Here is a 57466-nt window from a genome sequence, read left to right on the forward strand (position 1 = left end):
CGTCGCCGCCGTGAGCGGCGCGGGCCACGTATTGAGCGTGCCGATATGCGAGAACAGCGTGTTGAACAACTGGAAGCTCATGCCGAGCATGATGCCGCCGAACACCTTCACGCCGACCACGCCGGCGCGCGTATGCAGATACGCGAACGGCAGCGACAGCACGAGCATCACGAACACCGCGAACGGGTACAGAATCTTGCGCCACAGCGCGATTTCATAACGTTGCGTGTCCTGATGATTCTCGGTCAGATGCTGGATATAACGGAACAGATTGAACATCGACATGCGGTCGGGCGACATCAGCAGCACCGACAGAATCTGCGGCGTCAGCTCCGAGCGCAGCGAGTACTCGGGCAGCGAGACCTGGTTCGCGCGATAGACCGGATTGAGCGCATCGGCCGGCGTGCCCGGCGCGGGCGGCACGTCGATCAACTGCGTGTCGGTCACGCCGGTCAGCAGCCAGTGGCCGGGCGGCTGATAGCGGCCGCTTTGCGCGATGCGCACGTTCGAGAGCCGGAACTTCGAATCGAACTCGTAGATGCGCACGTTGCTGATCGTCGCGTCGGGCATCAGCTCGCCGACGTTGACGAAGCGCGTGACCTGCTCGCCGTCGGCGCGCTCGGTGAGCGTGTCCTTGACCCACACGCCCGACTGGAAGTTGCTCGACACCGAGGAGCCGAGCGCTTCGAGCCGCACGCGCTCGGAGAGCTGATCCGTGTACGGGCCGACCACTTCGCCGATCAGATACGTGACGATCACGAGCGGAATGCCGATCTTCAGCAGCGAGCGCAGCGCCCGGTTGGTCGCGAGACCCGACACGCGGAAGATCGTGTATTCGGAATTCGCGGCCATCTGCGCGAACACGTAGATCGCGCTGATCAGCGCCGCGACCGGAATGATTTCGTAGAAGCGCGACGGCGTTTGCAGCGCGACGCGCAGCACCGCGTACTGGAATTTGTAGTTGCCGTGGCCGACCGAATTCAGTTCGTTGATCAGGTCGAAAAAGAAGAACAGACCCGAAAACGCAAACAGGATGAAGACGAACGTGAGATAGATCTGACGCGCGAAATACCGTTCATAGATGCGCATCGGTCAGGCTCCCTTCGAACGGCTGAACATCGCCCACGTGAAGAGCGGCCGGTTGCGCACGCGCAGCCAGAAGATGAACGCGACGATTGCCGCTACGATGACATGCAGGATCACGAGTCCCACGCCGAACGACATCTTGCCCTGCTCGATCCACGACTGCACCACGTTCAGCAGATTCGAGTACGTGAGATAGATCAGCACGGCCATCACGAGGTTGATCGTGCGGCTGCGCCGCGGGTTCTGGTGCGCGAGAGGGATCGCGAGCAGCATCAGGTTGATCGCGATCAGCGGCAGCCCCGCGCGCCATGCGAATTCGGCGAGGTTGTCGTTGCTCGGATTGCGCAGCAGCGTAAGCGTCGGCAAGCCGGTGGTGGTCGGCGTATTGACGACCGGCTGGCTCTGGATCTTCACGCCGTAGCGCTCGAACTCCATGATGCGGAAATCGGGGTGGCCCGGTTCGCCGTCGTAGCGGCGGCCGTTTTCGAGCACGACGAAGCGGTCGCCGTTCTTGTGCGTCTCGACGTGGCCGTTCTTCGACACCACCACGTTGACCTTGCCGCCTTCGGTGCTTGTCACGAACACGTTTTCGACATGACCCTGGTCGGGCGACATCTTCTCGATGAAGAACACGCGGTGCGTGGTCGGCGATTCGCGGAACTGGCCCGGCGCGAGCAGCGAGACTTCGTCGCGCTGCTGGAAGCGCGCGCGGATCAGCTTGCTCTGCTGGTTCGACCACGGCCAGCCGACGAACACGAAGAACATGATGAGAATGATGATCGGCGTGGCGAACAGGCCGATCGGCTTGATGAACTGCGTGAGGCTCACGCCCGAGGACAGCCACACGACCATCTCGGAGTCCTTGTACCAGCGCGTGAGCACGAACAGGATCGAGACGAACAGCGTGGCGACGAGCATGATGGCCAGATAGCCGATCACGGTGAGGCCGATCAGGACCAGCACGTCGCGCGGGTCGATCTCGCCCGACGCCGCGAAGCCGACGATGCGGATCATCATCGTCGTCAGCACGAGCGTGAGGAGAACCATGAACACGGCACCCGCCGTGTACGCGAGTTCGCGCTGAAGGGAGCGTTCGAAGATCATTAGTGATGACGAGAGGGGGCGCTCACGGCAACGCGCGGGTTCGTTCCGTCACGCCTCCGGTGCAGCCGCCGCGGGAAAAATAGCGGATAATTGCGGCTTTCATCCTAAGCCCAGATTTTATCCGAGGACAAGCGCGATGGACTTTAGCATAAAAGCCTGTGATTGGACCAAAGGCTCGTCAAACGGTTTCCTGACCGGGAAATCCGACTGCATCGTAATCGGCGTGTTCGAGTCGCAAACGCTCTCGGGCGCTGCGCTTGAGATCGATGAAGCCACGCGGGGCCTGCTGACGCGCATCATCAAGGCCGGCGACATGGACGGCAAGGCGGGCACGACGCTGTTTCTGCACGAAGTATCGGGCATCGGCGCCTCGCGTGTCCTGCTCGTCGGCCTCGGCAAGCAGGACGCTTTCGGCCAGAAGGCCTACGGCGAAGCCGTGCGCGCCGCGTGGCGCGCACTGCTCGGCACGAAGATCGTGCAGGTCACGTTCACGCTCGCACAACTGCCGGTGCTCGAACGCACGTCCGACTGGTGCGTGCGCGCCGCGATCCTCGCGCTGCGCGAGCTGACCTACCGCTTCACGCAGATGAAGAGCAAGCCGGACAACACGCCGCGCGCGCTGAAACGCATCGTCTTCAGCGTCGCTACCGGCGACGAGAAGGCCACCAAGCTTGCCGCGAAGCAGGGCGCCGCGCTCGCCAACGGCATGGACCTCACGCGCGACCTCGGCAATCTGCCGAGCAACGTCTGCACGCCGACCTATCTCGCCAACACCGCGAAGAAGCTCGCGAAAGACTGGAAGCTGAAGGTCGAAGTGCTCGGCGAGAAGCAGTGCGAGGCGCTCAAGATGGGCTCGTTCCTGTCGGTCACGGCGGGCGCGGTCGAACCGGCACAGTTCATCGTGCTGCAGTACCAGGGCGGCGGCGCCAAGGCCGCGCCGGTGGTGCTGGTCGGCAAGGGCGTCACGTTCGACACGGGCGGCATCTCGCTGAAGCCGGGCGAGGGCATGGACGAGATGAAGTACGACATGTGCGGCGCGGGCTCGGTATTGGGCACGCTGCGCGCGGTCGCCGAGATGGGCCTGAAGATCAACGTGGTCGGCATTATCCCGGCCGTCGAGAACATGCCGTCGGGCACGGCTACCAAGCCGGGCGACATCGTCACGAGCATGAAGGGCCTCACGATCGAGGTGCTCAACACCGACGCCGAGGGCCGCCTGATCCTGTGCGACGCGCTCACCTACGCCGAGCGCTTCAAGCCGGCCGCCGTGATCGACATCGCTACGCTGACGGGCGCCTGCATCATCGCGCTCGGCCATCACAACAGCGGCCTGTTCTCGAAGGACGACGCGCTCGCGGGTGAACTGCTCGACGCCTCGCGCGAAGCCTCCGACCCGGCATGGCGCCTGCCGCTCGACGACGAGTATCAGGACCAGCTGAAGTCGAATTTCGCCGACGTCGCGAACATCGGCGGACGTCCGGCCGGCAGCGTGACGGCCGCGTGCTTCCTGTCGCGCTTCACCGACGCCTATCCGTGGGCGCATCTCGACATCGCGGGCACTGCGTGGAAGAGCGGCGCGGCGAAGGGCGCAACGGGCCGTCCGGTGCCGCTGCTCGCGCAGTTCCTGATCGACCGCGCCGCGCAATGACGCATTGCGGCAAGCGCGCGGCGGCCGCGCCGCGAGCAGGGCGGAGCGGCCGATGACGAGAATCGACTTTCACTCGAACGTCGGCGATTCGCTGCTGTACGCATGCCGGCTCGTGCGCAAGGCGTATCTGGCCGGCCAGCCGCTCGTGGTGCTGGCCGAGCCCGCGCGCCTGCGGGCCTTCGACGAAAAGCTCTGGACGTTCTCGCCGCTCGACTTCGTGCCGCACTGCATGGCGGGCACGCCGCTTGCGGCCCAGACGCCTGTCGTGCTGGCCGCGAATCTCGACGACGCGCCGCATCACCAGGTGCTGCTCAATCTCGGCGCGACGGTGCCTGCCCAGTTCGCGCGCTTCGAAAGATTGCTCGAAGTGGTCGGTAACGCACACGACGAACTCGTTGCCGGCCGCGAACGCTATCGTTTCTATCGCGATCGCGGCTATGCTTTGAACAACTACAAGCAAGGCAGCTAGGTTTCATTCCGTCCGCTTCGCGCGCATGGCGCGCGTCGCTTCCCGGGCGTTCAACGCGGAGAGTGCACGTGTCCGATCCCAACGACAATTCGATTCCGGTCCTGCACGAAATACTGATGCCGGGCCGCGCGCCGCGGCCGCACGAGGCGCCGGCCGTCCAGCCGGCGTCTGAATCCGCGGCGCCGGGCGTGTTCGACCGCGTCGAGCCGTTGCCGCCTGCCGAGGCCGGCGCGACCGTGCCGCCGGATCTCGGGCACGAAGCCGCCGCACAGTCTTCGCAACCCGATGCCGATCTGATCGCCGAGCGTCTGCGCGGACGCTTCGCGGGCTTTCTGTCGGGAGAGGGGCGCAGCGTGATCGAGGCGCGTTGCCGCGATGCGTTGCAGCAGCACGCGAGTCTGCTCGTCACTCAGATCACGCGCGAAGTCGCGCGGACGCTCGAAGCCGAAATGACCGGCTGGGTACGCGAGGCGGTGCAAGAGGAGCTGGCGCGGCGCTCGGGCCGCGCGTGAGGCTACGGCGTCACGTCTATTGCGATGGCGTGAGGCGATAGTGCGCCGTATTCAGATCAGGCGCCACGCATAGCGGGCATGTTTCGTTCATGGCGTCGAATGAGGTGCCGGCTTGAGCGGCGGCTCATCTTTGAGCGTCAGCACCCAGGTCGCGAGCGCGGCGGCCTGATCGGGCGTGAGCTGGGTGTTCGCGGGCATCGGCACGGGTCCCCATATGCCGGTGCTGCCGTCGAGAATCTTGTGCTTCAGATAGGTCGCCGCGTCGGCGCGTTCCGCATACTTTGCCGCGACGTCGCGCAGCGCCGGGCCCATGAAGGTGCGCGTGACCGAGTGACAGCTCATGCAGTTCTGCTGTTGGGCCAGCGCGAGGCCCGTCGCAGCTTCGGCATGCGCGGCCGGACTGGCGCTGCTCAATGTGACGGCGAGCGCAACAGCGGCTGCTACGGCTGCATACGACATTGATTTCATGGTGGTCTCCGCCGGTTCGGATGCCCGGCTTGTGGTGCACGCATTATAAGAGCAAGGGGCGCACGATTTTCCGTGCGCCCCTTGGCATTTTTTGCGCCGTGCGGCGGCGGGCCGGGCCTGTCGTGTGCGGCATGGCGAAGCGGGCGGTAGCGCGTGGCTTGGGCGTCGAATTACGCCCTTCATACGCACTTATACGTGCTCACGCGCGCGGCCGCTCAGCAACGCGCGGCCATCGTTACTCCGTCACCCCGTCACCGCACCGCGATTCGCCGGCTGTGCCAGCGCGAAATACTTCGCCATCACGCCGCGTGTGTAGCGCGGCTTCGGCGCCTGCCATGCGGCGCGGCGGCGCGCCAGTTCGGCGTCGTCGATGTTCAGTTGCAGCAGCAGCTGGTGCGCGTCGATCGTGATCGAATCGCCTTCCCGCACGAGCGCGATCGTGCCGCCGACGAACGCTTCTGGCGCAACGTGCCCGACTACCATGCCCCACGTGCCGCCCGAGAAGCGGCCGTCGGTGATGAGCCCGACCGATTCGCCGAGCCCCTTGCCGATGATCGCCGAGGTCGGCGCGAGCATCTCCGGCATGCCGGGGCCGCCCTTCGGGCCGAGGTAGCGCAGCACCACGACGTCGCCGGCGACGATCCTGTCCGCGAGGATCGCTTCGAGCGCGCTTTGCTCGTCGTCGAACACGCGCGCCGGGCCCGTGATGACCGGATTCTTCAAGCCCGTGATCTTGGCGACTGCGCCGTCTTCGGCCAGATTGCCCTTGAGGATCGCGAGGTGGCCCTCGGCGTAGAGCGCCTGGTCGATCGGGAAGATCACCCGCTGATCGCCGCGCGGTTTGGCCGGCACGTCCTTCAGTTCCTCGGCGATCGTCCTGCCGGTGATCGTGATGCAGTCGCCGTGCAGCAGGCCCGCGTCGAGCAGGATCTTCAGCACCTGCGGGATGCCGCCGGCCTTGTGCAGGTCGGTCGCCACATACTGGCCCGACGGCTTCAGGTTGCAGATCACCGGCACTTTCTTGCGCATGCGCTCGAAGTCTTCGATCGTCCATTCGACCTCGGCTGCGTGCGCGATCGCGAGGTAGTGCAGCACCGCGTTGGTCGAGCCGCCGGTCGCCATGATGAGCGCGACCGCGTTTTCGATCGACTGTTTCGTGATGATGTCGCGCGGCTTCAGATCCCGCTTGACCGCTTCGACGAGCACGCGCGCCGACTCGGTGGCCGAGTCGACCTTTTCCTCGTCGGGGTTCGCCATCGTCGACGAATACATCAGCGACATGCCGAGCGCCTCGAACGACGAGCTCATCGTGTTGGCCGTGTACATGCCGCCGCACGAACCGGTCGACGGGCACGCGTTTTTCTCGATGCCGTCGAAGTCTTCCTGCGACATGCGGCCCGCCGTGAATTCGCCGACCGCCTCGAACGACGACACGATCGTCAGATCGGTGCCTTTCCAGTTGCCGGGGCGGATCGTGCCGCCGTACACGTAGATGCCCGGCACGTTCATGCGCGCGAGGCCGATCATGCCGCCCGGCATGTTCTTGTCGCAGCCGCCGATCACGACCACGCCGTCCATCCATTGCCCCTGCACGCAGGTCTCGATGCAATCGGCGATCACCTCGCGCGACACGAGCGAGTACTTCATGCCCTCGGTGCCCATCGACATGCCGTCCGAGATCGTCGGCGTGCCGAAAGTCTGCGGGTTCGCGTCGGCCAGTTTGATCGCGGCCACGGCCGCGTCGGCGAGACGCTGCAGGCCGGCGTTGCACGGCGTGATGGTCGAGTGGCCGTTGGCGACGCCGATCATCGGCTTGTCGAAGTCCTCTTTCTGGTAGCCGAGCGCGTAGTACATCGAGCGATTCGGCGAGCGCGCTACACCTTGCGTGATGTTTTTCGAACGACGGTTGTATGCCATGGGGACGCTCCAGTCTGTCTGTTCTGTTCGTGATCCGGGCCGCGAGGGCGGGGCGCCGGCGCGGCTCGCGCCCCGCCCGGGGGCAGCCGCCGGGGCATGCGCCAGCGGGCGCGCCGGCACATCCGTTCAGTGTAGTGCCGCCGCGCCGGGCAGACAGGCGGTTTTGCGTATCATGCGTCGCGTGTATTATTTGCGCGTGTTCAGGTCGTAAAACATATTAATCCGGGTCTTCATCATGCTGCCGACGATTCCCGATCTGCGCCAGTTGCGCTACTTCGTCGCCGTGGCCGAGGAAAAGCACTTCGGCCGCGCGGCCGCGCGTTTGTCGATGACGCAGCCGCCGCTCTCGCAGGCGATCCGTGCGCTCGAGGAGACGCTCGGCGTCGAGCTGTTCGCGCGCACCAAGCGCTCGGTCGAACTGACGGCGGTCGGCGCCGACCTCCTGCCCGAGGTGCAGCGCCTGCTTGCGGCGGCCGAGGGGCTGCGCCCGCTCGCGCAGAGCCTCGCGCGCGGCGAGGCGGGCGTGCTGTCGCTCGCGTTCGTTTCCACCGCCGATTACGGCTTGCTGCCGCTGCTCCTGCGCGATTTCGGCGCGCGCCATCCGCGCGTGCGGCTCGAACTGACCGAGGCCACCAGCGACGTGCAGGTCGAGGAACTGGCGGCGGGGCGCATCGACGCTGGGCTCGTGATCGCGCCGTTGCCGCCGCGCCATGCCGCGCAGCTGTCGTGGCTGCCGATCGCGCGCGAGCCGCTCGTGATCGCGATGTCGACGGAGATGGCGGCGCGTGTGCCGGGCGCGGGGGGCGTGAATGGCGGGGTGGAAGACGGTCTGAAGGACGGTGGGTGTGGCCGCGAGAAGGGCGAGGCTGGAGAGATAGGAAAGGCACGAGGCAAGCCCGGCGCCGACCCCGGCGCGGAATGGCTCGACACGCCGGTGAGCCTGCGCGATCTCGCCGACGCGCCGCTCGTGATCTTCCCAAGACGTCTGGCGCCAGGCTTTTATGACATCATTATGGATTGCTACGGCGTCGCGGGTCTCGCTCCCCGGATCGGCCAGGAGGCGATCCAGATGCAGACCATCGTCAGCCTCGTGTCGGCCGGCATGGGCGTCGCACTGGTGCCGCAATCGTTGCGTAACCTGCGGCGCACGGGCGTCGTGTACCGGCCGCTGTCCGAGTCGGTGCCCGCAATCGAAACGGGTCTCGTCTGGCGTACGGACGAGGTGAGTCCGGTGCTCGCGGGCTTCATCGAGATCGTGCGCGCGCATGCCGCGACGGTCGCGCCGCGCGCCGAGCGCGGCGACGCTGCTGTAAAACCTCTGCTGTAGAAGCATTCCTGAACCTGAACTGCCCATAACCACACGATGCTTATTCACCCCAATTTCGACCCCGTCGCCATTCATCTGGGGCCGCTCGCCGTGCGCTGGTATGGCCTGATGTACCTCGTCGCGTTCATCGCGGCGATCGTCGTCGGCCGGCTGCGACTGCGTTTGCCGTACGTCGCCGCGCAGGGCTGGAGCGCGAAGGATATCGACGACATGCTGTTCTACGGCGTGCTCGGTACGATCCTCGGCGGCCGGCTCGGCTACGTGCTGTTCTACAAGGCGAGCTTCTACTTCGCGCATCCGCTCGACATCTTCAAGGTGTGGGAAGGCGGCATGTCGTTTCACGGCGGCTTTCTCGGCGTCACGCTCGCGATGATCCTGTTCGCGTATCAGCGCAAGCGCTCGTGGCTGCAAGTCACCGACTTCGTCGCGCCGATGGTGCCCACGGGCCTCGCGGCGGGGCGCCTCGGCAACTTCATCAACGGCGAGCTGTGGGGCCGCGTGACCGATCCGGCTTCGCCGTGGGCAATGCTGTTTCCGGGCGCCGCGCCCGACGATGCCGCATGGCTCACCGCGCATCCGCAACTGGCCGCGCAATGGCATCTGAACGAAGTGTTCGCGCAATATCACATGCTGCCGCGGCATCCGTCGGAACTGTACGAGATCGCGCTCGAAGGCGTGGCGCTGTTCTTCGTGCTGATCTTCTTCTCGCGCAAGCCGAAGCCGCTCGGCGCGATTTCCGCGATGTTCCTGATCGGCTATGGCCTCGCACGCTTTACGGTCGAGTTCGCACGCGAGCCGGACGATTTCCTTGGCCTGCTCGCAATGGGTCTGTCGATGGGGCAATGGCTGTCGCTGCCGATGATTCTCGCGGGCATCGGCCTGATGGTGTGGGCCTATCGACGCGGGCGCCGCGAGTCGGCGCAGGCGGTGAGCGCGAGCTGAGCCTTGGGTCGATGCGGTTGATCCGTCGAGCCGCGCGCCACGGTTTGCCTTGTCTTGTCGGGCAGCGTGGCGGTTGGCGCGGTGGGTCTTTAGAACCTTTAGAGTTTTCAGGACCTGCAAATAGAAACGCCACGGCATGAAGACATGCCGTGGCGTTTTTCCTTGCAGGTATGTGTGTTTGCGCGTTTGCGTTCCCGCGCGCGCGTTACTTCATCTGCACCGATCCCGACACGTTGACCGTCACCGTCGACGTGCCGCCTTCGAGCGGCATCGGCGCCACGCTCTTCGCTTCGGCGCCCATGGCACGCGCGCTCATCATCATGACCGGGCGCGGCATGACGCCGCCGTGATTCACATTGACCTCGCGGATCGAATAGCCATTAAAGCCGAATGCCTGCGCCGACGAAGCGGCCTGTTCGCGGAACGATCGGATCGCCTCGCCGGTGAGCTTTTGCTCGGCGGCACGCTGCGCTTCCGGCGACAGCGAGAAACTCACGTTGCCGACCTGCATGATCGATGCCATCTGTCCCGCGAGCTTCGATGCCGAACCGAAGTCGCGGGATTCGAGCACGACTTCGGCGCGGCCGCGCCACGTCGAAATGTGGCCATCGCGATCGGTGGATGGGAAGATCGAGAATGCGCCCGTGCGCGCCGTTACGCCGCTGACGCCGCGCGCCTTCTGCAAGGCGGCGTCGGCGCGCTCGTTCAGCGTGGCCGTGAGCGAGGACGGATCGCTCGCTTCCTGCTCGTAAAACAATGTGATGTCGACGACGTCCTGCGGGACTTCCGCGCTCGCCTGCGCATTGAGCGACAGCACGCCCGCGGGCTGCGGCATGACGCTTTGCGCGCGCGCGAGGGTCGGGGTCAGCGCGAGCGCGACAGGCGCGGTGCAGGCGAGAGCGAGTGCGAGGGCCCGTGCGGCTTGTTTCGTCATTGTTGAACTCCTTGTATGAACAGGTTGTGCACGTGTGACACAAGTGACATGTGATGGCGTAGGGGTTGCGGGTTCGCTTTCGCGACGGGCTGGCTCGCCGGCCAGGCGAAGCCCTTCAATGAGCCCTGCAATACGCGATCCGATCATTAGGCGCGGCTCGCGTTGTCTTGGTTCCCTAATTCGGCGTTATCCGCCATGTGGAGAACAACACGGTGCGTTCACCCGTTCGTCATAAGTCACGAGCGAACGCCGGATATGCCCTCAAACAAGCTGTTTTGTGATGAAACGCCATTCGGCTTCGGTCACCGGCGTGATCGACAGACGGTTGCCTTTGGCGAGCACACGCATGTCCTGCAACTCGGCATGCTCGCGCAGCGCAGCAAGCGGAATCAGCGGAATCTTCTTTTTGAACACGACGTCGACGAGCATCCAGCGCGGCGTTTCCTGCGACGACTTCGCGTCGTAGTACGGACTCTTGTTATCGAACTGGGTCGGGTCAGGATACGCGGTGGACGACACTTCCGCGATGCCCGCGATGCCGGGCTCGGGGCAGCTCGAATGGTAGAAGAGCACGCCGTCGCCGATCTGCATGGTGTCGCGCATGAAATTGCGTGCCTGATAGTTGCGCACGCCGGTCCACGGCAACGTGCGATGCGGTGCGTTGGCGAGATCGTCGATGCTTGCTTCGTCCGGTTCGGACTTCATCAGCCAGTAGCGCATGAATCGAATTGAACGTGAGGGATTGAACGACGCGCGCGAACCGGCGCCTGCAAAAAGCACCTGAAAGCAGCACCGGAAAACGCAGCCCAAAGAAAAACGGCATCGAACCGAAGTACGATGCCGTTCCAGATAAGGTCCCCGCCTTAGCCGCTAGGCCGGCATCCTGAACCGGGGGTTCAGAATTGGTCGCAGTTAGCAACACTTCGGGTACATCAGACAGAGTGACGCGCACGCCCGTGCTACAAATTTCCGCAACCGTGCACATGGCATTGGTTCAAGGAATATATGACCTTGGCGAACCAGGCAGGGAAGCTAAACCGATGAAGCTACAGCAGTTCAAACTTTAACAGAAGAACTCAAACGCTTGCGAGAGGTGCTCATGTGCTTTACCAACACCGCACACCCGCTTTGCAAAAAAGTACTGCGTTTCAAGTTACTTCGTTGAATTCACGACCGGTTCGACATTGGGTTCGAAGCCGGCTGTGACCGCTTACTGCAAGCTGTACTGTTCAATCACAGTACCGAGCTGTTCGTTCATTTGCTGCATTGTACGCCGGATTTCTTCAGCGGGAAATGCTTCTCCGTGTCGCACGCTGTTTTGCAGCTTAAGCAGTTCCGATGCCAGCGACAGCGCGGCCATGACGGCAATGCGATCCGTGCCGCGCACGTTGCTGCCGTTGCGGATTTTCTTCATTTCCGCATCGACGCGTGCGACCGCTTCGAGCAGGGCGGCTTCGGTTTCCGGCGAGCAGGCGAGACGATACGGTACGTCGAGAATCGATACTTCGATCTGCTTGGTGGTCATGCGTTTTCTCCGTGGCGGCTCACGTCGCTTTCCGCTTCCTCGGGTTCGGGTTGAGCGGAGTCGAGCAGATCGAGCTGGTTATCCGGTTCGCTGCTCGCGCGGGCACGCGGCAATTTCTCGAGAATCGCATTCAGGCGCACCTGAGCGTCGTCGATCTTGGCGGAGAGCGCATCGCGTTCCGCCTGCAGGGCATCGCGCTCCCCGCGCAATTGCGCGAGTTCCGCATGCGTGGCTTCGACTTCGGCACGCGTGTGCGCGAGTTGTTCTTCGAGCGCGAGCCGCGCTTCATGGTGGCGCTGGCTGATCGCAATCAGCTTGCCGATGTTCTGGGAGAGTGATTCGAGTTCGGTGAGCATGTGCTGCGTCCTCTAAAGACCTCGCATTTTAGCGCGGAATGTTACAGGTTCCGACAATTGTCTCGTTTCGAGACGTAACAACTTGGCTTTATGCAAGCATTTTCCCGACCATAAGATGAAAAACCGCTCGTCGATCGGACAATAACCTGCACTCAACGGCACGGCTCGCGCAGGGATTGACCTTTCTTGACGCTCGCCGGGGTCGCTCCTAAACTGGCCGCACTCTGGTGCCCGCGCACGCTTTTCGGCGCGCGCAGTTAAACGGGAAGCAGGGCGCGCGCGGGGTTCGACACCGGCACGCGCGAACCTGCGCTGCCCCCGCAACGGTAAGCGACCGCATTTCGTCATGCAGGTCGGTCCTGATTGCAGGTCGAAGCTGAGCCTGCAAGTGTGCCACTGCGCGTTACGCGTGGGAAGGCGGGGCCGATGTGTCGCAGCCCGGATACCGGCCAGAGGGAGAGGACGTCCCCCGCGAAAACGTTAAACATCGGGGGCGCCTCGTTACGCGTCGGCCTGCGGGGAAGCGGGCTGCGCACGCTATCCACAGGACTCTCACCCATGCTGTCCCCCTTCGCCCGCGCGGCGCTGCTCGCGTTCGCGGGTCTGCCGCCCGTCGTGCATGCGCAGACTGCTGGGACCACGGCTGCCGCGTCGGCGGCGTCTTCCGTGCCGGCCGATGTTGCATCGCCCGTTGCTTCGCCGGCTGCTTCGTCGGCCGCATCATCGGCTTCAGCTTCGAGCGCGTCCGCCGATGCGAATGCCGATGCCGATGCGAACACCCGCGCGACCCCGCCGGCCACCGTACTCTCGCCAGTCGTCGTGACCGCCGAGCGCGGACCGCAGGCACTCACTGACACGATCCCGCCGACCACGCTGTTCGATCAGCAGGACATTGCCGACACGACCGCGACCGATCTGCCCGGCCTGCTGCAACTCGCGCCCGGCGCGCAAATCTCGCGTACAGGTGGCCCCGGTTCGACGACGAGCCTCTTTCTGCGCGGCGCGTCGTCGACGCAATCGCTGGTGCTGATCGACGGCGTGCGCGTCGATTCGGTGAGCCTCGGTTCCGCGCAACTCGCGCAGATTCCGCTCGACCAGGTCGATCACGTCGAGGTCGTGAACGGCAATGTCTCGGCGTTGTACGGCTCGGGTGCGATTGGCGGCGTCGTGCAGGTGTTCACGAAAGATGGCGGCGATCATCCGCCGCGCTTCAATTTTTCGCTGGGCTACGGCAGTTATCACACGCAGACGCAAACCGTCGGCGTCAATGGCGCGCTCGATCAGGACGGCCGCACGACCTTCAACATCTCGCTCGCGCGCACCAAAACCGATGGCTTTTCCTCGCTCGATCCGCTGCAAGCGCCCGGCGCGAATCCGAACGCGAACGGCAATCTGAACGAGAGCCTCTCGGCATCGCTGCGTCACAAGTTCAGCGACAGGTGGGACGCCGGCGTCACCTATTTCCAGTCGAACGGCAACAACAGCTACGACAACGCCTATGGCGAGCCGACCGATCTGAACAACCTCTATAGCAAGGTGCGCCAGCTCTCGGTGTTCGCGAACGGCAAGCTGACCGACTGGTGGACCACGCATTTCACGGTTGCCGAGGGCGACGACCGCAGCGTGTCGAATACCAACGGCATCGACAACGGCCGCTTCGATACCGACAATCGCCAGTACACCTGGCAGAACGATTTCGCGCTGGCCGCAAACCAGAAGCTGCAACTCGGCTACGAGCATCTCGATCAGAGCCTCGATTCCGATACGTTCGCGGCGCCCAACCGTCACGTCGATTCGGTATTCGCGGGCTATACCGCGCGCTTCGGCCGCAATCAGATTCAGGCTAACGTGCGGCGCGACCAGTACTCCGATTTCGGCGGGGCGAACAGTTACTATCTCGGCTATGGCTTCGACATCACCTCGCACTGGAAGGCAACCGCAAGCTATTCGGACGCGTTCCGCGCGCCGAGCTTCGACGATCTGTACTATCCGTTGAGCGGCAATCCGTCGATCCGGCACGAGCGCAGTCATTCGGTCGAAGCGGGTTTGCAGTACGCATCGAACCTGCTCGGCGTGGTGCGTGTCAGTGCCTTTCAGACGCGCTATACGAATCTGATCGATTACGTGCAGACGATCCCCGGCATCTATCTGGCCGAGAACGTTGGGCACGCGAAAGTGCAGGGGCTCGAAGGATCGTGGAGCGGGCATGTCGGCAAGACCGACGTGCGCGCCTCGCTGACGCTGCAGAATCCCGTCGATCTCGACAACGACGTCGACCTCGTGCGGCGTGCGCGACGCTTCGGCTCGCTCGCGATCAATCGCAGCATCGGCGGCTGGCGCGTGGGCGGCGAGTGGATCGTGAGCGGCCCGCGCGCGGATAGCACCGGCAATCTGGGCGGCTATGGCATCGTGAATCTGTCGGCGCGCTACAACATCACGAAAGCGTGGTACGTGAGCGCGCAAATCGAGAATCTGCTGAACAAGGACTATGAAACGGCCTACTCGTATAACTCGCCGCGACGCGGTGCCTACGTCACGCTTGGCTGGCAGCAGCAGTAACGCACGCACCGGCGTGAGCGCGCGCGCATGAATCGCGCGCCGGGCTCGCTGCCGGCTGCCGGCCACGTCACGCCTACCATGCGCACGATGAACGCAAGGCGCGCGGCCGCGATCTGGCTCGGGCTCGCGGTCATCGCCCTGGCCGTGCTGGTCGCGTCGCTCGCGCTCGGCAGCGTGCCGCTCGCGCCATCGCGCGTGCTGGCCGCGTTGATGCCGTGGCATGCCGGACCCGCGCGCGCCGACGACCTCGCCGGCGAGATCGTGCGCACGTTGCGCTTGCCGCGCGCGCTCGCGGGCTTCGCGTGCGGTGCGTTGCTCGCGCTCGCCGGCGCGCTGCTGCAGGTGCTGTTGCGCAATCCGCTGGCCGAGCCGTATGTGCTCGGCGTATCGGGCGGCGCGGCGACGTTCGCGCTCGTGGCGATGATCGCGGGCGGCGCATGGTGGATCGTCGATGCGAGTGCGTTCGCCGGTGCGTTGGTGTCGATCCTGCTCGTGCTTGGCCTCGCGCGGCGCGAGTTATGGCGCGGCGAACCGCAGGACACGTCGCCGCGGCTGCTCCTGACCGGTGCGGTGATCGCGGCGGGGTGGGGCGCGCTGATTACGCTGCTGCTCAATCTCGCGCCCGACAGCCGCTTGCGCGGCATGCTGTTCTGGCTGACCGGCGACCTCAACGGCGGCGCGCTGCCGTGGACCGCGCTCGTCGCGCTGCTGCTCGCGCTGCTTGTGATCGTGCCCGCCGCGCCGCGCCTGAACGTGCTGCTGCGCGGCGATGCGGCCGCGCAGGCGTTGGGCGTTGCGGTCATGCCGTTGCGTCTGCGCGTGTACCTGGTGGCCTCGCTTGCGGCTGCCGCTGCCGTGACGACGGCGGGCACGATCGGCTTCGTCGGCCTCGTGGTGCCGCACATGCTGCGGCTCGCGTTCGGCAACGATCAGCGCATGCTGTTGCCGGCGGCCGCGCTCGGCGGCGGCGTCGCGGTGATGGGCGCGGATCTCGTCGCGCGCACTGTGATTGCGCCCGCGCAGTTGCCGGTCGGCGTGATGACGTCGCTGGTCGGCGTGCCGGTGTTTCTCTGGATGCTGCTGAAGAGGCGTCCATGACACGCGCCCACGATACCGTCCCGGCTTCGGCGCTGAGCGCGCAACGCGTGACGTTGCGCGCCGGCGCGCGCACCTTGCTCGATGCGTTCACGCAGACCTTCCATGCCGGCGAAATCTGGTGCGTCGCCGGGCCGAACGGCGCGGGCAAGACAACGCTGCTGTCCACGCTCGCGGGGCTGCGGCCGGCGTCGGCGGGGCACGTCGAACTCGATGGCAGGCGTCTTGCCGACTGGCCGCCGTTGCCGCTCGCACGGCACCGCGCGTTGATGCCGCAAAGCGCGCACGATGCGTTCAGCGCCAGCGTGCTCGACATCGTGATGCTGAACCGCTTTCCGCATCTCGGCGGCTGGGGGTGGGAGCGCGACGCGGATCGCGCGGCCGCGCAGGCGGCGCTCGAACGGCTCGGCCTGGGCAGTTTCGCCGCGCGCGATGTGCTGTCGTTATCGGGCGGCGAGCGCCAACGTGTCGCGCTGGCGGCCGTGTTGTGCCAGGATGCGCCGCTTCTGCTGCTCGACGAACCGCTGTCGCATCTCGACCTGCATCATCAGATCGATTGCCTCGAAGCGCTCGTTGCATGGACGCAGGAACCGCGGCGCTGTGTGCTGTTTTCGTGTCACGATCTGAATCTCGCGCGCCGCTTCGCGACGCACGCATTGCTGCTCGATGGAGCAGGCGGCGCATGCGCCGGCCTGGTGCGCGACGTGTTGACGCCCGAATTGACGAGCCGCGCGTTCGGCTATCCGCTGATTCTGATTCGCGACGGCGAGCACGAGGCGCTGATTCCCGCGCCGCGTATGCGTCATGAATCGCATGCCGATCATGACATTGCATCAGGCTGACTTTTTTATTCCGACATTCTTTTGCGGCGATTTCCGCTTATACCTATGACTCGCTTTCCACGCCCGGCCGGTTTGCCCAACGTCGCTCCGCTCGATCAGACGCTGCGCGCCGAGCTGCAACACATCATCGATACGCGGACCAAGCCGCCCGGCAGCCTCGGCCGTCTGGAAACGCTCGCGCGGCAGATGGGGCTGATTCAACGCAGCACGCATCCGACGGTCGCGCGCCCGGCCATGATCGTCTTCGCCGGCGATCACGGCATTGCCGCCGAAGGCGTGAGCCCGTATCCGCAAGCGGTGACCGCGCAGATGGTCGCCAATTTTCTCGCGGGCGGCGCGGCGATCAATGCGCTGAGCCGCGTCGCGGGCATCGAGCTCGAAGTGGTCAATGCGGGCATCGCGACGCCGTTGCCGACGACGCAAGGGCTCGTCGACATTCCTGTCGCACCGGGCACGCGCAATTTCGCGCACGAACCGGCGATGACCCAGGCCGAGGCGCTGGCCGCCTTGCAGGCGGGCGCGGCGCGCGTGCGTCATCACGCGGCGCTCGGCACCAATGTGATCGGCTTCGGCGAGATGGGGATCGCGAACACCTCGTCGGCCGCGTGTCTGATGAGCCGCTTGTGCGACGTGCCGCTCGACGAATGCGTCGGGCGCGGCACCGGTCTCGACAACGCGGGGCTCGCGCGCAAGCGCAACGTGCTCGCGGCGGCGCTTGCGCATCACGCGCCAACGCCGGCGCCGCTCGACGTGCTCGCGACGTTCGGCGGCTTCGAGATCGCGATGATGGCGGGCGCGTATCTCGCGGCCGCCGAAGCACGCATGACGATTCTCGTCGACGGCTTCATCGCGACGTCGGCGCTACTCGTTGCCGATGCGTTCGCACCCGAGGTGCGCGAGTACTGCGTGTTCGCGCATGCGTCGAACGAGGCCGGGCATCGGCGCATGCTCGATCATTTCGGCGCGCAGCCGCTGCTGTCGCTCGACATGCGGCTCGGCGAGGGCACCGGCGCGGCACTCGCGGTGCCGCTGCTGCGCGCGGCGACGGCCTTCGTCAACGAGATGGCGAGTTTCGACTCGGCCGGCGTGGCCGATCGCGAGGGATGATGTGTGACCTAAGGTGTGACCCAAGGCGTGACGTGACGCGAACCTCGCCCCGCTCATGAACCCGCTCGCGGAATTGCGCTACTTCTTCACGGCGCTCGGTTATTTCACGCGCGTGCCCGTGCCGCGCTGGGTCGGCTACGAGCCGCATTATCTGAACGCGGCGGCGCGCTACTTTCCGCTCGTCGGCGTATTGATCGGCGGCTTGAGCGCGCTCGTCTATCTCGCCGCGTTGCGCGTATTTCCGGCGGGCGTCGCGGTGCTGCTGTCGATGGCCGCGTCGCTGCTCGTCACGGGCGCGTTTCACGAAGACGGTCTCGCCGATTGCGTCGATGCGTTCGGTGGCGCCTATTCGCGCGAGGACGTGTTGCGCATCATGCACGACTCGCGCGTCGGCGCATTCGGTGCGATCGCGCTCGTCGTCGCGCTCGCGTTGAAGTGGCAAACGCTCGCGGCCTTGCCGCCGTCACGCGCGGCCGGTCTGATGATCGCGGCGCACGGCGCGAGCCGCGCGATGGCGATCAGCTATCTGGCCACGCTCGACTACGTGCGCGCCGAGGGCAAGGCGAAGCCGGTCGCACAGCGCCTGAGCGGCCCCGCGCTGATGTGCGCGGCGCTGTTCGGTCTGCCGTGGCTGCTGTGGCCGAACGGACGCGGCGCGCCCGACTGGCGTTTCGCGCTTGCGACATGCTGTGTGCTGCTCGTGCTGCGCGTGGCGATCGGCCGTTATTTCGTGAGACGCATCGGCGGTTATACCGGCGATTGCCTCGGCTTCGCGCAGCAGGTTTTCGAATTGAGCATCTATCTGGTGGGGCTCGCATGGATATCGTCCTGATTCGTCATCCCGCCGTCGCGCTCGATGCGGGCATCTGTTACGGACACAGCGATGTCGCGTTGGCCGAAAGCGCCGAGGTCTCGGCGAGCGCGCTCGCGCTGCGGCTCGCGACCTTGCAGGTGCCGGCGCCGCGCGTGCTGATCTCGAGTCCGCTCACGCGCTGTGCGGCGCTCGCCACCGAGATCGCGAGCGACTTCGGCTGCGTGGTCAGCCATGACGAGCGTCTAAAGGAAATGAATTTCGGCGCCTGGGAAACGCAGCGCTGGGACGCGATCGATCGCGCGCAGCTCGACGACTGGGCCGCCGATTTCGAGCATGCATGCGCGCATGGCGGCGAGAGCGTCGCGCAGTTCGCGCAGCGCGTGCATGCGTGGTTCGATGCGTTCGCGCAGACGCGCGAGTTGTCGCCGGCCTATGTGGTCACGCACGCGGGCGTGATTCGCGCGATCGCCTCGCAGGTGCTCGACGTGCCGCTCGCGCGTTGTCTGCACTGGGCGCTCGATATGACCGGCATCGTCTGGCTGCGGCGCAACGAGGCCACGCAGCAGTGGGTGCTGGTGCGCTGGAATGCGTGAGGGGATTTACGGCGCGCGCGGTTTTCTGCGTGAGCGCGCGAGGTCGAGGTCCTCGCAGAGTTCTCGCGCGCCTTGCGCGATGCGCGGCGCCGGACGGTTGATGAGATCGCCGTCGATCGCGAAGAGGTTGTTGCTTGCGACCGCGGCAAGGCCCGGCCATGCGCGCCACGTGTCGAGCTGCGGCAGCGTCGTGTCGGGGCGCGTCGCGCCCGGCGCGGCGGTGACGATCGCCTCGGGATTCGCCGCGAGCACCGCTTCGGTCGACACGGTCGGCACGAGCGGCTGCAATTGCGCGAAGACATTGCGTCCGCCGCACAGCGCGATCACGTCGCTGATCATGTGCTCGCCGTTGAGCGTCATCAACGGTTTGTCCCAGACCTGGTAGAACACGCTGACGACCGGCCGGCTCGCGTACTGCACGCGCAGTCGCGCGATGTCGTCGCGATACGCGGCCGCCGCCGCATCGGCCGTCGCCGACGTGCCGAGCAATTGACCGAGCTTCGTCAGCGATACGGCGACGTCGTCGAGATGGCGCGGCTCGCTGAAAAAGAGCGGGATATGCAGTTCGCGCAGCCGGTCGAGCTGACGCTGCGCATTGCCGTGCCGCCACACGACGATCAGATCGGGTTTCAACGCGACGATGCGTTCGAGGTCGAGCGCTTTGTTGTCGCCGACGCGCGGCAGCTGTTTCGCTTCGGGCGGATAGTCGCTGTACGAAACCGCGCCGACCATTTTCGCGCCGCCGCCCGCCGCATACAGCAACTCGGTGACGTGCGGCGCGAGGCTGATGACGCGCTGCGCGGGCGCGGCGAGCGTGACGGTCGCGCCGCTATCGTCGGTGACGGTGATCGCCGCGTGCGCGGTCAGCGCGGCGAGGCCGAGCGATACGGCGCAGAGGAAACGGGCCACGTGGCGCGGGTGCGTAGAGCGGTGGAGCGGGCAAGCGAAGCGGATCATCGGGCGAGGACCTGGACGAGGCGTTGAGCGTGTGGCGCGTGTAGGGCGATAAGCGAGGCGCAGTGAGTGAAGGGCGGCATGAGGCTCGGTATGAAGCGCCGCATAAAGCTCGACATGAGGTACGACATGACGCTCGATTCAAAGCGCAGCACGCATAGCGCGATGCGCGAAGGACGGCGGCAGGTTCGCGCGGCATCACCGTCTCCCATTTCCGTACTAACCCGTTTGCGTCGCACCGATGGCGCGCATCGCTTCATGCAACTGCTGTTCGAAGCGAGCCCACTCGGCTTCCGTTCCCGGCAGTCCGAAACGCACGCTGCCCTTGGACGCAACGAGCGACGGCGCGAACCGCCGCGTCCACACACCGCGTTGCGCGAGCGCTTCATGCAACGCGGCGGCACGCGCATCGTCGGTCCATGCGAAGAGCGGCGTGCCGCGCGTGGCGAAACCGTGCGAATGTAATAGCGCGCCGAGCCGCGCGCTTTCGCCGGCGAGCCGCGCACGCATCTGCGCCTGCCATGCGGTATCGGCGAACGCGGCGCTCACCGCATGACGCGCCGGACCGCTGACCGTCCACGCGCCGAGCCTGTCGCGCAGCGTGGCGAGCCACGCGGGCGCGGCGAGCACGAAACCGGCGCGCACGCCCGCGAGACCGAAGAACTTGCCGGGCGAGCGCAGCACGATCAACCCGTCGAGCTGCGTGCGCGCCGCGAGCGACGCGGCAGGCACCGTATCGGCGAACGCCTCGTCGACGAGTAGCGTGCCGCCGCGCTCGCGCAGTTGCGCGTGCCAGTGCAGCAGCTTGTCGGCGCCGAGATGCGTGGCGGTCGGATTGTCGGGATTCACGATCGCGACGTGCGTGAGCGTGGCGGGCAGCGTGTCGCACTGCACGTCGAGCGCGGCGACGTCGTGCCCGGCGCGCGCGAACGCCGGCGCGTATTCGCCGTACGTGAGCGGCGCGATGCCGACCGTCGCGCGCGGCAGCAGCGCGGGCAGCGCGCGAATCGCGGCCTGGCTGCCGGCGACCGGCAGCACGTGCGCGGCATCGGGCGCACCGTAGTATTGCGCGGCGCGCGCGGCGAAGCCGTCGCCATCGTCGGGCAGGCGGCGCCATGCGTCGGCGGGAACCGGCGGCACCGGATAGCCGTGCGGATTGATCCCTGTCGACAGATCGAGCCATTGCGCGTACGGCAGGCCGTAGCGCGCGGCCGCTTCGTGCAGGTTGCCGCCGTGCGCGATCGGGCCGGCGTGCATCGGCTCGGCGCTGGGCCGATCCTCGCGCGGGTCGATGGCCTTAACCATGAAACGGCACGCTCAGCAAAGCCAGCACGATCAGCACGGCCAGCCACAGAATGATCGTGCGCTCGACCAGCATCAGCGCGGCGCTCACATGGCGCGCTTCGGCGGGATGCCCGAAGCCGAGCGTCGGGCGCTGTTCGAGCGCACCGTGATACACCGCCGCTCCGCCGATCAGCACGTTCAGGCTGCCCGCGCCGGACGCCATCACCGGGCCCGCGTTCGGGCTATCCCAGCGCGGCGCCTGCTCGCGCCAGCAGCGCCATGCGCTCAGCGTGTCGCCGAGCAGCGCGTAGCTCGTGGCCGTCAGGCGCGCGGGAATCCAGTTCAGCACGTCGTCGATGCGCGCCGCGGCCCAGCCGAAGCGCAGATAGCGCGGCGTGCGATAGCCCCACATCGCGTCGAGCGTATTGGCAAGGCGAAAGCCGAGCGCGCCCGGCCCGCCCGCGATCGCGAACCAGAACAGCGCGCCGAAGATCGCGTCGTTGCCGTTTTCGAGCGCCGACTCGACGGCGGCGCGCGCGAGCGCGGCTTCGTCGGATTGCGTGGTGTCGCGCGACACGATGCGCGCGGTCAGAAGGCGCGCGCTGGCGAGATCGCGGGCACCGAGCGCCCGCGCGATCGGCGCGATGTGGTCGCGCAGGCTGCGCGCGCCGAGTGCGAACCACAGCAGCGCGACGTGCAGCGCGCAGGCCGCGAAAAACGGCAGCACGGCGACGAGCCACCACGCGACCAGCACTGGCGGCAGCACCGCGAGCGCCCATGCGAGCAGCCCCTTCAGACGCAGACGCCGCCCGCGGTTGCAACGCGCTTCGAGGCGCGCGGCCCAGTGGCCGAAGCCGACCAGCGGATGCGCGCGGCGCGGCTCGCCGAACCAGCGGTCGACGGCCACGCCGGCGGTGGCGAGCGTCGCGATCAGCGGCAGAGTCAGCATCACGCGGGGCTCGCGGTTTTCAGGGCGAGCGGCAGGCCCGCGACCATCAGCGTGGCGGTGCGGCTTAGTGCCGCGATGCGTTGATTGAGCCGTCCGAGTTCGTCGACGTAAAGACGCGTGGCCGCGCCGAGCGGCACGACGCCGAGGCCGATTTCGTTGCTGACCACGATGATCTTGCCGCGCGCCGCGGCGAGCGCCGCTTCGAGCGCGGCGGCGCGCGCGTGGTAGGGCTCGATGGGCGGGGCGTTTTCGCGGGTATTGTCGGTGGCGTCGGCGGTGTCGGCAGGACAGAGCAGGTTCGCGAGCCACAGCGTCAGGCAGTCGATCAGCAGGCACTGACCCGGCGCGTCGTGTTGCGAGACGACGCCGGCGAGGTCCTGGTCCGCCTCGACGAGACCCCAGTGCGCGGGCCGCCGCGCGCGATGATGCGCGATGCGCGCGCCGAATTCGGCGTCGCCGCTGACGCGGGCGGTGGCGATGTAGGTGACGGGCAGGGCGCTGTCGCTCGCGAGCCGCTCGGCGTGCGCGCTTTTGCCCGAGCGGGCGCCGCCGAGGACGAAGGTGAGGTCGGGGGAAATCATCGCGTGATTGTACCGGCGTGCGCCTCTGGCCGGCGCGGTGGGATAATGCTGGTCTTGCCGCCGCGCGCCCTGTGCCGGGCATCGGGCACCGAGTGCAGCAGGCGCACGATGCGCGCAACGTGTACGACGTGCATGAAGCACGCGCGGCATCGCCCCGACCGCCCATTCCGATCCGACCGCCCTTGCCGTGACCCGAACCCCGCCGATTTCCACCAACGCCTTGCCCGTGCCGCGCGGCACGCTGATGATCCAGGGCACCACGTCCGATGCGGGCAAGAGCACGCTCGTGGCCGGCCTGTGCCGTCTCGCGCGCCGCGCGGGCGCGCGGGTCGCGCCGTTCAAGCCGCAGAACATGGCGCTGAACAGCGCGGTGACCGTCGACGGCGGCGAGATCGGCCGCGCCCAGGCGCTGCAGGCGGTCGCCGCCGGCATCGCCGCGCATACCGATCTGAACCCGGTGCTGCTCAAGCCGACCAGCGATCGCGGCGCGCAGGTCATCATCCACGGCAAGGCGCGCATGAATCTCGACGCGCGCGCGTATCACGAGTACAAGCCGGTCGCGTTCGAGGCCGTGCTGGCGTCGTATGCGCGGCTGCGCGCGGCGTACGACACGGTGTTCGTCGAGGGCGCGGGCAGCCCGGCCGAGATCAATCTGCGCGAGCGCGACATCGCCAACATGGGTTTCGCCGAAGCGGTCGATTGCCCGGTCGTGCTCGTCGCCGACATCGATCGCGGCGGCGTGTTCGCGCATCTGACCGGCACGCTCGCGTGCCTGTCGGCAAGCGAGCAGGCGCGCGTGCGCGGCTTCATCATCAACCGCTTTCGCGGCGACGTGAGCCTGCTCAAGCCCGGCCTCGACTGGCTCGAAGCGAAGACCGGCAAGCCGGTGCTCGGCGTCGTGCCGTATCTGCACGGCCTCACGCTCGACGCCGAGGACATGCTGCCGGCCGAGCTGCGCGCGGCCGGCAGCGGCGACGCGGCGCGCCTGCTGCGCGTGGTCGTGCCGGTGCTGCCGCACATCAGCAATCACACCGATTTCGACGCGCTGCGCGTGCACCGCCAGGTCGATTTCCAGTACGTGCGCGGCGGCACGCCGCTGCCGCCCGCCGATCTGATCATTCTGCCGGGCTCGAAGAACGTGCCGGGCGATCTCGCGTTTTTGCGCGCGCAGGGCTGGGACGCGGTGCTCGCGAAGCATCTGCGCTACGGCGGACGCGTGATCGGCATTTGCGGCGGCATGCAGATGCTCGGGCGCGAGATTGCCGATCCGCATGGCGTGGAGGGCGCGCCGGGCACGTTCGCAGGGCTCGGCTGGCTCGACTATGCGACGGTGCTCACGCGCGAGAAGACGCTGAAGAACGTGACCGGGCGGCTCGCGCTGCCCGGTGCGCCCGAGGTGGCGGGTTACGAGATTCATATGGGCGAGACGCGCGGGCCGGCGCTCGACGCGCCGGCGCTGCGGCTCGATGGCGCGCGGGAAAACGCCGGTGCGCAGGGCACGTGTCCCGACGGCGCGTTGTCCGTCGACGGACAGATTCTCGCGACCTACGTGCATGGCCTGTTCGACACGCCGGCCGCGTGCGCGGCGCTGCTCGCCTGGGCGGGCCTGAGCGACGCCGAGGAAGTCGATTACGCGGCGCTGCGCGAGGCGTCGCTGGAGCGACTCGCGGATACGCTCGCCACGCACGTCGATATGCGCAGGCTGTTCGCGGCGGTGGGGTGAAGGCTGGCACTGGCCCGAGCAGGTCGCAACGTGTGCTGCGATTGCACCGCGCCTACGGCCGGAGCGCCGAAACACGCCCGCAAGCTGCAAAAAGCGTGCGCCGTCCCGGCCGCGCGCCCGTTGCCTCGACGCGGGGCGAATCGGGCGCGCCCCGCGCCGCTTGCCGTATCGCTTACGGCATCGCTCAGTACAGCACCATCTGCGTGCAGCGGAACAGCGCGATCGTCTTGCCGTCCGGACCGGTGACGGTCGCGTCCCAGACCTGCGTGCTGCGCCCGAGGTGCACGCCCTTCGCGACCGCGCGGATCGTGCCCTGCGTCGCCGTGCCGAGGAAATTGCTTTTCAGCTCGATCGTCGTGAAATTGCGCGCGTTCTCCGGCAGGTGCGCGAGGCACGCGTAGCCGCAGGCGGTGTCGGCGAGGCCGATCACGCTGGCCGCGTGCAGGAAGCCGTTCGGCGCCAGCAGTTCCTCGCGCACGGTCAGCTCCGCGACCAGCATGCCCTGTTCGACGGACAGCGCGCGCAGGCCGAGCAGGTCCGGCAGCTTGCCTCGCTGGCGCTCGTGCAGGCGTTCGACGGTATATTCCGGGCGCAGTGTGCTCATGAGATTCGGGTCCTTATCGATAAAACGGCGGGTTCAGGCAGCCGATTCGCCGTTTTGGGGCTTCGGCCGCGCTGCATTTGTCGATATTATCAACGGCTGACGGGCGGGCGAACCTGAGAAACGACCGATCAGGCACGGATCGGAACCCGCGGGCGCTGGTCTGAACCGATCAGGCGCAATGGCGCGGCAAACCGGCTGGCGGAGTCCAGCCTTCTTTCCAGGAGAATTCATGTCGGTGATCGTGGTGGCGAATCCGAAGGGCGGCGTGGGCAAAAGCACGCTATCGACCAATCTGGCCGGCTATTTCGCCGCGCAGGGCGAATGGGTCGCACTGGCCGACCTCGACAAACAGCAGTCCGCGCATGCGTGGCTCGCGCTGCGGCCCGAGACGCTGCCGGCCATCGAGACGTGGGAAGTCAACACCGAGACGCCGGCTAGGCCGCCCAAGGGGCTCGATCACGCGGTCATCGACACGCCGGCCGGCCTGCACGGCAACCGCCTGAACATCGCGCTCGATCTGGCCGACAAGGTGATCGTGCCGCTGCAGCCGTCGATGTTCGACATTCTCGCGACCCAGGATTTTCTCGAACGTCTCGCGAAGGAAAAGGCGGTCAGGAAGGGCGCGATCGAGGTCGGCGTGGTCGGCATGCGCGTCGATTCGCGCACGCGCTCGGCCGAGCAACTGCATCGCTTCGTCGAAGGGCTCAAGCTGCCGGTGCTCGGCTTTCTGCGCGACACGCAGAACTACGTGCAACTCGCGGCACACGGCCTGACGCTGTGGGACGTCGCGAAAAGCCGCGTGGAGAAGGATCTGGAGCAGTGGCGGCCGATCGTCGAGTGGACGAACGGCACGGGGAAGAAGGACTGAAGCGAAGGACTGAAGCAGAGGACTGAAGCGAAGCACCGCGGCGGGGCGGCCCGCCGTCGGTCAGGCGGCAGGCCGGGCCGCGCTCAGGTCCAGTTCTGCGTCGGCACGTGATCGCGGCTGCCCTTGATCCGGTTGTTTTCGTCGACGAACACGAGGTCCGGCTTCCAGCCCGCTTTCAGCTCGGCTTCGTCGACCACCGCGAACGCCGCGATGATGACCAGATCGCCGAGCTGCGCGCGACGCGCGGCCGAACCGTTCAGCGAAATCATGCCGCTGCCGCGCTCGCCCTTGATCGCGTAGGTCGAGAAACGCTCGCCATTGTTGATGTTCCAGATGTCGATGCGCTCGTTTTCGACGATGTTCGCCGCTTCGAGCAGGTCTTCGTCGATCGCGCACGAGCCTTCGTAGTGCAACTCGCAGTGCGTGACCACGGCGCGGTGGATTTTCGACTTCAGCATGTTGCGTTGCATGACCAATCCTGTGTGACTGTGCTGGGTAGTTTCGATGAAACCCGGTGCCGTCGCGACCGGTTCGATCGTAGCGCCGGCGGCTGGCGGCGTCAGATTTCGAGGTTGTCGATGAGCCGGGTCGCGCCGAGCTTGGCGGCCGCCAGCACGACGAGCGGCGCGTTGGCGTCCTGCGTGCCGGGCGCGATCAGGTTCGAGCGCTTGCGGATCGCGATGTAGTCGGGCTTCCAGCCGCGCGCGGCGAGGGCTGCCGCCGCCGCCTGTTCGAGCTTCGCGAAGTCGCGCTCGCCCGCGAGCACCGCGTCGCGGATGCGATTCAGCTCGGCGGCCAGCACCGGCGCCTCGGCGCGCTCGGCGTCCGACAGATAGCGGTTGCGCGAGCTTAGCGCGAGGCCGTCGGTGTCGCGCACGGTTTCGGCGGCGACGATTTCGGTCGGCAGCGCGAACTGGTGGCACATCTGGCGCACGATCATCAGCTGCTGGTAATCCTTCTTGCCGAACACCGCGACGCGCGGCTGCACGCACGACATCAGCTTCATCACGACCGTGCATACGCCGTGGAAGAAGCCGGGGCGGAATTCGCCCTCGAGAATGTCGCCGAGATCGTGCGGCGGATGCACGCGATACTCTTGCGGCTCCGGATACAGGTCCTTTTCGGCCGGCGCGAACAGCACATAGACGCCTTCCTTCTGCAGCTTCTCGATGTCGGCTTCGAGCGTGCGCGGATATTTGTCGAAGTCCTCGTTCGGGCCGAACTGCAGCCGGTTGACGAAGATGCTCGCCACGACCGGGTCGCCGTGCTGGCGCGCGAGGCGCATCAGCGACAGATGGCCCTCGTGCAGATTGCCCATGGTCGGCACAAAGGCCGTGCGATTCTGGCCGCGCAACTGGTCGCGCAATTCATGGATCGAGCTGATGACTTTCATGATCGGACAGGAATGGGTTCGCGCGCCGCGCGCGCCCCGGTTGGCGCAAGACCTCGGGGAATCGCGCAGGCCGCCGCCTTACCGGCGATGACGGGTTCGGAGCGCGGATTGTAGTGGATTTGCGGGCCGGGCGCACCGAATGGCGGCGTGTGTCCGGCGCGGGGCGCGGTGGGTTCGCCCGTGGCGCCCGCCAGGCCTTGCGTTGGCGGGGTTCTAGCGGTTTTCCCGTGGGCCGGCGGCCCGGCGCGGTGCCGGTTCCGTCGCGCGGCCGGGGGAGCTAGGAGCAGCCGTTGCGCCGGCCCCACCGAAAAACAGCAGGACCGATCGGGCCGCCGCGATCGGCCGGTTCACAATCAGGCCGCTTGATCGGCCGCTCAATCAGGCCGGCAGATAAGCGAGCCGCACGTAAATCGGCGCGAACGGCTCCGCCTGCGTAATCTCGACGAGCGATTCGCGGCACAGTTCGAGCACGGCGATGAAGTTCACCACCACGACCGGCACACCCCGGCTCGTATCGAACAGGTCGGAGAACTCGATGAAGCGCGTGTTCTGCAACTGCCGCAGGATCAGGCTCATGTGCTCGCGCACCGACAGCTCTTCGCGCGAAATCTTGTGATGCTGGACGAGCTTCGCGCGCTTGATGACGTCGGCCCACGCGGCGCGCAGATCGTCGCTGCTCACGTCCGGGAAGCGCGGCGTGATGCTCTGCTCGATATAGACCTCGGCGCGCAGGAAGTCGCGCCCGAGCTGCGGCAACTGGTCGATGCGCTGCGCGGCGAGCTTCATCTGCTCGTATTCGAGCAGGCGGCGCACGAGTTCGGCGCGCGGGTCCTCGGCGTCCTCGCCGGTGTCGGCCTTCTTGACCGGCAGCAGCATGCGCGATTTGATCTCGATCAGCATCGCGGCCATCAGCAGATACTCGGACGCGAGTTCGAGATTGGTCTTGCGCAACTGCTCGACGTAGCCGAGATATTGCGTGGTGACATCCGCCATCGGGATGTCGAGCACGTTGAAGTTCTGCTTGCGGATCAGGTACAGCAACAGATCCAGCGGTCCCTCGAAGGTCTCGAGGAACACTTCGAGCGCGTCCGGCGGGATGTACAGGTCGTTCGGCAGCTTGAACAGCGGCTCGCCGTACAGGCGCGCGAACGCGACGCCGTCGACCGTGTCGGGTGTCGAGTCGGTGGCGGGAGCGGCGAGCGCGGCATCGGCCGGCGGACCGTGCAGCGGCCCATGGACCGGCCCATGCAGCGGGCCGTGGGCCTCGTCGGCGTGACTCATCGTCGGCGTGACTGGGGCGCTCAGAAGTTCTGGTAGTACTGGTAGGGTGTCTGCGCGACGCGCGAGGCTTGCTGCTCGGCGCGTTCGTCGAGATCGACCGGCTGTTTGTCCCACAGCAGCGCTCGGCCGCGGCGTTGCTCGGCTTCCAGATTGGGTTTCTGCTGCTTGAGCTGGTTCAGGAACTGGGTGATGTCCGATTGATACATGGCTCGACGTCCGTGATGGGTGAAAGGGCGCGCGTCTGGCAGTGCCGGCGACGCGGCGCCATCGTGGCGGAATTTTACCGCATGCGCCGCGCGCGGTCGAAAAACGCCGCCCCCTCTTTTTGGGATCTCGCCCCCCGCGCCGATGTGGTCAAATAGCAGGCCCGGGCGCGCCGGGAGCAAGCACTGATCAATTCTGGCCGGAGGTCCTGTTTGGCGGTAGGTACGATCGACAAGCCGCGTGGGCGGCGCGGGCGAGAACGGCAGCGGCACGCCGCGCGGCACCGTTCGCTGCCCGTGCGGTGCTGGCTGCTCGCGTGGCTCGCGTTGAGTCTCGTCCTGCTGACGCTCGTGGCCGGCGAGGCCCACGCGGCGCGCGCGAAGCCGAGCTACAAGGTCGACGTCGTCGCCGAGCCGCGCGCGCTGCGCCGGCTGCTCGAACAGCACCTCGACATCGCCCGTTTCGCGAAGCGGCCCGACATCAGCGAAGACCAGTTCTCGTTTCTGATTACCGCCACGCCGCAGCAGGTGCGCGATCTCGCTGCGACCCAGGGCTATTTCTCACCGGTCGTCAGCACCGACGTGCGCACCGTCGACGACGTGCGGCGCGTCACCGTGCGGGTCGAGGCGGGCCCGCAGACCCTCGTCAGCTCGGTCGACCTGTCGTTTCGCGGCGCGGTCGTGACCGAGGACACGGCGCAGGAAAACGCCACCCGCTTCGCGTTCTCGCTGCACGAAGGCCAGCCGTTTTCGCAGAGCGACTGGGACGACGCGAAGAACGCCTCGCTGCGCGAGTTGCAATCGCGCCGCTATCTTGCCGCGAAGATCTACCACTCCGAGGCGCTCGTCGATCCGCGCACGCACACGGCGAAGCTGTCGGTAACTTACGACAGCGGCCCGACCTTCACGATGGGCGCGATTGACGTGCAGGGTACGCGGCGCTATCCCGAGCGCATCGTCCATAACGTCAATCCGATTTCGCCGGGCCAGGTCTACGACACGCGCAGCGTCGCCGAACTGCAGCGGCAATTGCAGAACACGCCGTACTTCGCGAGCGTCGCGATCGATCTCGACAACGACCCGGCCAAGCCGCTCAACACGCCGGTGCACGTGAAAGTGTCGGAGTTTCCGTATCACAGCTTTCGCGGCGGCGTCGGCTATTCGACCGACAACGGTCCGCTCGTGCAGGGTGCGTACACCTATCTGAACACGTTCGGCAAGGCGTGGCCGTTCACGGTCGAGGGGCGCGCCGACCAGACCCAGCAGTACGGCCAGATTCAACTGTCGATGCCGCCGGGCCCGCGCGCGTGGACCAATAGCGTGCTCGCCTCGTACACGACCACCGACGTCTCCGACACGCGCATCTACAGCATTCGCGGTGGTGTGCAGCGCTCGCGCACCTCGCAATACCTCGACTACAGCTACTCGCTGCTGTTCTACGACGACCGGCTCGACCAGAACGCGGCGCCGCCGACCACCGCGCACGCGCTCGTGCCGGCGTGGTCGTGGACCCGGCGCAATACCGACGACCCGCTGTTCCCGCGCAGCGGCAACCTGATCCACGCCGAGGCGGGCTTCGCGGTCAAGGGCCTGCTGGCCGACCAGACCTTCATTCGCGGCTACGCGCGCGGCCAGCAGTATCTGCCGATCGGCCATGACGACATCGTGCTGATTCGCGCCGAACTCGGCGGCGTGTTCACGAGCGGCAGTTCGAGCGGCATTCCGGCATCGCTGCTGTTCCGCGCAGGCGGCTCGAACTCGGTGCGCGGCTACGGCTTCCAGAGCATCGGCAACGACGTCGCCGGCTCGATCCTGCCGACCAAATATCTCGTGACGGGCGCGGCCGAATATCAGCACTGGTTCTCGCACGACTGGGGCGCGGCCGCATTCTTCGACATCGGCACCGCCACCGACACCTGGGGCGAGAAAGTCTTCTATCCGGGTGTCGGCGTCGGCGCGCGCTGGCGCAGCCCGGTCGGTCCGGTCAACGTCGATCTCGCGTACGGCATCCGCAACAGAAGCGTGCGGCCTTACCTGACGCTCGGCATCGCCTTCTGACGCGCCGATGCAAACCCGCCAGCCTATCTGCCAACTTATTCACGCATGACCACGGACGTCACCGACCCGACCCCCGCGCAGCCGCCCGGCGCCACGCCGCCAGCGGAGCCGCCGGGGCAGCCGCCCGAAACGCCGCCGCCGAAGCGGCGCTGGGGCCGGCTGCTGCTCAGAACGGTCGCGGGCACGGTGGCCGTGCTGGTGCTGCTCGTCGCGCTCGCGGCCGGCCTGCTGTACGGCGCGCTTACGACCGAACGCGGCACCGCGTACGCATGGCACGCGGCGCTCAGGCTATTGGGCGGCCAGCTCGGCGGCACGCTCGACGGCGGTACGCTCGCAAGCGGCGTGCAACTGCGCGACGTTCACTGGCGCAGCCTCGACGGCAGCGGCACCGATATCCGGATCGACCGCGTCGCGGGCCGCTGGGCGCTGGCGCGCACGCCGTGGCGCTTCACGATCGACTATCTGCACGTCGGCACGATCGAGACGTGGCTGGGCGCCTCGTCGTCGAGCAGCAGCGAGCCGATGAAGCTGCCGCGCGATCTGCGCCTGCCGATGCCGCTCGACATCCGCGACGTGCAGGTCGAGCGTTTACTGCTGCACCAGGGCACTTCGACGACGGAGTTGTCGCACTTCGCGTTTCATGGGCGCAGCGATGGACGCCACCACGAGGCCTCGATCGATCGGCTCGATACGCCGTTCGGCGCGCTGACGGCGTCGGCGAAACTGGACGGCGTGCAGCCGTTTCCGCTGACCGGCGAGGTCGGCTATTCGGGCAAGGTCCGCGACGAGGCGGTGCAGGTCGGCGGGCATCTGAGCGGCACGCTCGAACAGCTCGTCGCCGAACTCGATGCGAGCGGCATGAAGCTGACCGGTCACGCGCGGGTCGAGGCCGCGCCGTTCGACGCGGTGCCGCTGCAGCGCGCGACGCTGAGCTTCGATCACGTGAATCCGCAAGCTTTTGCGCCTGGCGCGCCGCTGGCCGATCTGGCCGTGCGCGCGGAGTTGCAGCCGGTGGGGCAGGGCGGCGCGGCCGGGGTTCCGGCCGGTGCCAGCGGGGCTGCTACTACCGCGGCTGCTTCTACAGGAGCAGGGGCTGCGAACGCGGCGAGTGGCGCGACCGCGGGCTTTGCCGTCGCGGGTCACCTGTCGATCGTCAACGCGAAACCCGGCGCGATCGACCAGAACCTGCTGCCGCTCATCGACGCGAACACCGACGTGCGGCTCGACGCCCGGACGCAAAGCATCTCGAACCTGAACGTGCGGCTCGTGCGCGACGCGACGGTCACGGGCGGCGGCACGCTGAGCGACCGGCACGGCCAGATCGACCTGCGCGTCGCGCGGCTCGATCTGAACGCATTGCAGGCGACGGTGCGGCCCACGCAACTGGGCGGCACGATCGGCATCCGCCTGAACGACGATATCCAGAGCCTCACGCTCGATCTCGCCGACCCGGCCGCTGCGCTGCGCGCCCAGGGCAAGGTCACGTTCGACCCGGCGCGGATCAGCTTCAACGACGTGCGCGTGACGTCGGGCCGCGGCCGTATCGATCTGTCCGGCGCGCTCAAGCACGACGCGAATTCCACCTACAACCTGAAAGCGCAACTGACCGACTTCGACCCGCTGTCGTTGACTTCGCAGATGCCGTCGCGTACGCCGGTCACGCCGCCGGCCGCTTCATCAGTGGCGTCGGCGGCCGCGCCGGCTGCGGGGACCACCCGAACCGCCGGCGCGAAAAGCGCGGCCCCAGGCGATCAGGCCGCCGCCGTGGCGAAGAACACCGCCCAGGCGGCGGTGCGCAGCGAGGTGCTGGAGCGCAAGACGCCGCCCGCGCATCGTGCAACCCCCGCGCCACGTACGGCAGCGCCCGCGCGCCGGATCGAGGCGCGCGTGAACGGCACGCTCAGCGCAACCGGCGTGCTCGCGCCGGTCTTCACGACGCGCGCCGAATTCAAGCTCGGGCCGAGCGTCTACGACGACTTGCCGCTCACGGGCAGCGGCACGATCCAGCTGGCCGGCACGCGGATTCTGCCGAGCCGCGCGACGCTGTCGGTGGCGGGCAACCAGGTCGATCTGCAAGGCAGCTTCGGCGCGCCGGGCGACCGGCTGCGTTTTCGCCTCGACGCGCCGCAGCTCGAACGGCTCGGTTTCGGCATCGCGGGCGCGGTCGCCGCCGACGGCGACGTGACCGGCTCGCTCGCGCATCCGAACGTCACGCTGAACTACAAGGCCGACGGCTTCGTGTTCGCGAGCAACCGGGTCGGTCATGCGGAAGGCCATGCCGAATTGCGCGACGGCGCGAACGGCGTGCTCGCGTTCACGACCGACGCGCGCAACGTGAGCGCGGGCGGCGTCGATCTGAGCACGTTGACGGCGCGTCTCTCGGGCACGCGCGCCAATCACACGTTGGAGGCTGCGGCCACCGGCAAGATGCAGGACCATCCGCTCGATCTGACGCTCGCCGCCAACGGCAAGCTGACCGATACCCGCGACGGCACGCGCTGGGACGGCACGGTCACGCGTTTGCAGAATCGCGGCATGCCGTCGCTCAATCTCGATGCGCCGCTCGCGGTCGGCGCGGGGCCGGGCCGGCTCACGCTCGGCGCCACGCATCTGATGATCGAAGGCGCGGTGCTGAGCCTCAAGTCGTTCGTGTTCGATCACGGTCGCATCCAGTCGGCGGGCAATCTGACCGGCGTGTCGCTCGCCCGTCTGCAGGACCTGCGCCGCGAAATCACCGGCGAGCCGCCGGCCGTCAGAACCGATCTCGTGTTCGACGGCGACTGGGACTTCTCGCTCGGCACGACGGCGAGCGGCCATATCGAACTGCGGCGGCGCAGCGGCGACGTGACGGTCGAAATCGGCCGCGGGCTGGCCTCGATGGGGATTGGCGAGGTTCGCGCGCGCGCCGAATTCACGGGCGGCAATCGCCTCAACGCGACCGTGCATGCGCAAGCGAGCCGGGTCGGCGTGATCGATGCCGATGCGCACACGCTGCTCGTGATGCGCGATGGCCTGTTGAGTGTCGATCCGCAGGGCGCGTTGTCGGGCAACGTCAATGTCGACGTGCCGTCGCTGCGCACCACGGGCGGCCTGCTCGGTCCGAGCTATCTGCTCGACGGGCACCTCGCGCTCAAGCTCGCGCTCGGCGGCGCGGTCGCGAAGCCGAGCGTGACGGGCTCGCTCGTCGGCGACGGGTTGTCCGCGACCGTGGTCAGCCAGGGTGTGCAACTGAAGGACGGCGTGGTGCGCATCGCGCTGTCGCAGAACATGGTGGATTTCCAGCAGGTCGAGTTTCATGGCTCGAGCGGCACGTTGCGCGCGACCGGCCGCATTCGCCTCGACGGCGCCGAGCCCGATCTGACCGCGAGCATCGTCGCCGACAAGCTCGATGTGTTCGCGTCGCCCGATCGTCATCTGTCGTTGTCGGGCAGCGCGGCCATCGCGAACGGCGGGACCGAGCGCGGGCTCGCTATCGACGGCAAGTTCGTCGTCGACAGCGCGCTGTTCGATATGCCCGAGCAGGCCGCGCCGAGCCTCGGCGACGACGTCGTGATCATCCGCCCGGACGGCACGCGCTCGGGCGGCCAGCCGCGTCCGAGCGAAGGCGGCGAGCAGCGGGTCAGCCCGTTCTCGCCGCGCGCCAATATCCAGATCGGTCTCGGCAACAACTTCCGCTTCCGCGGCCAGGGTGCCGATCTCGGCCTTGCCGGCACGATCACCGCGACGAGTGCGCCGAACATGCCGCTGCGCGCGGTCGGCAACGTGCGCGTGACACCGGGTTCGACCTATACCGCGTTCGGCCGCAAGCTCGCGATCGAGAACGGCTTCTTCACGTTCAACGGTCCGGTCACGAATCCGGGCATCAACATTCTCGCGATGCGCCGCAACCAGCAGGTCGAGGCGGGCGTGCAGGTGACGGGCACGCTGCAATTGCCGGTCGCGCGGCTCGTGTCGGAGCCGAGCGTGCCCGATAACGAAAAGCTCTCGTGGCTGCTGTTCGGCCATGGCACCGACCAGGGCAACAACCTCGGCCAACAGAGCACGATGACGACGGCGCTTGCGCTGCTCGGCAGCGCGACCGGCAAGCGGATTGCGCAGACGGTCGGGCTCGACGAGTTTTCGATCGGCCGCAGCGACGTCGGCCTGACCGATCCGCAGGTCGTGATGGTGTCGAAGGCGATCAACGAGTGGCTCGTGATCGGCTATGAGCAGGGGTTGCAGTCGGCGAGCAACGCGGTCAAGGCGACCATCAACCTGTCGCGCTACTGGTCGTTCGTGGTGTACGGCGGCACGTTCTATGGGGCCGACGTGCTGTATACGCGGCGGTTCGACCGGATCAAGTGGTGAGGGTGGCGGTGGGGCGGGCGGGTGACGTGACGCCGTTGCAGGGCGCTACGACTACACACGGTTGCGTTTGCTGTTCGGCGCGGCTGTTTCCGCTGGCTTAAGCGCGGAGATTGGCTGCAAGCAGTCAGCGCAAACGCCCCGTGCCGTCGCTGCCGCCGCGCCGTCGTGTCATCGCGTTATCGTGCCACCGCAAAAGAAAACGGCACGCTTCAGGCGTGCCGTTTTCCCACGATTGCCGCACAGCGCCCGAACGGCGCCGCGTCTTACTTCACGCGCATGCCCGGCTTCGCGCCGCTATGCGGTTCGAGTACGTAGAGCCCCGGCTCGGCCTTCTCGTCCGTTGCCGATGCCGCGAGCACCATGCCTTCGGACAGGCCGAACTTCATCTTGCGCGGCGCGAGATTGGCGACCATCACGGTCAGCTTGCCGATCAGCTGCTCCGGCTGATACGCCGACTTGATGCCCGAGAACACGTTGCGGGTCTTCTCTTCGCCGACGTCGAGCGTCAGTTGCAGCAGCTTGTCCGAGCCTTCCACGGCCTTGCAGTCGACGATTTTCGCGATGCGCAGATCGACCTTCGCGAAGTCGTCGATCGAGATGATGCCGGGCTCTTCTTCCTTTGCGGCAGGAGCCTTCGCGGTTTTCTTCGAGGTGCCCTTCGCGTCGGCCGAGGCCGCTTCCGGCGTGGCTTGCAGCGACTCGCGGTTGGCCGCGAGCAGTGCTTCGATCTGCTTCGGATCGACGCGCGTCATCAGATGCTTGTAGGCGTTGATCGGCTGCGCCGAGCTGAGCGGCACGCCGGCGTCGGCCCACTTGAGCGGCTCGATGCCGAGGAACGCCTCGACCGCTTCGGCGAGCTTCGGCAGCACCGGCTTCAGCGCCAGCGACAGCAGACGGAACGCCTCGATGCTGACGCTGCAGGTCTCGTGCAGCGCGACCGCGTTCGCCGGGTCTTTCGCCTGATCCCACGGCTTCGCGGTGTCGACGTAGGCGTTGACCGTGTCGGCCAGCTCCATCGTTTGACGCAGCGCGCGGTTGTACTCGCGCGCTTCGTAGTTTGCGGCGATCTGCGGAATCGCCTCGCGCAGCGTGGCGAGCAGCGGATGATGCATCGCGCTGTCCTGCACGCGGCCGTCGAAGCGCTTGATGAGGAAGCCGGCCGCGCGGCTCGCGATGTTCACGTACTTGCCGACCAGATCGCTGTTCACGCGCGCCTGGAAGTCGTCGAGGTTCAGGTCGAGGTCTTCCATCGTGCTGTTGAGCTTGGCGGCGAAGTAGTAGCGCAGCCATTCGGGGTTCAGCCCCGTGTCGATCACGCTCTGCGCCGTGATGAAGGTGCCACGCGACTTCGACATCTTCGCGCCGTCGACGGTCAGGAAGCCGTGCGCGAACACGTTGGTCGGCGTGCGATGGCCCGAGAATTCGAGCATGGCCGGCCAGAACAGCGTGTGGAAATAGAGGATGTCCTTGCCGATGAAGTGGTACTGCTCGGCCTTCGAACCCTTGCGCACCCACGCGTCGAAGTCGAGGCCGCGCTTTTCGGCGAGGTTTTTGAAGCTCGCGTAGTAGCCGACCGGCGCGTCGAGCCATACGTAGAAGTACTTGCCGGGCGCGCCGGGAATCTCGAAGCCGAAGTACGGCGCGTCGCGCGAGATGTCCCAGTCGGCGAGCTTGGCTTCGCCGGCGTCGCCGAGCCATTCGCGCATCTTGTTGGTCGCTTCCGGCTGGGCCAAACCACCGACCCATGCGCGCAGGAAGTTTTCGCAGCGCGGATCGGACAGGCGGAAGAAGTAGTGCGTCGAGGTCTTGCGCACCGGCGTCGCGCCCGAGACGACCGAGTACGGATTGACGAGCTCGGTGGGCTGGTAGGTCGAGCCGCAGACTTCGCAGCTGTCGCCGTACTGGTCTTTCGCGCCGCATTTCGGGCATTCGCCCTTGATGAAGCGGTCCGGCAGGAACATTTCCTTGACCGGGTCATACGCCTGTTCGATCTCGCGCGCCTCGATCAGACCCGCTTCCTTGAGCGCGAGGTAGACGTTCTCGCTGAGCACGCGGTTCTCTTCGGAATCGGTCGAGTAGTAGTTGTCGAACGAAATGCCGAAGCTGTCGAAGTCGCGCTTGTGTTCCTGCCAGACGCGGTCGATCAACTGTTTAGGCGTCAGCCCTTCCTTTTCCGCGCGCAGCATGACCGGCGTGCCGTGCGTGTCGTCGGCGCCCACGTAGTAGACCTCGTGGCCGTGCATTCGCAGCGTCCGGACCCAGATGTCCGTCTGGATATATTCGACCAGGTGGCCGATATGAATCTGCCCGTTCGCATACGGAAGGGCCGACGTGACGAGAATCTGGCGATGGCCGGACGGCGCGCCTGCGGTGAGATCGGTGGCGGGGGCTGACATAAGGATCTTGGGTGCCTGCGGTGGGACGAAACGGCAATTCTAGCAGGGCGGGCGCGTCACGCGGCACGGGCGGGACCGGCCGGCAGAGCCGCTGTCACGGGGACGGCGAGGGCATTGGACGAGCGGGGGATCAGGGGCAAGGCAGGGGCGGAAGCACGGCTGACCACATCAAAACCGCGCGCCCAAAAAAAAACCGGGGTGATTAACCCCGGAGCAACAACGACAAGAGGAGAATGGTGCCGCGGCGGCTTCGCCAGCCACGTACCGTAAAGAGAGACCACGGTTTTTCGGCAGAGTTCGAAATTTTTTTAACCATCTTTCAAATTCCTTGGATGCCGGCAATTGATGCGAACCCGAGCCGAAATTGTCTTCGGAACGGATCAAAATCGCCGTACCTCCATGCCGGTCTTCCCGATGGCGCCCGAACCGGGGCGGGCGGCAACGCCCGGCCCCTGGCTCGCTCATTCTCCTGAAGCGCGTCCTTATTGCGGAGCGTGCTGAGCCGTCGCGCGCAGATAGATTTCCACGCGGCGGTTCGCGGCGCGGCCCGCTTCCGTGTTGTTGTCGGCGATCGGCTGGCTCGCGCCCATGCCGCTTGCGGAGAGGCGCTGCGGCGCGATGCCGCGTTGCGCCAGGTAGCCCGTCACGCTTTGCGCACGGTTGACCGACAGCGTCTGGTTATATTGCGCCGAGCCGGTGCTGTCGGTATGGCCGACCACCTGGGCGATGATTTCCGGGTTCTGCTGCATCGTCTGCGTGAGCTGGTCGAGCACCGGTGCAAACGACGGCTTGATCGCGTAGCTGCTCGTGTCGAACGTGACCGAGCTCGGGATGTTCAGCTTGAGCGAGCCGTCCGGCTGCTCGGTGATCTGCGTGCCGGTGCCCTTGGTGGCGCCCGACATGCGGTTGCGGATCGCTTCCCAGTTGTAGCCGGTGATGCCGCCGACCGCCGCGCCGGCGGCCGCGCCGATCGCCGCACCCTTGCCGCCACCGAAGATCGCGCCGAGCGCGGCGCCCGTGCCGGCGCCGACGCCGGTGCCGACTGCCGTATTCGTGCCCTGTTGGGTGGCACAGCCTGCCAGCAGGGAGCCAGCAACTGCGAAGACAGCCATGCGAGTCATGATTTTTGCATTCATTTTCAAATCCCCTTGAGTGAAGCGAGTGAACCAGCGGGTACGGTTGATCCAGCCAAACTATCGAGCCGACGTGACGGCGGTCGTACGGTACAGCGGACTACTCGAAAAACTGCGCGAAACAGCATGAAACGGTGAAATTCGGGTGAAATCCGGGATGAAATCCGGCGCCTGTCTTCGCCGCCGGTCCGACAGCGAAGAAGGGTCTTCGGGCAACGCCTGCCACCAGACACTACAATGATGCCTGAAACACGCGGTGATGCGACCCCATGGCGTCCCGCCTGCGCAAGCGTGCATGGCACGTCTGATTTTCGCAATGCCGTATAACAATTTTTTTCAAATTCTGGCGCGCGGCCGCGACTTCGTTGCCGCCGTGCCCCATGTGTTTCCCACGGAGTGCCAATGAGTATCGATCGGGCTTTGGTGGACGCCGCCCTCGCGGCCGTCACTGACCCTAACACCGGCTTGCCGTACGCGGCCGCAAAAAATGTCCGCAACGTGGTCGTGGCAGGCGACATGGTCAGCCTCGAGGTGGTGCTCGGCTATCCGGCGCAAAGCCAGTTCGAGACGATTCGCCGGCAGTTCGCCGACGCGCTGCGCGCGGTGCCGGGCGTGGCGAACGCGCGCGTCGAGGTGTCCCAGCAGATCGCCGCGCATACGGTGCAGCGCGGCGTGAAACTGCTGCCCAACGTCAAGAACATCGTGGCGGTCGCCTCGGGCAAGGGCGGCGTGGGCAAGAGCACGACCGCCGTGAACCTCGCGCTCGCGCTCGCGAGCGAGGGCGCCTCGGTCGGCATTCTCGACGCCGATATCTACGGCCCGTCGCTGCCGACCATGCTCGGTATCGAGGGCCGCCCCGAGTCGCCCGACGACAAATCGATGAACCCGATGACGGGCCACGGCGTGCAGGCCAACTCGATCGGCTTCCTGATCGAGGCCGACAATCCGATGGTGTGGCGCGGTCCGATGGCGACCTCGGCGCTCGAACAGCTGCTGCGCCAGACCAACTGGCACGATCTCGACTACCTGATCGTCGACATGCCGCCCGGCACCGGCGACATCCAGCTGACGCTCGCGCAGCGCGTGCCGGTGACGGGCGCGGTGATCGTCACGACGCCGCAGGACATCGCGCTGCTCGACGCGAAGAAGGGCCTCAAGATGTTCGAGAAGGTCGGCATTCCGATCCTCGGCATCGTCGAGAACATGGGCCTGCATATCTGCTCGAACTGCGGCCACGAGGAGCACATCTTCGGCGCGGGCGGCGGCGAGCGCATGGGCAAGGAGTACGGCGTCGACGTGCTCGGCAGCCTGCCGCTCGACATCACGATCCGCGAGCAGGCCGACTCGGGCACGCCGACGGTCGTGGCCGATCCGCACGGGCGCATCGCGGAGATCTATCGCGCGATCGCGCGCAAGGTCGCGATCCACATCGCCGAGCGCGCGCGCGACATGACCTCGAAGTTTCCGAACATCGTCGTGCAGAACACCTGAGGGCGCGACCCGCGAAAAACACGCGGGTCGCCGTTCGGACAAGGGTCCGGGGCGTCTGTTTATGCGTGCTCTCGCGGTATCATGTCGGCTTCACAAGTTCGGCTCGGCGGCCGCAGGGGCGGCCGCCAGGCCGGCAAGAGGATCGCATGGGAAAACGAATCGACGGGCAGGCGGTGCGTGCATTTATCGTTCTGACTGCCTGCTGCGTATTGCTGAGCGGCTGCGGCGTGTTCCTGAGACCGCAGGAGAAGCGCGCCGACGCGCAGCTGCTGCCCACCGTGGGCAATCAGGCGCACGGCCTCGTGACGTTTATCGAGCGCTCGGACGGCGTTCAGGTCACCTACAATCTCGCGGGCTTGCCGCCCAATAGCGACCACGCGCTGCAGGTTCACGAGCGCGGCGACTGCAATGCCGCCGACGGCTCGAGCGCGGGCCAGGTGTTTTCGCCGGCGGCCGAGCGGCTCAAGATGGGCGCGCGCGTCGAGGGCGACCTCGGCAACATCCACGCGGATGCGAACGGCGTAGCCACCGGCTTCATCGTCGCGCCGGACGTCTCGCTCGACGGCATCCGCTCGGTGCTGCAACGCGCGGTCGTACTGCATCGCGATGCGACCGATCCTTATGCGTATCCGCAGCACGGCGCCGGCGTCGCGCTGGCCTGCGGCGTGATTCGCCCGTAGCCGGCCGTGGTGGCCGGCGGCGGCATCGCCGTGATCGCGTAAAATATGCGCCTTTCGCAGCGGGCTGGGCACCTGGCGTCGGCCCGTTGTTTTTCACCCACCTTTCGTTACACCTGACATTCACGTCGAGCAGCGTTCACCTATGACCATCAAATCCGACAAGTGGATCCGGCGCATGGCCGAGTCGCACAAGATGATCGAGCCGTTTGCGCCCGATCAGGTTCGCGTCTCCGAAGACGGCCGGAAGATTGTCAGCTACGGCACCTCGAGCTACGGCTACGACATCCGCTGCGCCGACGAATTCAAGATCTTCACCAACATCAATTCGACGATCGTCGATCCGAAGAACTTCGACGAGAAATCGTTTGTCGATTTCAAGGGCGATGTCTGCATCATTCCGCCGAATTCGTTCGCGCTCGCGCGCACGGTCGAGTACTTCCGCATCCCGCGCAGCGTGCTGACCGTGTGTCTCGGCAAATCCACCTACGCGCGCTGCGGGATCATCGTCAACGTGACGCCGTTCGAGCCGGAATGGGAAGGGCATGTCACGCTCGAATTCTCGAATACGACACCTTTGCCTGCGAAAATCTACGCGAACGAAGGCGTCGCCCAGGTGCTGTTTTTCGAAAGCGACGAAATTTGTGAAACGTCGTACGCGGATCGCGGCGGCAAATATCAAGGTCAGCACGGCGTCACGTTGCCGAAAACGTGACCCCGGCAGCGTCTTGACCCATCAGCTATGCGGGTGACCGCTGCACTTGCCAGGTAAGTCAGCGGTCGTTCTTTTTGGAGAATCGCCCATGAAGTTCCGTTTTCCCGTCGTCATCATCGACGAAGATTTCCGCTCCGAGAACATCTCGGGTTCCGGCATCCGGGCGCTGGCCGAAGCCATCGAGAAAGAAGGCGCGGAAGTGCTCGGGTTGACGAGCTATGGCGACCTGACCTCGTTCGCGCAGCAGTCGAGCCGCGCCTCGTGCTTCATCCTCTCGATCGACGACGACGAACTGCTGCCGTACGTCGACAACGTGGTGGTCGAAGGCGAGACGCCGGAGCTGGCCGCCGCGATCGTCGCGCTGCGCGCGTTCGTGACCGAAGTGCGCCGCCGCAATGCCGACATTCCGATCTTCCTGTACGGCGAGACGCGCACTTCGCGCCATCTGCCCAACGACATCCTGCGCGAACTGCACGGCTTCATTCACATGTTCGAGGACACGCCGGAGTTCGTCGCGCGCCATATCATCCGCGAGACGAAGGTGTATCTCGACTCGCTCGCGCCGCCGTTCTTCAAGGAACTGGTGCAGTACGCGGAAGAGGGGTCGTACTCGTGGCACTGCCCCGGCCACTCGGGTGGCGTCGCGTTCCTGAAGAGCCCGCTCGGCCAGATGTTCCATCAGTTCTTCGGCGAGAACATGCTGCGCGCCGACGTCTGCAACGCGGTCGACGAACTCGGCCAGCTGCTCGACCATACCGGTCCGGTGGCGGCCTCGGAGCGCAACGCCGCGCGCATCTTCAGCGCCGACCACGTGTTCTTCGTGACCAACGGCACCTCGACCTCGAACAAGATCGTCTGGCACGGCACGGTCGCGCCCGGCGACATCGTGCTGGTCGACCGCAACTGCCACAAGTCGATCCTGCACGCGATCACGATGACGGGCGCGATTCCGGTGTTCCTCACGCCGACGCGCAATAACTTCGGCATCATCGGGCCGATTCCGCGCAGCGAGTTCGAGCCGGAGAACATCCGCAAGAAGATCGAGGCGAACCCGTTCGCGCGCGAAGCACTCGCGAAGAACCCGAACCTGAAGCCGCGCATCCTGACGATCACGCAAAGCACCTACGACGGCGTGATCTACAACGTCGAAATGATCAAGGAGATGCTGGGCGAATGGCTCGACACGCTGCACTTCGACGAGGCCTGGCTGCCGCACGCCGAATTCCACGAGTTCTACCAGGACATGCACGCGATCGGCGCGGGCCGTCCGCGCATCGGCGCGATGGTGTACGCGACGCACTCCACGCACAAGCTGCTCGCCGGCATCTCGCAGGCCTCGCAGATCGTCGTGCAGGACTCGAAGAACAGCCGCTTCGACAAGCATCGCTTCAATGAAGCGTATCTGATGCACACGTCGACGAGCCCGCAGTACGCGATCATCGCCTCGTGCGACGTGGCCGCCGCGATGATGGAAGCGCCGGGCGGCACTGCGCTCGTCGAGGAGTCGATTGCCGAAGCGCTCGACTTCCGCCGCGCGATGACCAAGGTCGACGCGGAATACGGCGACGACTGGTTCTTCAAGGTCTGGGGCCCGGAACAGTTCGCCGAGGAAGGCATCGGCTCGCGCGACGACTGGATGCTGCGCCCGAACGACGCATGGCACGGCTTCGGCCCGCTCGCCGAAGGCTTCAACATGCTCGACCCGATCAAGGCGACCATCGTCACGCCGGGTCTCGACATGGACGGCGGCTTCGGCGAAACCGGCATTCCGGCCGCGATCGTCACGAAGTACCTGGCCGAGCACGGCATCATCGTCGAGAAGACGGGGCTGTACTCGTTCTTCATCATGTTCACGATCGGCATCACGAAGGGCCGCTGGAACTCGATGGTCACCGAACTCCAGCAGTTCAAGGACGACTACGACAACAACCAGCCGCTGTGGCGCGTGCTGCCCGAGTTCGTCCAGCATCACCCGATGTACGAGCGCGTCGGCCTGCGCGATCTGTGCCAGCAGATCCACAGCGTCTATCGCGCGAACGACATCGCGCGCCTGACGACCGAGATGTACCTGTCGAGCATGGAGCCGGCGATGAAGCCGTCCGACGCGTTCGCGAAGCTCGCGCACCGCGAGATCGACCGGGTGCCGATCGACGAACTCGAAGGCCGCGTCACCTCGATCCTGTTGACGCCGTATCCGCCGGGCATTCCGCTGCTGATCCCGGGCGAGCGCTTCAACCGGACCATCGTCAACTATCTGCGTTTCGCGCGCGAGTTCAACGAGCGCTTCCCGGGCTTCCATACGGACATCCACGGGCTTGTCGGCGAAATGATCAACGGACGCATCGAATACTTCGTCGATTGCGTGCGCGTTTGACGATGCAGTGGGCGAAGTTCCTCGCGGGTAGCGATGGCTGGCGGCGCGTCTCGGGCGCGCTGGCCGTCGCGGGTTCGGTGGCGGCGGCGGTAGCCGGGCCGGTTGTGGTTGCGGTGCTCGGCGGCGCGTGGAGTCCGGTCGCGCATGCCGAAGTCGCCGCCGCCGATCCGATCGACGCGTCGATGCGCGCGTGTCTCGCGCGCGCCGACATGTCGACGACGGTCGGCCAGGTGCAGTGCATGGACAATGCGCGCATCGGCTGGAAGGCCGCGGTCGATAGCGCCTACCAGCAGTTGCTCGACAAGCTGCCGGCCGCGCGGCGCAGGCTATGGCAAAAGAGTCAGTCGAGCTGGCTCGCCTCGCGCGACGCCGAGAAGCAGTTGCTCGCCGCGGTATTCGCGACGACGCAGGGCTCGATGTACGTGCTCGCCGAAGCCGACATGCAGTTGCAGCCGGTGCGCGACCGCGCGCTCGTGCTGCGGGGCGCGCTCGCCAACGTGAGCGGGGCGCAGCCGCGCCGTCCGCGCGCGTGCAATGCCGATGCCCGCTGCGAACACGCGATGTTCGATCTGAACCGCTACTACCGTTTGCTCAATTCGCGGATGCCGGCATCATCGCGGCCCACGCTCGTGCGCGCGCAACGCGCGTGGAGCGCGTATCTCACGGCGTCGACGCCGCTCGTCGACGAGCGCGGGCGCATCGACATCATTGGCGCGCGCGTGGCGACGATCAAGCGCCTCTCCGAAACGGTCGGCAACGACTGAGCGCCGCACGCGGCACCCGCCTCAATCGAGCTGATAAGTTTCGGCGCGCGGCCGTGGCGGCGCGAGCGGCGGCTCGCCGCGCAGATCGCGCATCGCGTCCTCGATGACCGCCGACATCGTATTGAGCGCGAGGTCGTTGTCGTCAGTGCCGAACGGCTCTTCGAGCTGCGCGGCAATCGCTTCGTGCGCCATGAACGTATAGGCGACGAACACCGCGAACACCGGCGTGAAGATGCCGATACTGTCGACGAGCCCGAACGGCAGCGACGCGCAGAAGAAATACACGGTACGGTGAATCATCACCGAATAGGCGAACGGCAGCGGCGTGGACGCGATGCGCTCGCAGCCGCCGATCACATCCGACAGCCCGTTCAGATTGCGGTCGAACGCGAGCACCGCCAGCGGATCGAGCGCGCCCGCGCGGGCCTCGCGCTGCACCCATTCGCCGAGGCACAGCATCAGCGTGGCCGGTTTGTAGCGCGATGCGATCACGCGCTCGAACAGCGCGGCGGGCAGCCGCGCGGCAAGGTCTTCACGCGGATCGCTGCCGCGCAACTGATGGCGCAGCGCATGCGGCAGCGCGCTCAGCAGCGCGAGAAATTCGTCGACGTCCTGTTGCGGCAACTCGCGGTTGGGCAGCGTCAGCGCTTCGCGCGTCAGCGAGCGCGACTCGTTCAGCAACTGGCCCCACAGCTTGCGCGCTTCCCACCAGCGGTCATAGCTCGCGTTGTTGCGAAAGCCGAGAAACACCGCGAGCGCGATGCCGACCAGCGAAAACGGCGCGGTCGTGTTGAGGTTCAGGCTGACGGGCAGCAGATGATCGTGCGCGGCGAGCGCGACGATCGAAATGCAGAAGATCAGGGCGAGCCGCGGCAGCAACTGCGGCAACACCGAGCCGCGCCACGCGAGCAGCATGCGGAACCAATGGAGATGCGGGCGGATGATCATCGGACTGGGCGGACGGCGCCGGGCGGGAAAGCCCCTATTATCGAACGCTTTGTGCCGCGCCCGAAGCGCCGCACGCAGAAGAAAACCCGCACGGCGCACATCGGATTCGATGCGTGCCGCGCGGGTTCATCGAGCGCAAGCGCAGAACGCCTGGCAGATTCAGCGCCGGGCGGATTCAGTCGCGCGCCGACGGAGCCGCGCCGTGGCTGAGCCAGTCGAGCACGGCCGTTGCGTCGTCGTCGGCGCCTTCGCGCGCCTTCTCGACCGTCTCGGTCACGTCGTCGCTCGGCACCGCGCGGCGGATCGCCACGCCGACCGCCAGAATGTCGATCATCACGAGATGCAGGATGCGCGAGATCATCGACAGCTGCGACTCGCGAATCTCGATGTGATCGGTTTCCAGCGCGACGGTCGCGCGCTTGGCGAGCGGCGTATTGCTCGAGGTGATCGCGATCACCTTCGCGCCGGCCTGCATCGCCACGTCGAGCACGCGCAGCAGTTCGGGCGCGCGCCCCGACTTCGACACGGCCACGATCACGTCGCCCTTGCCGAGCAGCGCGGCCGAGGCCGCCTGCATGTACAGGTCGCCGTAAGCGATCGTCGGGATGCCGAAGCGGAAGAACTTGTAGTGCGCGTCCTGCGCGACGATGTTCGAATTGCCGAGCCCGTAGAACTCGATGCGCCGCGCGCCGTTCAGCAGGTCGATCGCACGCTCCACATGCTCGAAGTTCAGATGTTCGCGCAACTGCAGGATCGCCGAGACGGTGTTGTCGAGCACCTTCGCGCCGAAGTCGGTGGCGGTGTCGCCGAGATGCACCTGGCTGTGGCTGACCGGGATCGTGCCGGTCAGGCCGGTCGCGAGCTTGAGTTTGAAATCCGACAGGCCCTGGCAGCCGAGCGAGCGGCAGAAGCGGATCACGGTCGGCTGGCTTACGTCGGCCTTGCGCGCGATGTCGACAATCGGATCGTTGATGATCGAGCGCGGATGGTTCAGCGCGAGGTCGGCGACGCGGCGCTCGGCCGGCGTCAGCGCGTCGCGCATCTGGCGAATCCGCTCGAACACGGCCGACGAACTGCCGCCCGCGCGGTTCGACAGCTGCTCGGCGAGAATCGCCGAGACGCCGAGAAACGCCGGATATTCGGCGGTAATCACATAGGTCGGCACGTTCTGCAAGTACGCCTCGAAGCGGCCCTTCGCCTCGAAGCGCTTGCGGAACGACGAGCGCGCGAAGAATTCGCCGAGGCGCGGCACGACGCCGCCGCCGATGTAGATGCCGCCCAGCGCGCCGAGCGTCACCGCGATATTGCCGGCGAAGGTGCCGAGAATGCCGCAGAACACGTCGACCGATTCGGCCGCGAGCGGCTCGCCTTCGAGCGCGCGCTTGACGATCTCGATCGTGTCGACGTTGGCCGCGACGCGCTTCTTGTCGCGGCCCGCCAGCGCACGGTAGATCACCTCGATGCCGGGACCCGCGGCCACGCGTTCGAACGACACGTGCGACCACTTCTTGCGCGCGTAGTGCAGCACGATATCTTCACGCTCGTCGGCGGGTGCGAAGGTGGCGTGGCCGCCTTCGCTGCCGAGTGCGATCCAGCGGTCGTCGGCGGGAATCAGGCCCGACACGCCCATGCCGGTGCCGGGGCCGAGCAGGCCGATCACGCTGTTCGGCCGGCGCTGGCCGCCGCCCACCTGCACGCGCTGCGCGTCGGTGAGGCCCGGCAGCGCCATCGCGAGCGCGGTGAAGTCGTTGACGACGAGCAGCGTGTCGAAGCCGAGCGCGCGGCGCGTCGCTTCGATCGAAAAGGTCCAGTCGTGATTGGTCATGCTGACCTGGTCGCCGTCGACCGGGTTCGCAATGGCGATCGCCGCGTGATTGACGCGGCCGATCTTGGTGTCCTTCAGATACTTCTTGATGACCTCGGCGATGCCCGCATACTCCGCGCACGGATAGACCTGCACCGAGCCGATTTCGCCGGGGCCCGTCTCGAGCGCGAAACGCGCGTTGGTGCCGCCGATGTCGGCCAGCAGCCTCGGTCCGTCGGCGTGCTGGCCTGCGCCCGGCACAGCTTTAGTTTGCACACCAGTAGACATCGAGTCTCACTCCCTTGTCGTTTGCCAGTTGCGAGATGGCATTTTTTTGTAGCGCGGCGGTGGCGGTATTGAGCACGTCCATCTTGCGCGGTCCTGCGATCAGCAAAAACAGCTGCTTCACTTCCTTGAGCGCCGACATCGACCAGCTCACGCGCGCATGCGGCGCCGCGCCCGGATGCACGGCCACGAAGCGCTCGGCGGTGGTGATCGCGTGATCCCATTCGGGCGCGTCGGCGAAGATCGACGCGGTGTGGCCGTCCTCGCCCATGCCGAGCACCGCGACGTCGGGCACCGCAGCAAAGCGCGGGTCCGCGTTCAGCGCCGCGACGTGCGCGTGCAGATCCTGGGTGGTGTCGACGAGCGGCCAGAACGTCGCGTCTTTGGCGGCGTTCTGCAGCAGCGTGGCATGCGCGAATTGCGCGTTGCTCGCGCTGTCGGTTTCCGGCACCCAGCGGTCGTCGACCAGCGTGACCGCGATGCGCGCCCAGTCGAACGCTTGCGTGGACAGCGTTTGCAGGAACGGCCGCGGACTGCTGCCGCCCGACACGGCCAGCATGGCGGGACGCGCGGGGCGCACGAGCGGGGCCGGCGTGCCGGTGGCGGCCGCCTGTGCGGCAAGCGACGCATGCAACGCATCGCCGACCGCTTGCGCCAGCGCCTCGGATTGGGCGCGCTGGTCGTCGAAAGCGTGAAGCTCGATCACTTCTCCTCCGTGCAGCTTTTTGTTGGGTCTGCGGCAACGCGCCGTCTGCCCTCGTGCGATACCTGCAAGGCGAGGTGGCCTGCAGCGTGTTCGCGCGAGTCCGGTGCGTTGCCGTTCAGTTCGTCAGTGGGTTTTTTGCCTGCGCCGCGCGGTGTTGCCCTCGAACCGGTGCGGCGCCTTCCCTCAATCTCAATGCAGTACCACTTAATTCTCTTCCTCGAGCCAGCAGGTGCCGTGCTGCGCGAGCATCGCGCTCGCCGCGGCCGGTCCCCACGTGCCCGCCGCGTACGGCTTGGGCGGCCGCGTCGAGGCTTTCCATTCGTTCAGGATCGGCTCGACCCAGCGCCATGCGGCTTCCTGTTCGTCGCGCCGCACGAACAGCGCGAGGCGCCCGTGGATCACGTCGAGCAGCAGCCGTTGATACGCCTCCATCTGGCCTTCGCGGAAGAACTGGTCGAACGCGAGGTCGAGGTGCACGCTCGCGAGGTTCATGCCTTCGCCGGGCTGCTTCGCAAGACAATACAGACGGATCGTCTCGTTCGGCTGCAAACGGATCACGAGCCGGTTCGCGCCGGCGCGCAGCGCCGAGGCGCCGAGCGCCGAATGCGGCACCGGACGGAAATTCACGACGATTTCGGCGACGCGATCGGCAAGCCGCTTGCCCGTGCGCAGAAAAAACGGCACCCCGGCCCAGCGCCAGTTCTCGATCTCGACCTTCAGCGCGACGAAGGTTTCGGTCGAGCTATCGGGCTTCACGCCGTGCTCGGTCGCGTAGGCCGGCACCGCGCTGCCGCGGATCACGCCCGAATGATACTGGCCGCGCACCGCGACCTTGGCGATTTCCTGCGAATCGATCGGTTTCAGCGCGCGCAGCACGCGCAGCTTTTCGTCGCGCACCGAGTCGGAATCCATCGAATGGGGCGGCTCCATCGCGACGATCGAGAGCAATTGCAGCAGATGGTTCTGCACCATGTCGCGCAGCGCGCCGGTGTTATCGTAGAAGTCGCCGCGCGCTTCGACGCCGAGCTCCTCGGCGATCGTGATCTGGATGCTCTCGACCCATTCGCGGCGCCACAGCGGCTCGAACAGCGCATTGCCGAAGCGCAGCGCGAGCAGATTCTGTACCGGCTCCTTGCCGAGGTAGTGGTCGATCCGGTAGATCTGCTCTTCCGCGAAGATTTCACCGACTGCATCATTAATTGCATTCGACGACCTGAGATCGTAGCCGAGCGGCTTTTCGAGCACGATGCGCGCGTTGGCATTGAGCCCGACCGCGGCGAGCGCGTGGCAGATCGGCACGAACAGCGACGGACCGGTCGCCAGATAGAACACGCGGATGCCGGGCAGGTCCTGAAGCGCGTCGCGCAGATGCACGAAGTCTTCCGGCTTGCCGAGATCGATCTTTACGAACTCGATGCGCGCGAGGAAGCCGGCCCATGCCGCCGCGTCGACACCGTTCTTCGACACATGCGGCTTGACATGCTCCTCGACCCATTGCAGGTACTCGCCGCGATCCGCCACATGCCGCGCCACCGCGACGATCTTGCCGCTTTCGGCCAGCATGCCGCCGGCCCGATGCGCCTCGAACAACGCGGGCAGAATCTTGCGCATCGACAGATCGCCGGTTCCGCCGAAGAGAACGAAAGTGAAGCTTGAGTCGGTTTGCATGAGTCTCCGTCGATGTCCTGAAGGGCCGCCGCGCTGAGCGCGTATCTGCACCGGAAAGGCGACCGTAGTCCGATAAAATATTTTTTGACACTGAATTGTAGTTTAACTACAATCCAAATCAAGAGGTAGCGTAAATTCGATGAAAAAAGCGTGAGCTGTTCAGGCGGTACGCGCGCTTCTGCGAATCGATGGGCGTCCCCGGCATGTTAGCGGACAACGCCCGTCGATACGTGTCAGCCGCCGCTGGCGATAGCTGGCCGAGGTCGGGTTTGCGTCGAATTTGCGTATGAAGCACCTCGAGTCTGCCGCGCGACGCGGGCAGGCAAAAATCAAAAGAGGAGACAGTCTTTGCATTCCGAACCACTCACCTCTTGAGCGTCCGGCGGCCGGCCATCGGTCCGCCGGCACATGCTTCGCGCATGCGCCCGACCGTGCTCGATCGCCCAGTGTTTTGCCTGTTTGAACCAACCACAGCACCCTGGCGATATCAGGGGTCATTCGTTTTTTTGTTCAGGTGTCTGGAGGAGATAAGCAATGAAATTTCGCGCGATCATGGGCGCTCTGTGCGCTGCGGGTCTGATGTGTGGCGTGTCGGCCGTGCAGGCTGCCGAGTCGGTCGAAGTGCTGCACTGGTGGACGTCGGGCGGCGAATCGAAGGCCGTCGGCGTCCTCAAGGACGACATGACGAAGCAGGGTTACACGTGGAAGGACTTCGCGGTCGCGGGCGGCGCCGGCGCGGCTGCCATGACGGCACTGAAGACGCAGGTGATCTCGGGCAACGCGCCGAGCGCCGCGCAGATCAAGGGCCCGCTGATCCAGGACTGGGCTTCGCAGGGCGTGCTGGTGCCGATCGACTCCGTCGCGGGCGACTGGAAGAAGAACCTGCCGCCGGAAATCGACAAGATCATGCATGCGGACGGCCATTACGTCGCCGCGCCGTTTTCGGTGCACCGCGTGAACTGGCTGTACATCAACAAGGCAGCGCTGGATAAAGCCGGCGGCAAGGTGCCGACCTCGTGGCCCGAGTTCTTCGCGGTCGCTGACAAGATGAAAGCCGCGGGCATCCAGCCGATCGCGATGGGCGGCCAGCCGTGGCAGGACCTGACGCTGTGGGAAGACGTCGTGCTGTCGCAAGGCGCGGACTTCTACAGGAAGGCGCTGGTGGACCTCGACGAGAAGACGCTGACCTCGGACAAGATGGTTCAGGTGTTCGACACGGTCCGCAAGATCCAGGGCTACTTCGACGCGGGCCGCACGGGCCGTGACTGGAACCTCGCCACCGCCATGGTCATCAACGGCAAGGCCGGCATGCAGTTCATGGGCGACTGGGCGAAGGGCGAATTCTCGAACGCCGGCAAGAAGTCGGGCACCGACTTCATCTGCGCGGCCGTGCCGGGCACGGAGAAGGCCTATACGTTCAACGTCGACTCGTTCGTGTTCTTCCAGCAGAAGGACCAGAAGGCGGCAACGCCGGGTCAGCTCGCGCTTGCGAAGACGATCATGTCGCCGGACTTCCAGGAGCAGTTCAGCCTGTACAAGGGCTCGATCCCGGTGCGTCTCGGCGTGTCGATGGCCAAGTTCGACGACTGCGCGAAGAAGTCGTACGCGGATGAGCAGGTCGCGATCAAGGCCGGCGGCTACGTGCCGTCGCTCGCTCACGGCATGGCGCAGCCCGATGCGGCAGCCGGCGCGATCTCCGACGTCGTCACGAAGTTCATGAACTCGCAGGAAGATTCGAAGAGCGCGGTGCAGGCGCTCGCGAAGGCAGCGAAAACCAGGTAAGCGAAGTCAGTCGGTGAAGTAAGCGAGGCATTGCGCCCGGCGCTCTTTCAGGCGCCGGGCGCGGGCTTCATCGTGGTTTCATGGAGTCACATCCAGGCCGTCGCGGTTTCGCGCGCAACGCGCGAGCCAGCCTGACGGTCCAGTTTCAGCAGGAGTCGAGTAGTGACTGCTTCTATCAGCGGAAACGGGAAAACGGCCGCCGCCACCCGCCGCGCGTCGCCCACGGCGGCCTTGGCCGATCGCTGGATTCCGAAGCTGGTGCTCGCACCCAGCGTCGTTATCAGCCTGGTCTTCGTCTATGGCTTCATCGCAATCACCGGCTATCTGTCGCTGTCCGATTCGCGGCTGATGCCCCGTTTCGACTTCGCGGGCCTCGACCGTTACCGCGAACTGTTCGACAACGACGTGTTCTGGACCTCGGCTGCCAATCTCGGCTGGTTCGGCATTCCGTTCATCGCCATCTGCATCGGCCTCGGGCTTTTTCTCGCGATCCTGCTCGATCAGCAGATTCGCAACGAGGGCGCGCTGCGCGCCGTGTTCCTGTACCCGATGGCGCTCTCGTTCATCGTGACCGGCACGGCCTGGCAGTGGATTCTCACGCCGAGCATCGGCATCGAGAAGGTGTTTCACGACTGGGGCTGGACGAGCTTCTCGTTCAACTGGCTCGGCGACCCCGACAAGGCAATTTTCTGTATCGTGATCGCGGCGGTGTGGCAGTCGACCGGCTTCGTGATGGCGCTGTTCCTCGCGGGCCTGCGCGGCGTGGACGGCGAAATCTTCAAGGCCGCGCAGATGGATGGCGCGAGCCTGCCGACCATCTACCGCAAGATCGTGATTCCGAGCATGCGCCCGGTGTTCTTCTCGGTGCTGCTGATTCTCTGCCACATCACGATCAAGACCTTCGACCTCGTCGTCGCGCTGACCGCGGGCGGTCCGGGTACCTCGTCGTCGCTGCCGGCCATCTTCATGTACACGTTTTCGTTCAATCGCGGGCAACTCGGCGTCGGCGCGGCATCGTCGATGATGATGCTCGCCACCGTCGTGGCCGTGCTCGTGCCGCTGATGTATATGGAATCGAGGAGCACGCGCAATGCAGCCTAAGATGACGCTCAGCCGTGCCGTCATTTACGCGGCCCTGATCCTGTTCGCCCTGTACTTCCTGTTCCCGCTCTACGTGATGCTGTCGACGTCGTTCAAGGACATCGACCAGCTGCGCACCGGCAACCTGCTCACGCCGCCGTCGCACTGGACCTTCGCGCCGTGGCTCAAGGCGTGGAGCGGCGCCTGTACCGGCGTGCGCTGCGACGGCATGCAGCCGTTCTTCATGAACTCGGTGCGCATGGTGATTCCGGCCGTGCTGATCTCGTCGATTATCGGCGCGTTCAACGGCTATGTGCTTACGCACTGGCGCTTTCGCGGCGCCGATCCGATCTTCACGATGCTGCTGGTCGGCTGCTTCATTCCGTTCCAGGCGATCCTGCTGCCGATGGCGCGTCTCGAAGGCTTTCTCGGCCTGTCGAACACGACGAGCGGCCTCGTGCTCGTGCACGTGATCTACGGCATCGCGTTCACCACGATGTTCTTCCGCAACTTCTACGTGAGCGTGCCGGCCGAACTCGTGAAGGCGGCACGCATCGACGGCGCGGGTTTCTTCACGATCTTCACGAAGATCCTGCTGCCGGTGTCGCTGCCGATTTTCATGGTGTGCCTGATCTGGCAATTCACGCAGATCTGGAACGACTTCCTGTTCGGGATCGTGTTCTCCGGCGTCGATTCGATGCCGATCACGGTGGCGCTGAACAACCTCGTGAACACCTCGACCGGCGTGAAGGAATACAACGTGGACATGGCCGGCGCGATCATCGCGGCATTGCCGACGCTGCTGGTCTACATCATCGCCGGACGCTATTTCGTGCGCGGCCTGACGGCCGGCGCGGTGAAGGGCTGAACGAGGACCGGGCGAGGAGCCACTCCCTTGAGGCGCGGCGGCGCATCGCGAAGAGAGCGCCGCCGTCACACAGACGTTTTCAGGCAGTACCAGAGAATAGAGGATTCACAGCATGGCAAGCCTTTCCATCCGTGACGTGTACAAGACTTACCCGAACGGGGTGCCGGTTCTGAAGGGTGTCAACATCGACATCGAAGACGGCCAGTTCCTGATCCTGGTCGGCGGCTCGGGCTGCGGCAAGTCGACGCTGCTCAACATGATCGCCGGCCTCGAAACCGTGACCAAGGGCGAGATCCAGATCGACGGCAAGACGGTCAACAATCTGTCGCCGAAAGACCGCGACATCGCGATGGTGTTCCAGTCGTACGCGCTCTATCCGTCGATGACGGTGCGCGAGAACATCTCGTTCGGCCTGAACATCCGCAAGGTGCCGAAGCAGGAGCAGACGCAGATCGTCGAGCGCGTGTCGAACACGCTGCAGATCAAGCATCTGCTCGATCGCAAGCCGGGCCAGCTGTCGGGCGGCCAGCGCCAGCGCGTCGCGATGGGCCGCGCCCTCGCGCGCGATCCCGTCATGTTCCTGTTCGACGAGCCGCTCTCGAACCTCGACGCGAAGCTGCGCATCGAGATGCGTTCGGAAATCAAGCTGCTGCATCAGCGCCTCGGCACGACGATCGTCTACGTGACGCACGACCAGATCGAAGCGATGACGCTCGGCGACCGCATCGCGGTGATGAAGGACGGCATCGTGCAGCAGTTCGGCGCGCCGCAGGACATCTACGACTCGCCGTCGAACCTGTTCGTGGCGGGCTTCATCGGCGCGCCGCCGATGAACTTCATCGAAGGCAAGCTGGTCGAGCAGGGCGCGGGCGTCGGCATCGAACTCGATACGGGCGTGGCGCGCAAGGTGCTGGTGTTGCCGTTCGATTCGTCGAAGGTGCGCTCGCACGTCGGCAATAACGTGATTCTCGGTCTGCGCCCGGAGCGCATCACCGATGCGCGCGGCGCGCATGGCGACGACGGCAAGCTTCAGCCGGTCGAAGTGAAGGTCGACGTGATCGAGCCGACCGGTCCGGACACGCTCGTGTTCGCGCAGGTCAACGGCAAGCGCGTGGTGAGCCGCGTGCACCCGGCGTCGAACCCGCAGCCGCAGACGAATACGACGCTGCTGTTCGATACGTCGAAGGCGGTGTTGTTCGATCCGAGCAATGAAGAGCGGATTGCCTGATTGGGCGGTTTGCCGCGATTTGCAGTGCTGTAGCGCGGCGGTTTGCTCATCGTAGTTCGCGCGGCAGGCCGTGCAATGCGTTGAGTGCGCTGCTGCTGCATTGAAAAAGCCCCCTGCGTCGTATGGACGCAGGGGGCTTTGTGTTTGGCGCAGGCTGCATGAGGCCGACGCCCCCGACGCGTTAGGCCCCATCCGGCAAACGCAAATCCGGATTATTGCGCGCCAGCTCGCTGACCCAATCGATGAACGCGCGCAGCCGCGAACTCAGGTTGCGGCGATGCGCGTACAGGATCGACAGCGGCGTGCCGGGGCTCGTGTAGTTGCCGAGAATCTCGGTGAGCGCGCCTTGCTCGATCAACTCGGCGACCATGAAGCGCGACGGCTGGATGATGCCGTGGCCGAGCACGCCGGCGGTGATGTACACCGAGCCGTCGTTGACGGCGAGCGTGCCTGTCATCGCAATCCGCTCGATCTCGCCCTCCACCTCGTATTCGAACGGGAACGTCTTGCCGCTGCGCGCGGACACGTAGTTGACCGCGCGATGCCGGTCGAGCTCCGCGAGCGTGGCCGGCGTGCCGTGCTTTTCCAGGTACGCGGGCGAGGCGCACGTAACGATGCGCGCGAGCCCGATGCGCCGCGCGACGAGGCTCGACTCTTCCGGCGTGCCCATGCGGATCACGCAATCGACGCCGTCCTGAATCAGGTCGATGTTGCGGTCCGCGAGACCGAGCCGCACGTCGATCGCGGGGTACTGGCGGTAGAAGTCGTCGAGCGCGGGCAGGAGCAGCGAGCGCGCGAGCGTGCCCGACGTATCGACGCGGATCGTGCCGGCCGGGTTTTCGCGCTTGTTCGACAGCGACGATTCGGCATCGGTGACGTCGGCGAGAATGCGCACGCAGCGCTCGTAGAACTCGGCGCCGTCTTCGGTCACGCTGACCTGGCGCGTCGAGCGGTTCAGCAGGCGCACGCCGACGTGTTCCTCGAGCGCCTGGATCGTGCGGCTCACCTTGGCGCGCGGCAGGTCGAGCGATTCGGATACCTTGGTAAAGCTGTTTGCTTCGACCACACGCGTGAAGATCTCCATCGCTTCGAAACGGTCCATGGTGTGCCTTGTGGGTGGTGAGCCGGGGAAAGGTCGAGACGCGCTTGCGAAATGAAGTCTACAGCGAGGAAAGGGGGTTGTCTGCGCGTGGGGGCGAGCGGTGAGGGCGCGCGCAGCCCGGTCGCGGTGGGGGCGACTGGTGCGGCGGTTGTGCGGGTTGCGGCCGTTGTGTCCACCGCGTTTGCCGGGGGCGCGGGGCTTGCCGAAGGCCGCTGAAGTTGCCGTGTTTGCTGGGGTTGCCGAGGTCGCCGCGGCCAATGCTTTGCCTCGCTCAATCGCGGTCCGGCGCGCCGAGCGGAAAGAAATGACGATACGGCCGTGCTTCGTCGACCGCGCGCGCGAACGATGGCCGCGCCAGCAGCCGCTGCCGGTACGCGCGTACGTGCGCGAAGGCCGGGTCGATCGGATGCGTCCAGTCGGCGTAGAACAGGAACGGGCCCGCGCCGCAGTCGGCGAGGCTGAAGCGGTCGCCGGCGGCCCATTCGCGGCCGGCCATGTGTTTGTCGAGCCACGCGTACGCGGTATCGAGCATCGCGCGCGCCTCGGCGACGCCGCGCGGATCGCGCTCGGCCTCGGCGCGCAGGCTGTCGTAGACGATCCGCTGCTGCGGCGTCGAAATGTAGTTGTCGAAGAAGCGGTCCATGCCGCGCACGTCGAGCGCGGCGCGCGCGTCGGCGGGCAGCAGTGCGACCGGGCCCGGATGATAGAGGCCGAGATATTCGATGATGATGCTCGCCTCAGCCACGGTCCGGCCGCCGTCGACGAGCACCGGAAAGCGCTTGATCGGCCAGAGCGCGGCGAATTCGGCCATGATCTGCGGGTCGTCGTGCGCGAGCAGGCGCATCTCGAACGGCGTGCCGTTTTCGTAGAGCGCGGTCAGGACCTTCTGGCAGTAAGACGAG

At 66.2% G+C, this 57466-nt stretch carries 48 protein-coding genes, 1 other RNA gene, 1 pseudogene and 1 riboswitch (2 of these 51 running past the window's edge); of the genes and pseudogenes, 24 read left to right on the top strand and 26 right to left on the bottom strand.

Annotated features, from left to right (window positions below):
• Window positions 1–1089 carry the 5' portion of an LPS export ABC transporter permease LptG gene (gene lptG / locus F3J19_RS01445; protein ID WP_167036531.1) on the bottom strand. It extends 60 nt beyond the left edge of the window, so 1089 of the gene's 1149 nt are visible here — the first part of the coding sequence; its start codon is at window positions 1087–1089; its stop codon lies beyond the left edge, outside the window.
• Window positions 1090–1092: 3 nt separating this feature from the next.
• Window positions 1093–2190 carry an LPS export ABC transporter permease LptF gene (gene lptF, locus F3J19_RS01450; protein WP_167036534.1) on the bottom strand — a complete coding sequence of 366 codons (1098 nt, stop codon included), beginning with the start codon at window positions 2188–2190 and terminating at the stop codon, window positions 1093–1095.
• Between the two features lie 136 nt (window positions 2191–2326).
• Between lptF and F3J19_RS01455 the strand changes: the two genes are divergently transcribed.
• From F3J19_RS01455 to F3J19_RS01465, 3 genes and pseudogenes are all read left to right on the top strand, one after another.
• Window positions 2327–3838 carry a leucyl aminopeptidase gene (locus tag F3J19_RS01455; protein ID WP_167036537.1) on the top strand — a complete coding sequence of 504 codons (1512 nt, stop codon included), beginning with the start codon at window positions 2327–2329 and terminating at the stop codon, window positions 3836–3838.
• Window positions 3839–3890: 52 nt separating this feature from the next.
• On the top strand, window positions 3891–4307 hold the full coding sequence (locus tag F3J19_RS01460; RefSeq protein ID WP_167036539.1) for a DNA polymerase III subunit chi: 417 nt from the start codon (window positions 3891–3893) through the stop codon (window positions 4305–4307).
• 134 nt (window positions 4308–4441) lie between these two features.
• Window positions 4442–4819, top strand: a pseudogene (locus F3J19_RS01465) (DUF2486 family protein); the annotation flags it as partial.
• An 87-nt stretch (window positions 4820–4906) separates the two neighbouring features.
• Here F3J19_RS01465 and F3J19_RS01470 read toward each other — a convergent pair.
• Entirely contained in the window at window positions 4907–5287 is a 381-nt protein-coding gene (locus F3J19_RS01470) for a c-type cytochrome (protein ID WP_167036542.1), read from the bottom strand.
• A 243-nt stretch (window positions 5288–5530) separates the two neighbouring features.
• On the bottom strand, window positions 5531–7204 hold the full coding sequence (gene ilvD / locus F3J19_RS01475) for a dihydroxy-acid dehydratase (protein WP_167036545.1): 1674 nt from the start codon (window positions 7202–7204) through the stop codon (window positions 5531–5533).
• 235 nt (window positions 7205–7439) lie between these two features.
• Here ilvD and F3J19_RS01480 point away from each other — a divergent pair, with 235 nt between their 5' ends.
• Entirely contained in the window at window positions 7440–8531 is a 1092-nt protein-coding gene (locus F3J19_RS01480; protein WP_167036548.1) for a LysR family transcriptional regulator, read from the top strand.
• Between the two features lie 36 nt (window positions 8532–8567).
• Window positions 8568–9473 carry a prolipoprotein diacylglyceryl transferase gene (gene lgt, locus F3J19_RS01485; protein ID WP_167036551.1) on the top strand — a complete coding sequence of 302 codons (906 nt, stop codon included), beginning with the start codon at window positions 8568–8570 and terminating at the stop codon, window positions 9471–9473.
• Between the two features lie 205 nt (window positions 9474–9678).
• On the opposite strand, the gene F3J19_RS01490 is transcribed toward lgt, so the two are convergent.
• The 5 genes from F3J19_RS01490 to F3J19_RS01510 form a co-directional block, all read right to left on the bottom strand.
• Complete coding sequence (locus F3J19_RS01490) at window positions 9679–10407, bottom strand: SIMPL domain-containing protein (RefSeq protein ID WP_167036554.1); 729 nt, start codon at window positions 10405–10407, stop codon at window positions 9679–9681.
• A 261-nt stretch (window positions 10408–10668) separates the two neighbouring features.
• Entirely contained in the window at window positions 10669–11127 is a 459-nt protein-coding gene (locus F3J19_RS01495) for an EVE domain-containing protein (protein ID WP_167036557.1), read from the bottom strand.
• A gap of 131 nt (window positions 11128–11258) precedes the next feature.
• Window positions 11259–11440: non-coding RNA, 6S RNA (gene ssrS, locus F3J19_RS01500), on the bottom strand.
• Window positions 11441–11617: 177 nt separating this feature from the next.
• Window positions 11618–11932: a cell division protein ZapA gene (locus F3J19_RS01505; RefSeq protein WP_167036560.1), complete on the bottom strand. Its 315-nt coding sequence runs from the start codon at window positions 11930–11932 to the stop codon at window positions 11618–11620.
• A complete protein-coding gene (locus F3J19_RS01510; RefSeq protein WP_167036563.1) occupies window positions 11929–12288 on the bottom strand; it encodes an ATPase in 360 nt (119 codons plus the stop codon). The genes F3J19_RS01505 and F3J19_RS01510 overlap by 4 nt, the downstream gene beginning before the upstream one ends.
• Before the next feature lie 208 nt (window positions 12289–12496).
• Window positions 12497–12757: riboswitch (cobalamin riboswitch) on the top strand.
• Between the two features lie 89 nt (window positions 12758–12846).
• On the opposite strand from F3J19_RS01510, the gene F3J19_RS01515 reads away from it, so the two are divergent.
• The 6 genes from F3J19_RS01515 to cobC are packed head-to-tail and all read left to right on the top strand — an operon-like array spanning window position 12847 to window position 19298.
• Window positions 12847–14847, top strand: coding sequence for a TonB-dependent receptor (locus F3J19_RS01515; RefSeq protein WP_167036566.1), 2001 nt, complete (start codon window positions 12847–12849; stop codon window positions 14845–14847).
• Window positions 14848–14874: 27 nt separating this feature from the next.
• A complete protein-coding gene (locus tag F3J19_RS01520; RefSeq protein ID WP_167036569.1) occupies window positions 14875–15945 on the top strand; it encodes an iron ABC transporter permease in 1071 nt (356 codons plus the stop codon).
• Window positions 15942–16784, top strand: a complete 843-nt coding sequence (locus tag F3J19_RS01525) for an ABC transporter ATP-binding protein (RefSeq protein ID WP_167036572.1) — start codon at window positions 15942–15944, stop codon at window positions 16782–16784. The genes F3J19_RS01520 and F3J19_RS01525 overlap by 4 nt, the downstream gene beginning before the upstream one ends.
• Before the next feature lie 45 nt (window positions 16785–16829).
• A complete protein-coding gene (cobT, locus tag F3J19_RS01530; RefSeq protein WP_167036575.1) occupies window positions 16830–17891 on the top strand; it encodes a nicotinate-nucleotide--dimethylbenzimidazole phosphoribosyltransferase in 1062 nt (353 codons plus the stop codon).
• 55 nt (window positions 17892–17946) lie between these two features.
• Window positions 17947–18723 (top strand): adenosylcobinamide-GDP ribazoletransferase, encoded by a 777-nt coding sequence (locus F3J19_RS01535; RefSeq protein WP_167036578.1) that lies wholly within the window; start codon window positions 17947–17949, stop codon window positions 18721–18723.
• Window positions 18708–19298: an alpha-ribazole phosphatase gene (cobC, locus tag F3J19_RS01540; protein WP_167036581.1), complete on the top strand. Its 591-nt coding sequence runs from the start codon at window positions 18708–18710 to the stop codon at window positions 19296–19298. The genes F3J19_RS01535 and cobC overlap by 16 nt, the downstream gene beginning before the upstream one ends.
• Window positions 19299–19304: 6 nt before the next feature.
• Here cobC and F3J19_RS01545 read toward each other — a convergent pair whose 3' ends face one another.
• The 4 genes from F3J19_RS01545 to cobU form a co-directional block, all read right to left on the bottom strand.
• A complete protein-coding gene (locus tag F3J19_RS01545) occupies window positions 19305–20207 on the bottom strand; it encodes a cobalamin-binding protein (protein WP_167036584.1) in 903 nt (300 codons plus the stop codon).
• A 264-nt stretch (window positions 20208–20471) separates the two neighbouring features.
• The gene (cobD, locus tag F3J19_RS01550; protein WP_167036958.1) at window positions 20472–21509 is read right to left on the bottom strand and encodes a threonine-phosphate decarboxylase CobD; all 1038 of its coding nucleotides are present in this window, start codon (window positions 21507–21509) and stop codon (window positions 20472–20474) included.
• A 40-nt stretch (window positions 21510–21549) separates the two neighbouring features.
• A complete protein-coding gene (gene cbiB, locus F3J19_RS01555) occupies window positions 21550–22485 on the bottom strand; it encodes an adenosylcobinamide-phosphate synthase CbiB (RefSeq protein ID WP_167036961.1) in 936 nt (311 codons plus the stop codon).
• Complete coding sequence (gene cobU, locus F3J19_RS01560) at window positions 22485–23066, bottom strand: bifunctional adenosylcobinamide kinase/adenosylcobinamide-phosphate guanylyltransferase (RefSeq protein ID WP_167036587.1); 582 nt, start codon at window positions 23064–23066, stop codon at window positions 22485–22487. The genes cbiB and cobU overlap by 1 nt, the downstream gene beginning before the upstream one ends.
• A 244-nt stretch (window positions 23067–23310) precedes the next feature.
• Between cobU and F3J19_RS01565 the strand changes: the two genes are divergently transcribed.
• Entirely contained in the window at window positions 23311–24789 is a 1479-nt protein-coding gene (locus F3J19_RS01565; protein ID WP_205192485.1) for a cobyric acid synthase, read from the top strand.
• A gap of 184 nt (window positions 24790–24973) precedes the next feature.
• Here F3J19_RS01565 and F3J19_RS01570 read toward each other — a convergent pair whose 3' ends face one another.
• Complete coding sequence (locus F3J19_RS01570) at window positions 24974–25393, bottom strand: PaaI family thioesterase (RefSeq protein WP_167036590.1); 420 nt, start codon at window positions 25391–25393, stop codon at window positions 24974–24976.
• Window positions 25394–25622: 229 nt separating this feature from the next.
• On the opposite strand from F3J19_RS01570, the gene F3J19_RS01575 reads away from it, so the two are divergent.
• Entirely contained in the window at window positions 25623–26261 is a 639-nt protein-coding gene (locus F3J19_RS01575; protein ID WP_167036593.1) for a ParA family protein, read from the top strand.
• Between the two features lie 83 nt (window positions 26262–26344).
• Here the strand turns inward: F3J19_RS01575 and panD are convergent, their stop codons facing one another.
• The 4 genes from panD to F3J19_RS01595 all read right to left on the bottom strand — a co-directional run bounded on the left by panD (window position 26345) and on the right by F3J19_RS01595 (window position 29141).
• Entirely contained in the window at window positions 26345–26731 is a 387-nt protein-coding gene (gene panD / locus F3J19_RS01580) for an aspartate 1-decarboxylase (RefSeq protein ID WP_167036596.1), read from the bottom strand.
• A gap of 89 nt (window positions 26732–26820) precedes the next feature.
• The gene (gene panC, locus F3J19_RS01585) at window positions 26821–27654 is read right to left on the bottom strand and encodes a pantoate--beta-alanine ligase (protein ID WP_167036598.1); all 834 of its coding nucleotides are present in this window, start codon (window positions 27652–27654) and stop codon (window positions 26821–26823) included.
• Window positions 27655–28032: 378 nt separating this feature from the next.
• A complete protein-coding gene (locus F3J19_RS01590) occupies window positions 28033–28935 on the bottom strand; it encodes a ScpA family protein (protein WP_240158624.1) in 903 nt (300 codons plus the stop codon).
• Between the two features lie 20 nt (window positions 28936–28955).
• The gene (locus F3J19_RS01595) at window positions 28956–29141 is read right to left on the bottom strand and encodes a DUF3460 family protein (RefSeq protein ID WP_167036601.1); all 186 of its coding nucleotides are present in this window, start codon (window positions 29139–29141) and stop codon (window positions 28956–28958) included.
• Window positions 29142–29351: 210 nt separating this feature from the next.
• Between F3J19_RS01595 and F3J19_RS01600 the strand changes: the two genes are divergently transcribed.
• Window positions 29352–31196, top strand: a complete 1845-nt coding sequence (locus F3J19_RS01600; protein WP_167036604.1) for an autotransporter assembly complex family protein — start codon at window positions 29352–29354, stop codon at window positions 31194–31196.
• A gap of 45 nt (window positions 31197–31241) precedes the next feature.
• Window positions 31242–35543 carry a translocation/assembly module TamB domain-containing protein gene (locus F3J19_RS01605; protein WP_167036607.1) on the top strand — a complete coding sequence of 1434 codons (4302 nt, stop codon included), beginning with the start codon at window positions 31242–31244 and terminating at the stop codon, window positions 35541–35543.
• A 263-nt stretch (window positions 35544–35806) separates the two neighbouring features.
• Here the strand turns inward: F3J19_RS01605 and metG are convergent, their stop codons facing one another.
• Window positions 35807–37939, bottom strand: a complete 2133-nt coding sequence (gene metG / locus F3J19_RS01610) for a methionine--tRNA ligase (protein ID WP_167036610.1) — start codon at window positions 37937–37939, stop codon at window positions 35807–35809.
• Window positions 37940–38421: 482 nt separating this feature from the next.
• Entirely contained in the window at window positions 38422–39075 is a 654-nt protein-coding gene (locus tag F3J19_RS01615) for an OmpA family protein (RefSeq protein WP_167036613.1), read from the bottom strand.
• A gap of 399 nt (window positions 39076–39474) precedes the next feature.
• Here F3J19_RS01615 and apbC point away from each other — a divergent pair, with 399 nt between their 5' ends.
• The 5 genes from apbC (at window position 39475) to F3J19_RS01640 (ending at window position 45093) form a co-directional block, all read left to right on the top strand.
• Window positions 39475–40563 carry an iron-sulfur cluster carrier protein ApbC gene (gene apbC / locus F3J19_RS01620; protein WP_167036616.1) on the top strand — a complete coding sequence of 363 codons (1089 nt, stop codon included), beginning with the start codon at window positions 39475–39477 and terminating at the stop codon, window positions 40561–40563.
• A gap of 146 nt (window positions 40564–40709) precedes the next feature.
• Window positions 40710–41243 carry a superoxide dismutase family protein gene (locus F3J19_RS01625; protein ID WP_167036619.1) on the top strand — a complete coding sequence of 178 codons (534 nt, stop codon included), beginning with the start codon at window positions 40710–40712 and terminating at the stop codon, window positions 41241–41243.
• 142 nt (window positions 41244–41385) lie between these two features.
• Window positions 41386–41955 (top strand): dCTP deaminase, encoded by a 570-nt coding sequence (gene dcd / locus F3J19_RS01630; protein ID WP_008924193.1) that lies wholly within the window; start codon window positions 41386–41388, stop codon window positions 41953–41955.
• A gap of 88 nt (window positions 41956–42043) precedes the next feature.
• The gene (locus F3J19_RS01635) at window positions 42044–44329 is read left to right on the top strand and encodes an arginine/lysine/ornithine decarboxylase (protein ID WP_167036621.1); all 2286 of its coding nucleotides are present in this window, start codon (window positions 42044–42046) and stop codon (window positions 44327–44329) included.
• Window positions 44330–44331: 2 nt separating this feature from the next.
• A complete protein-coding gene (locus F3J19_RS01640; protein ID WP_167036624.1) occupies window positions 44332–45093 on the top strand; it encodes a lysozyme inhibitor LprI family protein in 762 nt (253 codons plus the stop codon).
• Window positions 45094–45114: 21 nt separating this feature from the next.
• Here the strand turns inward: F3J19_RS01640 and F3J19_RS01645 are convergent, their stop codons facing one another.
• The 4 genes from F3J19_RS01645 to zwf all read right to left on the bottom strand — a co-directional run bounded on the left by F3J19_RS01645 (window position 45115) and on the right by zwf (window position 50504).
• Window positions 45115–46041 (bottom strand): bestrophin family ion channel, encoded by a 927-nt coding sequence (locus F3J19_RS01645; protein WP_167036627.1) that lies wholly within the window; start codon window positions 46039–46041, stop codon window positions 45115–45117.
• A gap of 175 nt (window positions 46042–46216) precedes the next feature.
• Entirely contained in the window at window positions 46217–48133 is a 1917-nt protein-coding gene (locus F3J19_RS01650) for a bifunctional transcriptional regulator/glucokinase (protein ID WP_167036630.1), read from the bottom strand.
• Window positions 48111–48836: a 6-phosphogluconolactonase gene (gene pgl / locus F3J19_RS01655; protein WP_167036633.1), complete on the bottom strand. Its 726-nt coding sequence runs from the start codon at window positions 48834–48836 to the stop codon at window positions 48111–48113. The genes F3J19_RS01650 and pgl overlap by 23 nt, the downstream gene beginning before the upstream one ends.
• 204 nt (window positions 48837–49040) lie before the next feature.
• Window positions 49041–50504, bottom strand: a complete 1464-nt coding sequence (zwf, locus tag F3J19_RS01660) for a glucose-6-phosphate dehydrogenase (protein ID WP_167036636.1) — start codon at window positions 50502–50504, stop codon at window positions 49041–49043.
• A gap of 534 nt (window positions 50505–51038) precedes the next feature.
• On the opposite strand from zwf, the gene F3J19_RS01665 reads away from it, so the two are divergent.
• The 4 genes from F3J19_RS01665 (at window position 51039) to ugpC (ending at window position 55462) form a co-directional block, all read left to right on the top strand.
• Window positions 51039–52286: an ABC transporter substrate-binding protein gene (locus F3J19_RS01665; RefSeq protein WP_167036639.1), complete on the top strand. Its 1248-nt coding sequence runs from the start codon at window positions 51039–51041 to the stop codon at window positions 52284–52286.
• A gap of 162 nt (window positions 52287–52448) precedes the next feature.
• Window positions 52449–53387 carry a sugar ABC transporter permease gene (locus tag F3J19_RS01670; RefSeq protein ID WP_167036642.1) on the top strand — a complete coding sequence of 313 codons (939 nt, stop codon included), beginning with the start codon at window positions 52449–52451 and terminating at the stop codon, window positions 53385–53387.
• Window positions 53377–54234: a carbohydrate ABC transporter permease gene (locus tag F3J19_RS01675; protein ID WP_167036645.1), complete on the top strand. Its 858-nt coding sequence runs from the start codon at window positions 53377–53379 to the stop codon at window positions 54232–54234. The genes F3J19_RS01670 and F3J19_RS01675 overlap by 11 nt, the downstream gene beginning before the upstream one ends.
• 112 nt (window positions 54235–54346) lie before the next feature.
• A complete protein-coding gene (ugpC, locus tag F3J19_RS01680; protein ID WP_167036648.1) occupies window positions 54347–55462 on the top strand; it encodes a sn-glycerol-3-phosphate ABC transporter ATP-binding protein UgpC in 1116 nt (371 codons plus the stop codon).
• Window positions 55463–55643: 181 nt separating this feature from the next.
• Here the strand turns inward: ugpC and F3J19_RS01685 are convergent, their stop codons facing one another.
• A complete protein-coding gene (locus tag F3J19_RS01685) occupies window positions 55644–56564 on the bottom strand; it encodes a LysR family transcriptional regulator (protein WP_167036651.1) in 921 nt (306 codons plus the stop codon).
• Window positions 56565–56835: 271 nt separating this feature from the next.
• On the bottom strand, window positions 56836–57466 hold the 3' portion of the coding sequence (locus tag F3J19_RS01690) for a glutathione S-transferase family protein (protein WP_167036654.1). 29 nt of this gene lie beyond the right edge of the window; the window shows 631 of its 660 coding nt (coding positions 30–660); its start codon lies off the right edge, out of view; it ends in the stop codon at window positions 56836–56838.

Source organism: Burkholderia sp. Ax-1724, assembly GCF_011752995.1.
Taxonomy (GTDB): domain Bacteria; phylum Pseudomonadota; class Gammaproteobacteria; order Burkholderiales; family Burkholderiaceae; genus Paraburkholderia.

Excerpts from the sequence above, each read along its gene's own strand:
- lptF (WP_167036534.1), bottom strand. The coding sequence starts at position 2,190 with ATGATCTTCGAACGCTCCCTTCAGCGCGAACTCGCGTACACGGCGGGT.
- F3J19_RS01455 (WP_167036537.1), top strand. The coding sequence starts at position 2,327 with ATGGACTTTAGCATAAAAGCCTGTGATTGGACCAAAGGCTCGTCAAAC.
- F3J19_RS01460 (WP_167036539.1), top strand. The coding sequence starts at position 3,891 with ATGACGAGAATCGACTTTCACTCGAACGTCGGCGATTCGCTGCTGTAC.
- F3J19_RS01470 (WP_167036542.1), bottom strand. The coding sequence starts at position 5,287 with ATGAAATCAATGTCGTATGCAGCCGTAGCAGCCGCTGTTGCGCTCGCC.
- ilvD (WP_167036545.1), bottom strand. The coding sequence starts at position 7,204 with ATGGCATACAACCGTCGTTCGAAAAACATCACGCAAGGTGTAGCGCGC.
- F3J19_RS01480 (WP_167036548.1), top strand. The coding sequence starts at position 7,440 with ATGCTGCCGACGATTCCCGATCTGCGCCAGTTGCGCTACTTCGTCGCC.
- lgt (WP_167036551.1), top strand. The coding sequence starts at position 8,568 with ATGCTTATTCACCCCAATTTCGACCCCGTCGCCATTCATCTGGGGCCG.
- F3J19_RS01490 (WP_167036554.1), bottom strand. The coding sequence starts at position 10,407 with ATGACGAAACAAGCCGCACGGGCCCTCGCACTCGCTCTCGCCTGCACC.
- F3J19_RS01495 (WP_167036557.1), bottom strand. The coding sequence starts at position 11,127 with ATGCGCTACTGGCTGATGAAGTCCGAACCGGACGAAGCAAGCATCGAC.
- F3J19_RS01505 (WP_167036560.1), bottom strand. The coding sequence starts at position 11,932 with ATGACCACCAAGCAGATCGAAGTATCGATTCTCGACGTACCGTATCGT.
- F3J19_RS01510 (WP_167036563.1), bottom strand. The coding sequence starts at position 12,288 with ATGCTCACCGAACTCGAATCACTCTCCCAGAACATCGGCAAGCTGATT.
- F3J19_RS01515 (WP_167036566.1), top strand. The coding sequence starts at position 12,847 with ATGCTGTCCCCCTTCGCCCGCGCGGCGCTGCTCGCGTTCGCGGGTCTG.
- F3J19_RS01520 (WP_167036569.1), top strand. The coding sequence starts at position 14,875 with ATGAATCGCGCGCCGGGCTCGCTGCCGGCTGCCGGCCACGTCACGCCT.
- F3J19_RS01525 (WP_167036572.1), top strand. The coding sequence starts at position 15,942 with ATGACACGCGCCCACGATACCGTCCCGGCTTCGGCGCTGAGCGCGCAA.
- cobT (WP_167036575.1), top strand. The coding sequence starts at position 16,830 with ATGACTCGCTTTCCACGCCCGGCCGGTTTGCCCAACGTCGCTCCGCTC.
- F3J19_RS01535 (WP_167036578.1), top strand. The coding sequence starts at position 17,947 with ATGAACCCGCTCGCGGAATTGCGCTACTTCTTCACGGCGCTCGGTTAT.
- cobC (WP_167036581.1), top strand. The coding sequence starts at position 18,708 with ATGGATATCGTCCTGATTCGTCATCCCGCCGTCGCGCTCGATGCGGGC.
- cobD (WP_167036958.1), bottom strand. The coding sequence starts at position 21,509 with ATGCACGCCGGCCCGATCGCGCACGGCGGCAACCTGCACGAAGCGGCC.
- cbiB (WP_167036961.1), bottom strand. The coding sequence starts at position 22,485 with ATGCTGACTCTGCCGCTGATCGCGACGCTCGCCACCGCCGGCGTGGCC.
- cobU (WP_167036587.1), bottom strand. The coding sequence starts at position 23,066 with ATGATTTCCCCCGACCTCACCTTCGTCCTCGGCGGCGCCCGCTCGGGC.
- F3J19_RS01565 (WP_205192485.1), top strand. The coding sequence starts at position 23,311 with ATGATCCAGGGCACCACGTCCGATGCGGGCAAGAGCACGCTCGTGGCC.
- F3J19_RS01570 (WP_167036590.1), bottom strand. The coding sequence starts at position 25,393 with ATGAGCACACTGCGCCCGGAATATACCGTCGAACGCCTGCACGAGCGC.
- F3J19_RS01575 (WP_167036593.1), top strand. The coding sequence starts at position 25,623 with ATGTCGGTGATCGTGGTGGCGAATCCGAAGGGCGGCGTGGGCAAAAGC.
- panD (WP_167036596.1), bottom strand. The coding sequence starts at position 26,731 with ATGCAACGCAACATGCTGAAGTCGAAAATCCACCGCGCCGTGGTCACG.
- panC (WP_167036598.1), bottom strand. The coding sequence starts at position 27,654 with ATGAAAGTCATCAGCTCGATCCATGAATTGCGCGACCAGTTGCGCGGC.
- F3J19_RS01590 (WP_240158624.1), bottom strand. The coding sequence starts at position 28,935 with ATGAGTCACGCCGACGAGGCCCACGGCCCGCTGCATGGGCCGGTCCAT.
- F3J19_RS01595 (WP_167036601.1), bottom strand. The coding sequence starts at position 29,141 with ATGTATCAATCGGACATCACCCAGTTCCTGAACCAGCTCAAGCAGCAG.
- F3J19_RS01605 (WP_167036607.1), top strand. The coding sequence starts at position 31,242 with ATGACCACGGACGTCACCGACCCGACCCCCGCGCAGCCGCCCGGCGCC.
- metG (WP_167036610.1), bottom strand. The coding sequence starts at position 37,939 with ATGTCAGCCCCCGCCACCGATCTCACCGCAGGCGCGCCGTCCGGCCAT.
- F3J19_RS01615 (WP_167036613.1), bottom strand. The coding sequence starts at position 39,075 with ATGAATGCAAAAATCATGACTCGCATGGCTGTCTTCGCAGTTGCTGGC.
- apbC (WP_167036616.1), top strand. The coding sequence starts at position 39,475 with ATGAGTATCGATCGGGCTTTGGTGGACGCCGCCCTCGCGGCCGTCACT.
- F3J19_RS01625 (WP_167036619.1), top strand. The coding sequence starts at position 40,710 with ATGGGAAAACGAATCGACGGGCAGGCGGTGCGTGCATTTATCGTTCTG.
- dcd (WP_008924193.1), top strand. The coding sequence starts at position 41,386 with ATGACCATCAAATCCGACAAGTGGATCCGGCGCATGGCCGAGTCGCAC.
- F3J19_RS01635 (WP_167036621.1), top strand. The coding sequence starts at position 42,044 with ATGAAGTTCCGTTTTCCCGTCGTCATCATCGACGAAGATTTCCGCTCC.
- F3J19_RS01640 (WP_167036624.1), top strand. The coding sequence starts at position 44,332 with ATGCAGTGGGCGAAGTTCCTCGCGGGTAGCGATGGCTGGCGGCGCGTC.
- F3J19_RS01645 (WP_167036627.1), bottom strand. The coding sequence starts at position 46,041 with ATGATCATCCGCCCGCATCTCCATTGGTTCCGCATGCTGCTCGCGTGG.
- F3J19_RS01650 (WP_167036630.1), bottom strand. The coding sequence starts at position 48,133 with ATGTCTACTGGTGTGCAAACTAAAGCTGTGCCGGGCGCAGGCCAGCAC.
- zwf (WP_167036636.1), bottom strand. The coding sequence starts at position 50,504 with ATGCAAACCGACTCAAGCTTCACTTTCGTTCTCTTCGGCGGAACCGGC.
- F3J19_RS01665 (WP_167036639.1), top strand. The coding sequence starts at position 51,039 with ATGAAATTTCGCGCGATCATGGGCGCTCTGTGCGCTGCGGGTCTGATG.
- F3J19_RS01675 (WP_167036645.1), top strand. The coding sequence starts at position 53,377 with ATGCAGCCTAAGATGACGCTCAGCCGTGCCGTCATTTACGCGGCCCTG.
- ugpC (WP_167036648.1), top strand. The coding sequence starts at position 54,347 with ATGGCAAGCCTTTCCATCCGTGACGTGTACAAGACTTACCCGAACGGG.
- F3J19_RS01685 (WP_167036651.1), bottom strand. The coding sequence starts at position 56,564 with ATGGACCGTTTCGAAGCGATGGAGATCTTCACGCGTGTGGTCGAAGCA.